The organism is Frankia sp. AgB32 (assembly GCF_023243045.1).
In the GTDB taxonomy this organism is placed as follows: Bacteria; Actinomycetota; Actinomycetes; order Frankiales; family Frankiaceae; genus Frankia.
The window spans coordinates 1-57,671 of sequence record NZ_JALKFX010000020.1; the positions used below are offsets into that span (position 1 = coordinate 1).

The 57,671-nt window shown below is 71.2% G+C and carries 53 protein-coding genes, 2 tRNA genes and 1 pseudogene (1 of these 56 running past the window's edge); 13 read left to right on the top strand and 43 right to left on the bottom strand.

Features of this window, described 5'->3' with window-relative positions; genetic code table 11:
- The 11 genes from lepB to MXD60_RS08535 form a co-directional block, all read right to left on the bottom strand.
- Positions 1-1,099: signal peptidase I (gene lepB, locus MXD60_RS08485; protein ID WP_248818448.1), on the bottom strand; the 1,099-nt coding region annotated here is incomplete at its 3' end.
- Between the two features lie 242 nt (positions 1,100-1,341).
- On the bottom strand, positions 1,342-1,698 hold the full coding sequence (gene rplS / locus MXD60_RS08490) for a 50S ribosomal protein L19 (protein ID WP_248818449.1): 357 nt from the start codon (positions 1,696-1,698) through the stop codon (positions 1,342-1,344).
- 282 nt (positions 1,699-1,980) lie between these two features.
- Positions 1,981-2,718 carry a tRNA (guanosine(37)-N1)-methyltransferase TrmD gene (gene trmD / locus MXD60_RS08495; protein ID WP_248818450.1) on the bottom strand — a complete coding sequence of 246 codons (738 nt, stop codon included), beginning with the start codon at positions 2,716-2,718 and terminating at the stop codon, positions 1,981-1,983.
- 42 nt (positions 2,719-2,760) lie between these two features.
- On the bottom strand, positions 2,761-3,318 hold the full coding sequence (rimM, locus tag MXD60_RS08500; protein WP_248818451.1) for a ribosome maturation factor RimM: 558 nt from the start codon (positions 3,316-3,318) through the stop codon (positions 2,761-2,763).
- A gap of 71 nt (positions 3,319-3,389) precedes the next feature.
- Positions 3,390-3,623, bottom strand: coding sequence for an RNA-binding protein (locus MXD60_RS08505; RefSeq protein WP_009742328.1), 234 nt, complete (start codon positions 3,621-3,623; stop codon positions 3,390-3,392).
- Positions 3,624-4,085, bottom strand: a complete 462-nt coding sequence (rpsP, locus tag MXD60_RS08510; RefSeq protein WP_248818452.1) for a 30S ribosomal protein S16 — start codon at positions 4,083-4,085, stop codon at positions 3,624-3,626.
- Between the two features lie 235 nt (positions 4,086-4,320).
- Positions 4,321-5,901, bottom strand: coding sequence for a signal recognition particle protein (ffh, locus tag MXD60_RS08515; protein ID WP_248818453.1), 1,581 nt, complete (start codon positions 5,899-5,901; stop codon positions 4,321-4,323).
- Positions 5,902-6,346: 445 nt separating this feature from the next.
- Positions 6,347-7,615 (bottom strand): signal recognition particle-docking protein FtsY, encoded by a 1,269-nt coding sequence (gene ftsY, locus MXD60_RS08520; protein WP_248818454.1) that lies wholly within the window; start codon positions 7,613-7,615, stop codon positions 6,347-6,349.
- Positions 7,616-7,685: 70 nt separating this feature from the next.
- Positions 7,686-11,522 (bottom strand): AAA family ATPase, encoded by a 3,837-nt coding sequence (locus MXD60_RS08525; protein WP_248818455.1) that lies wholly within the window; start codon positions 11,520-11,522, stop codon positions 7,686-7,688.
- 318 nt (positions 11,523-11,840) lie between these two features.
- A complete protein-coding gene (locus MXD60_RS08530; RefSeq protein ID WP_248818456.1) occupies positions 11,841-12,038 on the bottom strand; it encodes a hypothetical protein in 198 nt (65 codons plus the stop codon).
- A gap of 213 nt (positions 12,039-12,251) precedes the next feature.
- Positions 12,252-12,548, bottom strand: coding sequence for an acylphosphatase (locus MXD60_RS08535; RefSeq protein ID WP_518467584.1), 297 nt, complete (start codon positions 12,546-12,548; stop codon positions 12,252-12,254).
- 39 nt (positions 12,549-12,587) lie between these two features.
- On the opposite strand from MXD60_RS08535, the gene MXD60_RS08540 reads away from it, so the two are divergent.
- A complete protein-coding gene (locus tag MXD60_RS08540) occupies positions 12,588-12,935 on the top strand; it encodes a hypothetical protein (RefSeq protein WP_248818457.1) in 348 nt (115 codons plus the stop codon).
- Positions 12,936-13,002: 67 nt separating this feature from the next.
- On the opposite strand, the gene MXD60_RS08545 is transcribed toward MXD60_RS08540, so the two are convergent.
- The 9 genes from MXD60_RS08545 to recG all read right to left on the bottom strand — a co-directional run bounded on the left by MXD60_RS08545 (position 13,003) and on the right by recG (position 21,175).
- Positions 13,003-13,770 (bottom strand): DUF2786 domain-containing protein, encoded by a 768-nt coding sequence (locus MXD60_RS08545; RefSeq protein ID WP_248818458.1) that lies wholly within the window; start codon positions 13,768-13,770, stop codon positions 13,003-13,005.
- A 204-nt stretch (positions 13,771-13,974) separates the two neighbouring features.
- Entirely contained in the window at positions 13,975-14,868 is an 894-nt protein-coding gene (mutM, locus tag MXD60_RS08550; RefSeq protein WP_248818459.1) for a bifunctional DNA-formamidopyrimidine glycosylase/DNA-(apurinic or apyrimidinic site) lyase, read from the bottom strand.
- Between the two features lie 46 nt (positions 14,869-14,914).
- Positions 14,915-15,730, bottom strand: a complete 816-nt coding sequence (rnc, locus tag MXD60_RS08555) for a ribonuclease III (RefSeq protein WP_248818460.1) — start codon at positions 15,728-15,730, stop codon at positions 14,915-14,917.
- Complete coding sequence (locus tag MXD60_RS08560) at positions 15,727-16,779, bottom strand: phosphate starvation-inducible protein PhoH (RefSeq protein ID WP_248818461.1); 1,053 nt, start codon at positions 16,777-16,779, stop codon at positions 15,727-15,729. The genes rnc and MXD60_RS08560 overlap by 4 nt, the downstream gene beginning before the upstream one ends.
- 5 nt (positions 16,780-16,784) lie before the next feature.
- A complete protein-coding gene (gene rpmF, locus MXD60_RS08565) occupies positions 16,785-16,955 on the bottom strand; it encodes a 50S ribosomal protein L32 (RefSeq protein ID WP_248818462.1) in 171 nt (56 codons plus the stop codon).
- Positions 16,955-17,599 (bottom strand): YceD family protein, encoded by a 645-nt coding sequence (locus tag MXD60_RS08570; RefSeq protein ID WP_248818463.1) that lies wholly within the window; start codon positions 17,597-17,599, stop codon positions 16,955-16,957. Before MXD60_RS08570 ends, rpmF begins: the two co-directional genes overlap by 1 nt.
- A gap of 344 nt (positions 17,600-17,943) precedes the next feature.
- Positions 17,944-18,432 (bottom strand): pantetheine-phosphate adenylyltransferase, encoded by a 489-nt coding sequence (coaD, locus tag MXD60_RS08575; protein WP_248818464.1) that lies wholly within the window; start codon positions 18,430-18,432, stop codon positions 17,944-17,946.
- Positions 18,429-18,986, bottom strand: coding sequence for a 16S rRNA (guanine(966)-N(2))-methyltransferase RsmD (gene rsmD / locus MXD60_RS08580; protein WP_248818465.1), 558 nt, complete (start codon positions 18,984-18,986; stop codon positions 18,429-18,431). The genes coaD and rsmD overlap by 4 nt, the downstream gene beginning before the upstream one ends.
- An 11-nt stretch (positions 18,987-18,997) precedes the next feature.
- The gene (gene recG, locus MXD60_RS08585) at positions 18,998-21,175 is read right to left on the bottom strand and encodes an ATP-dependent DNA helicase RecG (RefSeq protein ID WP_248818466.1); all 2,178 of its coding nucleotides are present in this window, start codon (positions 21,173-21,175) and stop codon (positions 18,998-19,000) included.
- Between the two features lie 219 nt (positions 21,176-21,394).
- On the opposite strand from recG, the gene rpmB reads away from it, so the two are divergent.
- Positions 21,395-21,583 carry a 50S ribosomal protein L28 gene (rpmB, locus tag MXD60_RS08590; RefSeq protein ID WP_248818467.1) on the top strand — a complete coding sequence of 63 codons (189 nt, stop codon included), beginning with the start codon at positions 21,395-21,397 and terminating at the stop codon, positions 21,581-21,583.
- A gap of 1,297 nt (positions 21,584-22,880) precedes the next feature.
- Positions 22,881-23,987: a D-alanine--D-alanine ligase family protein gene (locus tag MXD60_RS08595; protein WP_248818468.1), complete on the top strand. Its 1,107-nt coding sequence runs from the start codon at positions 22,881-22,883 to the stop codon at positions 23,985-23,987.
- A 45-nt stretch (positions 23,988-24,032) separates the two neighbouring features.
- Here MXD60_RS08595 and MXD60_RS08600 read toward each other — a convergent pair whose 3' ends face one another.
- Both MXD60_RS08600 and MXD60_RS08605 read right to left on the bottom strand, forming a co-directional pair.
- Positions 24,033-24,491 (bottom strand): DUF3515 family protein, encoded by a 459-nt coding sequence (locus MXD60_RS08600; protein ID WP_248818469.1) that lies wholly within the window; start codon positions 24,489-24,491, stop codon positions 24,033-24,035.
- A gap of 86 nt (positions 24,492-24,577) precedes the next feature.
- A complete protein-coding gene (locus MXD60_RS08605; RefSeq protein WP_248818470.1) occupies positions 24,578-24,811 on the bottom strand; it encodes an Lrp/AsnC family transcriptional regulator in 234 nt (77 codons plus the stop codon).
- A 265-nt stretch (positions 24,812-25,076) separates the two neighbouring features.
- Between MXD60_RS08605 and thiD the strand changes: the two genes are divergently transcribed.
- A complete protein-coding gene (gene thiD / locus MXD60_RS08610) occupies positions 25,077-25,916 on the top strand; it encodes a bifunctional hydroxymethylpyrimidine kinase/phosphomethylpyrimidine kinase (RefSeq protein ID WP_248818502.1) in 840 nt (279 codons plus the stop codon).
- A 101-nt stretch (positions 25,917-26,017) separates the two neighbouring features.
- Positions 26,018-27,469, top strand: a complete 1,452-nt coding sequence (gene murA / locus MXD60_RS08615) for a UDP-N-acetylglucosamine 1-carboxyvinyltransferase (protein ID WP_248818471.1) — start codon at positions 26,018-26,020, stop codon at positions 27,467-27,469.
- Here the strand turns inward: murA and MXD60_RS08620 are convergent.
- Entirely contained in the window at positions 27,417-28,427 is a 1,011-nt protein-coding gene (locus MXD60_RS08620) for an NAD(P)H-dependent glycerol-3-phosphate dehydrogenase (protein WP_248818472.1), read from the bottom strand. The two genes, murA and MXD60_RS08620, sit on opposite strands and share 53 nt — an antisense overlap.
- Positions 28,424-28,648, bottom strand: a complete 225-nt coding sequence (locus tag MXD60_RS08625) for a hypothetical protein (protein WP_248818473.1) — start codon at positions 28,646-28,648, stop codon at positions 28,424-28,426. Before MXD60_RS08625 ends, MXD60_RS08620 begins: the two co-directional genes overlap by 4 nt.
- A gap of 129 nt (positions 28,649-28,777) precedes the next feature.
- Between MXD60_RS08625 and cofC the strand changes: the two genes are divergently transcribed.
- Positions 28,778-29,593, top strand: a complete 816-nt coding sequence (cofC, locus tag MXD60_RS08630) for a 2-phospho-L-lactate guanylyltransferase (protein WP_248818474.1) — start codon at positions 28,778-28,780, stop codon at positions 29,591-29,593.
- 39 nt (positions 29,594-29,632) lie between these two features.
- Here cofC and MXD60_RS08635 read toward each other — a convergent pair whose 3' ends face one another.
- Complete coding sequence (locus tag MXD60_RS08635) at positions 29,633-32,059, bottom strand: putative bifunctional diguanylate cyclase/phosphodiesterase (protein WP_248818475.1); 2,427 nt, start codon at positions 32,057-32,059, stop codon at positions 29,633-29,635.
- Between the two features lie 122 nt (positions 32,060-32,181).
- Positions 32,182-33,270, bottom strand: coding sequence for a transglutaminase domain-containing protein (locus MXD60_RS08640; protein WP_248818476.1), 1,089 nt, complete (start codon positions 33,268-33,270; stop codon positions 32,182-32,184).
- 344 nt (positions 33,271-33,614) lie between these two features.
- Between MXD60_RS08640 and MXD60_RS08645 the strand changes: the two genes are divergently transcribed.
- Positions 33,615-35,828 carry an RNA degradosome polyphosphate kinase gene (locus MXD60_RS08645; RefSeq protein WP_248818477.1) on the top strand — a complete coding sequence of 738 codons (2,214 nt, stop codon included), beginning with the start codon at positions 33,615-33,617 and terminating at the stop codon, positions 35,826-35,828.
- A gap of 21 nt (positions 35,829-35,849) precedes the next feature.
- On the opposite strand, the gene MXD60_RS08650 is transcribed toward MXD60_RS08645, so the two are convergent.
- The 3 genes from MXD60_RS08650 to leuC form a co-directional block, all read right to left on the bottom strand.
- Positions 35,850-36,134, bottom strand: coding sequence for an HU family DNA-binding protein (locus tag MXD60_RS08650; RefSeq protein WP_163547079.1), 285 nt, complete (start codon positions 36,132-36,134; stop codon positions 35,850-35,852).
- Between the two features lie 464 nt (positions 36,135-36,598).
- On the bottom strand, positions 36,599-37,186 hold the full coding sequence (leuD, locus tag MXD60_RS08655) for a 3-isopropylmalate dehydratase small subunit (protein WP_248818478.1): 588 nt from the start codon (positions 37,184-37,186) through the stop codon (positions 36,599-36,601).
- A gap of 122 nt (positions 37,187-37,308) precedes the next feature.
- Entirely contained in the window at positions 37,309-38,706 is a 1,398-nt protein-coding gene (leuC, locus tag MXD60_RS08660; protein ID WP_248818479.1) for a 3-isopropylmalate dehydratase large subunit, read from the bottom strand.
- Between the two features lie 120 nt (positions 38,707-38,826).
- Here leuC and MXD60_RS08665 point away from each other — a divergent pair, with 120 nt between their 5' ends.
- A complete protein-coding gene (locus tag MXD60_RS08665; protein WP_248818480.1) occupies positions 38,827-39,537 on the top strand; it encodes an IclR family transcriptional regulator in 711 nt (236 codons plus the stop codon).
- Between the two features lie 462 nt (positions 39,538-39,999).
- Positions 40,000-42,123 (top strand): serine/threonine-protein kinase, encoded by a 2,124-nt coding sequence (locus tag MXD60_RS08670; RefSeq protein ID WP_248818481.1) that lies wholly within the window; start codon positions 40,000-40,002, stop codon positions 42,121-42,123.
- A 143-nt stretch (positions 42,124-42,266) separates the two neighbouring features.
- On the opposite strand, the gene MXD60_RS28680 is transcribed toward MXD60_RS08670, so the two are convergent.
- Together MXD60_RS28680 and MXD60_RS08675 are read right to left on the bottom strand one after the other, a co-directional pair.
- Positions 42,267-42,392 (bottom strand): hypothetical protein, encoded by a 126-nt coding sequence (locus MXD60_RS28680; RefSeq protein ID WP_283098039.1) that lies wholly within the window; start codon positions 42,390-42,392, stop codon positions 42,267-42,269.
- A gap of 253 nt (positions 42,393-42,645) precedes the next feature.
- On the bottom strand, positions 42,646-44,256 hold the full coding sequence (locus tag MXD60_RS08675; protein ID WP_248818482.1) for a sensor histidine kinase: 1,611 nt from the start codon (positions 44,254-44,256) through the stop codon (positions 42,646-42,648).
- A gap of 186 nt (positions 44,257-44,442) precedes the next feature.
- Between MXD60_RS08675 and MXD60_RS08680 the strand changes: the two genes are divergently transcribed.
- Complete coding sequence (locus tag MXD60_RS08680) at positions 44,443-44,742, top strand: hypothetical protein (protein WP_248818483.1); 300 nt, start codon at positions 44,443-44,445, stop codon at positions 44,740-44,742.
- A 118-nt stretch (positions 44,743-44,860) separates the two neighbouring features.
- Here the strand turns inward: MXD60_RS08680 and MXD60_RS08685 are convergent.
- The 3 genes from MXD60_RS08685 to MXD60_RS08695 form a co-directional block, all read right to left on the bottom strand.
- Positions 44,861-44,936, bottom strand: a tRNA-Glu gene (locus tag MXD60_RS08685).
- Between the two features lie 92 nt (positions 44,937-45,028).
- Positions 45,029-45,100 (bottom strand) — tRNA-Gln (locus tag MXD60_RS08690).
- A 171-nt stretch (positions 45,101-45,271) separates the two neighbouring features.
- Entirely contained in the window at positions 45,272-46,051 is a 780-nt protein-coding gene (locus MXD60_RS08695) for a fumarylacetoacetate hydrolase family protein (RefSeq protein ID WP_248818484.1), read from the bottom strand.
- A 264-nt stretch (positions 46,052-46,315) separates the two neighbouring features.
- Between MXD60_RS08695 and MXD60_RS08700 the strand changes: the two genes are divergently transcribed.
- Positions 46,316-46,579 (top strand): hypothetical protein, encoded by a 264-nt coding sequence (locus MXD60_RS08700; RefSeq protein WP_248818485.1) that lies wholly within the window; start codon positions 46,316-46,318, stop codon positions 46,577-46,579.
- A 111-nt stretch (positions 46,580-46,690) separates the two neighbouring features.
- Here MXD60_RS08700 and cimA read toward each other — a convergent pair whose 3' ends face one another.
- The 5 genes from cimA to MXD60_RS08725 form a co-directional block, all read right to left on the bottom strand.
- A complete protein-coding gene (gene cimA, locus MXD60_RS08705; RefSeq protein ID WP_248818486.1) occupies positions 46,691-48,295 on the bottom strand; it encodes a citramalate synthase in 1,605 nt (534 codons plus the stop codon).
- A 275-nt stretch (positions 48,296-48,570) separates the two neighbouring features.
- Entirely contained in the window at positions 48,571-49,326 is a 756-nt protein-coding gene (locus tag MXD60_RS08710; protein WP_368861196.1) for a Crp/Fnr family transcriptional regulator, read from the bottom strand.
- Positions 49,327-49,357: 31 nt separating this feature from the next.
- Positions 49,358-49,744, bottom strand: coding sequence for a CBS domain-containing protein (locus MXD60_RS08715; protein WP_248818487.1), 387 nt, complete (start codon positions 49,742-49,744; stop codon positions 49,358-49,360).
- Positions 49,745-49,903: 159 nt separating this feature from the next.
- Positions 49,904-50,830: a branched-chain-amino-acid transaminase gene (ilvE, locus tag MXD60_RS08720; protein WP_248818488.1), complete on the bottom strand. Its 927-nt coding sequence runs from the start codon at positions 50,828-50,830 to the stop codon at positions 49,904-49,906.
- Between the two features lie 221 nt (positions 50,831-51,051).
- Complete coding sequence (locus MXD60_RS08725) at positions 51,052-52,080, bottom strand: 3-isopropylmalate dehydrogenase (protein ID WP_248818489.1); 1,029 nt, start codon at positions 52,078-52,080, stop codon at positions 51,052-51,054.
- Between the two features lie 652 nt (positions 52,081-52,732).
- Between MXD60_RS08725 and MXD60_RS08730 the strand changes: the two genes are divergently transcribed.
- Positions 52,733-53,977: an EAL domain-containing protein gene (locus tag MXD60_RS08730; RefSeq protein ID WP_518467597.1), complete on the top strand. Its 1,245-nt coding sequence runs from the start codon at positions 52,733-52,735 to the stop codon at positions 53,975-53,977.
- Positions 53,978-54,075: 98 nt separating this feature from the next.
- Positions 54,076-54,261 carry a DUF1059 domain-containing protein gene (locus tag MXD60_RS08735; RefSeq protein ID WP_248818490.1) on the top strand — a complete coding sequence of 62 codons (186 nt, stop codon included), beginning with the start codon at positions 54,076-54,078 and terminating at the stop codon, positions 54,259-54,261.
- Positions 54,262-54,298: 37 nt separating this feature from the next.
- Here MXD60_RS08735 and leuA read toward each other — a convergent pair whose 3' ends face one another.
- From leuA to serA, 4 genes and pseudogenes are all read right to left on the bottom strand, one after another.
- Complete coding sequence (leuA, locus tag MXD60_RS08740; protein ID WP_248818491.1) at positions 54,299-56,044, bottom strand: 2-isopropylmalate synthase; 1,746 nt, start codon at positions 56,042-56,044, stop codon at positions 54,299-54,301.
- Between the two features lie 265 nt (positions 56,045-56,309).
- Positions 56,310-56,891, bottom strand: coding sequence for a septum formation family protein (locus tag MXD60_RS08745; RefSeq protein WP_248818492.1), 582 nt, complete (start codon positions 56,889-56,891; stop codon positions 56,310-56,312).
- Positions 56,892-57,044: 153 nt separating this feature from the next.
- Positions 57,045-57,128 (bottom strand): annotated as a pseudogene (locus MXD60_RS30265) (SCO2583/SCO2584 N-terminal domain-containing protein); the annotation flags it as partial.
- A gap of 246 nt (positions 57,129-57,374) precedes the next feature.
- Positions 57,375-57,671: the 3' end of a phosphoglycerate dehydrogenase gene (serA, locus tag MXD60_RS08750; RefSeq protein ID WP_248818493.1), read on the bottom strand. 1,293 nt of this gene lie beyond the right edge of the window; 297 of the gene's 1,590 nt are visible here — the last part of the coding sequence; its start codon lies off the right edge, out of view; the stop codon is at positions 57,375-57,377.

Consider the following 57,671-nt stretch of genomic DNA (forward strand, 5'->3'; position numbering starts at 1 on the left):
TCCGACCAGGGCCTGGTCCGCCCAGGTAATCAGGACGCTGTGCACGCCGGTTCGGGGGTCCTCGCGGTGGCGGACGGGGGGGGGGGCCCCCCGGGGGGGGCCCCCCCGCCAGGACGACCAACGACATGGAGTCCACCGACGGTGGGCCGGAAGGGATCTCCTGCCCGGGCTGAGCCATCGCAGCGGGCGTGGGCGCGGCGGTTCCCGGCACCGCCGCCGCGGCCGACGGAATACCGCTGAACGTCTTCGTCGGCACGCCGAGGAAGCCGAACCGGCTCAGCGGCCACACCCGCACGAAGGCCCGCCCAACCACCTTGCTCTGCGGGATCGGACCATTCGCCCGGGCGTCGGACGAGGCGCCACGATGATCGCCCATCACCCACAGATAGCCCTTGGGCACCTTCACCGGGCCGAAGCGCTGGTAGTCGTTCTGGTACACGTACGGCTCGTCGAGCGGATGGCCGTTGACCGACACCCGGCCTTCCGCGTCGCAGCAGGTCACGGTGTCCCCGCCGACGGCGATGACACGCTTGATGAAGTCGGTCTCGCTGGGGGCACCCAGACCGAGCAGGCCCTGCGCGCCGCGGATGAACCTGCTGACCACGTTGGTCGGCTTCGGGACGATCGACTCCGCATGGTCGAAACCGGTCCCCTTGCCGTTGAACACGACAATCTCGCCGCGGTGCACATCCCGGAAGTGATAGACGACCTTGTTGACCAGCACACGATCATTGATCAGCAGGGTGCGTTCCATCGACTCGGACGGAATCCAGAAGGCCTGGACCAGCAGCGCCTTGATGAGCAGCGCGAGCAGAAAGGCGACCAGCACGAGGACGGGAAGCTCGCGCAGGAAAGATCCGCGCCCGCGCTGACCCGACCCGGGTCGCGCGACGCGGCGGGTGCGATCCGCGACTGCCGATCCAGGCGCTGCCTGGAGATCCTCACCAGAGCCGGTCGCGCCGGGGCGGGCACCGACAACCGACCGGTCGGCGACGGGAATGTCGTCGTCCCAGTCGGTTCGGTCCTCCGCGGCGTCCGATCCCGGCGCCGCCGGCGGCCGCTCGACGGCACGGTGCTCACCAGGCCGATGATCGTCCATCGGCCGGTCGCCCCCGGCGTCCGACGGCGGACGATGCCCACCCGGACTCGATGCGTTCACTCCGCCACCTCGCTGATTCGGCCGTCAGACCTCATCGGACCGGTCGACGTGCCACCAGCCGCCCATCGCGACGCCGTTGCGGACCGTGCTGCCCATCTTGGTCCAAGAACGTGGTCAACACGCGCACGGAGTACCGGCAAGTCGCCAATCAAAGATCCTGGCGGGCACGGGCGCGGAAAGTCTCAACGCGCGATCGGATCCCGCTTCTCCTTGATCTTCGCGGCCTTGCCGCGAAGCTGGCGCAGGTAGTAGAGCTTCGCGCGACGGACGTCACCCCGGGTCACAATCTCGATCTTCGACACGATCGGGCTGTGCGTCGGGAAGGTGCGCTCGACGCCGACGCCGAAGCTCACCTTTCGCACGGTGAAGGTCTCCCGTATGCCTCCGCCCTGCCGGCGGATGACAGCACCCTGGAAGACCTGGATGCGCTGACGGTTTCCTTCGACGACCCGCACGTGGACCTTGAGGGTGTCGCCCGGCCAGAACTCGGGCACGTCGGTCCTCAGCGACTCGGCGTCGAGGCTGTCCAGGGTGTGCATGGCAGTCGCTTCCTGAAGAAAGTGGGAGTGGATCGTCCGCGCTACGGCCCAGAACCGACGGCGAACAACCCGTTGGCCGAGCCCGACCCGGACCGCGCGTAGACAGGCTCCGCCACGGAGAGACATCCCGCAGCGATCACTCGAGCTAAGGCCACCCGAGCCGGTCACGAACCGGCGGACACTGCATTGTACTGTGCCACACGCTGGACGGCCGTGACCGCACACCCGGGCGCAGATCCCCGCGGGCACGCCACGGCAGCACGCCCACCGACAGTCGAGCGCTCAGCCGGGCTCACCCGCCACTGCGTCGAGCACGGCCCGATCCGAAGCGGTCAGGTCGACGTCGGCGAGCAGGTCCGGCCGGCGCTCCAGGGTACGGCGCAGCGCCTGCTGACGCCGCCACCGAGCGACGGCACCATGGTCGCCGGACCGCAGGACGGCCGGCACCTCCACCTCCCGCCACACCTGCGGACGGGTGTACACCGGCGCCTCCAGCAGGCCGTCGGAGAACGAGTCGTCCGCGGCGGAATCGCTGTTGCCGAGCACGCCGGGCCGCAGCCGCGCCACCGCCTCGAGAATCACCAGCGTGGCCACCTCGCCGCCAGCCAGGACGTAGTCCCCGATCGAGATCTCGTCGTCGGCCCAGGCATCGATCACCCGCGCGTCGATGCCCTCGTAGCGGCCGCAGCAGAAAACCAGCCAGGGTTCCTGAGCCAGCTCCTCGGCCCGACGTTGGGTGAACGGCACGCCAGCGGGAGTGGGCACCACGACCCGGGGACGACTGCCCGGGACCGAGGCGGCTATCTCCGTCAGCGCCGCATCCCAGGGTTCCGGGCGCATCACCATCCCGGGGCCGCCGCCGTAGGGGGCGTCGTCAACGGTGCGATGGACGTCGGTCGTCCACGTCCGCAGGTCGTGCGCGCGGATGTCGAGGGTCCCGCGCTCGCGGGCCCGGCCCACCAGGGACAGCCGGAGCGGCTCGAGATAAGCGGGAAAAATGGTGATGACGTCAGCACGCATCGACTGCTCCCCGGTCGAACGACGCGAACCCGTCGGTGCGGCTCAGTCGAGATCCAGCAGGCCCGGCGGCGGATCCACGATGACGCGGCCGGCCGCGGGATCCACCGTCGGCACGATGTTCCGCACGAACGGGACGAGATGTTCGCCACCGCCCGGTCGCCCGACCGCGAGCAGGTCACCCGCGGGAGCGTGGATCACGTCGGTGATCCGGCCCAGGCTGTCGCCGGTGGTGGTCACGGCCTCGAGACCGACGAGGTCCCGGTCCCACCACAGATCGCCCTGGCCGTCCTCCCCCTCGTCGTCATCGAGGGGTGGGCCGGCATCGGCCTCGTCGATGGTGAGCAGCACATCCCGCAGCGCCTCGGCGCTCTCGCGATCGGCGGCGCCGACGAAGCGGAGCAGGAGCCGGCCCGAATGCCACCGGGCGCCAGCGACGGTCAGGCTGGCACCACCGCCGGCACGACCAAGCTCCGCGCCCACCGCGAACCGCCGCTGCGGCACGTCTGTACGGACCTCGATGGTGACCTCGCCACGGAGGCCGTGTGGCCGGCCAATCCGGCCGACCACGATCGGCTCGCCGCGACGGACCTCGTCACCCACGGAGCGCCTCGGCCATCGAGCACCTCGGCCCGCGGGGCGGGACGATGCCGAACCGGCCGCCGGATCGACGGTCAGCGGTCCACATCGACGACGTCGATCCGCAGTCCGCGACCACCGACACCGCCCATGACGGTGCGCAGCGCGCGAGCCGTGCGGCCGCGCCGGCCGATGACCTTGCCGAGATCGTCGGGATGCACCCGGACCTCGAGGGTCCGCCCGCGCCGGCCGTTGTTGAGGTCCACCCGAACATCGTCGGGGTGATCGACAATGCCACGCACGAGATGCTCGAGGGCTGCCTCCAGCACCTACTGCCCCGCGGTCGTCGACGCGTCCGCGGCCGGAGCCTCTGTGGCCGACGCGTCAGCGCCGTCCGCCGAGGCGGCCTTCTTGGCCTTCTTCGGGGTGGTCGCCGGGCGGTCGTCAGCACCCGCCGCAGCACGCGCCGCTGCCTGGAAGACCTCACGCTTGTCCGGCTTCGGCTCGGCGACCTTCATCGGCGGGGGCGCCGGCAGGTTCTTGAACTTCTGCCAGTCGCCGGTGACCTTGAGGATCGCGAGGACCGGCTCGGTGGGCTGGGCGCCGACCGTCAGCCAGTGCTCCACCCGCTCGGCGTCGACCTTGATGATGCTCGGGTCGGACTTCGGGTGGTACTGCCCGATGGCCTCGATGACGCGACCATCCCGCTTGGTGCGGGCGTCGGCGACGACGATGCGGTAGTGCGGCTCGCGCATCTTGCCGAGGCGCTGCAATTTGATCTTGGTTGCCACGGTGGTCGAACGGCTCCAGACGTGTCGGTGACCGCCTCGCCGACGCAAGGGCGGCGTGATCGGCGGCGGGAAGCACCAGCGCCGGAACGACCACTCGAAGGGCTCGATAACGAGCTCAGTGGGCAGCCACACCGACGCTGGCAGGCAGGGCCTGCAGTAGAGCTTACAGTCTGCCAGATCGCGCGAGATACCGGTGGCCCGGGAACGCCCGGTCGGATCCGCCCGGCAGCGACGCTCAGCGGCCCTGACGCGGGCCGTGCGGCGGCGGCCCGCCGAAACCACCCTGCTGCTGGCGCATGAGCGCGGCGAGGTCCGGCATGCCGTCAGGCAGTCCGTCAGGCAGTCCGTCCGGCAGCCCGGGGCCCTTCGCGAGACGGTCCTGCGACGCCGACTTCTGCGCCTTGGCCTGCGCGGCCCGGGCCGCCGGGTTGCCCTTGCGGTTGGCACCCTTGCCCTTCTTCGCGGTCTTGCGGGCGGAGGCCGCCTTCGCCCGACCCATCGCCCCGGGCATGCCCATGCCGCCGGCCATCTGCCGCATCATCTTGCGCGCCTCGGTGAAGCGGTCGAGCAGCTGGTTGACCTCGGTGACGGTGACGCCGGAGCCGCGGGCGACCCGCGCCTTGCGGGACGCCTGCAGGATCCTCGGATCGTGGCGTTCCGCCGGCGTCATCGACCGGATGATCGCCACCACCCGGTCGATGTCCCGATCGTCGACCTGGGCCAGCTGCTCCTTCATCTGGCCCATGCCGGGAAGCATGCCGAGCAGGTTGCCGATCGGGCCCATCTTGCGAACCGTGAGCATCTGGTCGAGGAAGTCCTCGAGGGTGAACTCCGAGGCGGCCATCTTCGCGGCCATCGCCTCGGCCTGCTCGGCCTCGAACGCCTTCTCCGCCTGCTCGATCAGGGTGAGCACGTCACCCATGCCGAGGATCCGGGACGCCATCCGCTCCGGGTGGAAGACGTCGAAGTCGTCGAGCGTCTCGCCGGTCGAGGCGAACATGATCGGCCGGCCGGTCACCTCGGCCACCGACAGCGCCGCGCCGCCCCGGGCGTCGCCATCGAGCTTCGTCAGCACCACTCCGCTGAACCCGACGCCCTCGGCGAAGGCTCCCGCGGTCGCGACCGCGTCCTGACCGATCATCGCGTCGAGAACGAAGAGGATCTCGTCCGGCGAGACGGCGTCGCGGATGTCAGCGGCCTGGCGCATCATCTCCTCGTCGACACCGAGCCGGCCGGCCGTGTCGACGACGACCACGTCGAAAACGTGGCGCCGGGCGTGCGCGAGCGCGTCCCGGGCCACCTGGACCGGGTCACCCACACCGTTTCCCGGTTCGGGGGCGAACACCTCGACCCCGGCCCGGGCACCGACCACCTGGAGCTGGTTGACCGCGTTCGGCCGTTGGAGGTCCGCCGCGACCAGCAGCGGGGTGTGCCCCTGGTTGCTCAGCCACCGGCCGAGCTTGCCGGCAAGCGTGGTCTTACCCGTGCCCTGCAGGCCGGCGAGCAGGATGACGGTGGGAGGAGTCTTGGCGAATCGCAGCGTGGTGGTCCCGCCGCCGAGGATCCTGACGAGCTCCTCATTAACGATCTTGATGACCTGCTGGGCCGGATTCAGCGATGCGCTGACGTCCGCACCCCTCGCCCGCTCCTTGATCGCCGCTACGAAGGAGCGAACCACCGGCAGCGCGACATCCGCCTCGAGCAGCGCGACCCGGATCTCCCGGGCGGTCGCGTCGATGTCCGCATCGGTCAGGCGACCCCGACCACGCAGCGACGTGAAGACCTTGTCGAGGCGGCTGGAAAGGGTGTCGAACACACGCACACTCCGGGATCGCAGGCGGACCGCAGGCACCAGCGTACGCATCCGACGACGAGGACAACACACCCCGCGTCCGCGCACCTGACCGGCGCGATCCGGCGCAGTCGACCGGGCGCCCGCCGCGGCGGGACGAACCAGCCGCGGCACGGCCGGGCCCGAACCGGGCGCGACCCGGCGAGGCATACCCGCACGGACCCCGGTCTGGCCGTCTGCCAGCCGGGCCCGCCCTCTGCGCTGAGGACGGCGAGTCGCCTCGCCGGACGCTCACCCCCAGCCTGGAACGCGCCGAGGACCCTGGTCGCGACGTGCCGGGAGCCTGCCGACGCCCAGCACGATGAAGCCTAGATCACAGGATCGACGACAGGAAGTCCTTGACGCGCGGCGACACGTGTCAATTAGTGGTCCACCCGACGGCCGGGGCACGATGGTGCCACCCGGCTGGTCAGGCGGGCTCGCCCAGCAGCGCGTCGACGAACGCCTCGGGTTCGAACGGCGCCAGGTCGTCCGGCCCCTCGCCGAGACCGATCAGCTTCACCGGCACGCCCAGCTCACGCTGCACGGCGATCACGATGCCGCCCTTGGCCGTGCCGTCCAACTTCGTCAGCACCACCCCGGACAGATCGACGGCCTCGGTGAAGACCCGGGCCTGAACCAGCGCGTTCTGTCCGGTCGTGGCATCCAGCACCAGCAACACCTCGTCGACCGGGCCATGCTTGCCGACAACCCGCTTTATCTTCGCGAGCTCGTCCATCAGGCCCGTCTTCGTGTGCAGCCGGCCGGCGGTGTCGATCAGCACCGTGTCGGCGGCCGACTCCACGCCCTGCTTCACCGCGTCGAACGCCACGGACGCCGGATCGCCGCCCTCGGCGCCGCGGACGGTCTGCGCCCCGACCCGCTCGCCCCAGGTCTGCAACTGGTCCGCGGCCGCGGCGCGGAACGTGTCGGCGGCGCCCAACACGACTGTCCGTCCATCAGCCACCACCAGGCGGGCGATCTTTCCGCAGGTCGTCGTCTTGCCCGTGCCATTGACTCCGACGACCAGCACGACCGCGGGACGGTCCGGCACCGACGTCCGCAGCGAGCGGTCCGTCGTCGTGCCGACCTGGGCCAGCAGTTCGTCCCGCAGCATCTCGCGGGCCTGCGCCGGGGTGCTCGCGCCCAGCACCTTCGTCCGCTCCCGCAGGGCGGCGACAAGCTCGTTCGTCGCCGCCACCCCGACGTCGGCGACCAGCAGGGTCGCCTCCACGTCCTCCCAGGTCTCCTCGTCCAGCCGATCTCCGGAAAGCAGCGCGAGCAGGCCCTTGCCGAGGGAGTTCTGCGACCGGGCCAGGCGCATCCGCAGTCGGACGAGACGACCGTCGCCCGGGGCGGGCGTCTCGACCGGGGGCCGCTGTTGCGGTGGGACCGGCGCCACGGCGGTGCCGGCGTCCACGGCGCTGCCGGCGTCGACAGCAGTGCCGGCGTCCACAGCGGTGCCCGCCGGCTCCCCCGGCTGCGACGTGGTTTCCACAGGTCGGGCCTCGTCGATCGTGCCGGCCACGGCGGCCCGGGGCGATTCGACATCGACGACACCGGGTGACAGCTCACTGTCGGAACGGGCGCCGTGCACCGGCCGGCGGCGCGGCCGCCGACGCACGGCGCTGCCCACCGCCAGACCCACGGTGGCCACCACGGCGACGGCGATGACGACGATCAGGATGAGGAGCTCCACACTCCGATCCTGACAGATGCGCGCCGGGGTACGGCGTCCTCACCCGCGGGTAACCCCCACCCGGGCTGCCTCAGACCGCGCTACGTTCCCGCAACCGCTGGCTGATCACGGTCGTCACCCCGTCACCCCGCATCGCCACGCCGTACAGTGCGTCGGCGATCTCCATCGTGCGCTTCTGGTGGGTAATGATGATGAGCTGCGACTTCTCCCGCAGTCCCTCGAGCGCCGTCAGCAGCCGCCCGAGGTTGCGGTCGTCGAGCGCCGCCTCGACCTCGTCGAGCACGTAGAACGGCGAAGGCCGCGCGCGGAAGATGGCCAGCAGCAGCGCGAGCGCGGTCAACGACCGCTCGCCGCCGGACAACAGGGACAACCGCTTCACCTTCTTGCCGGGCGGACGCGCCTCGACCTCGATGCCGGTCGTCAGCATGTCGTCGGGGTCGGTGAGCACCAGCCGGCCCTCCCCTCCTGGGAAGAGCGTCGCGAACACCACCTCGAACTCCCGCGCGGTGTCCGCGAACGCCGCCGCGAAGACCTCCCGAACCCGGACATCCACCTCCTCCACGACCAACAGGAGGTCACGCCGGGTACTGCGGATGTCGTCCAACTGGCTCGACAGGAACGCCGCGCGCTCCTGCAACGCGGCGAACTCCTCGAGGGCGAGCGGGTTGATCCGGCCGAGCCGAGCCAACTGCTTGTCCGCGGTGGCCGCGCGGGCCGTCTGCTCGGCCCGGTCGAACGGCACCGCGACGCCATCCGGGTCGTCCGGCGGGACGGGAACCCGCGGCCCGAACTCGGCGAGCAGGTCGTCCGCTCCGATCCCGAACTCCTCCATCGCCCTGGTCTCCAGGGCCTCGACCCGCAGTCGTTTCTCCGCCCGGGCAAGCTCGTCCCGGTGGGCCACGTCGCGCAGACCCGCGAGTTCCGTCGTCAGGGCCCGGCCCTGCTCACGCACGGCGGTGAGCTCCGCGTCCGTGCTCCGCCGCAGCGTGTCGGCCTGCTCGCGTTCCGTCGCGGCACGGGCCAGCGAGCGGTCCAGCCGATTCAACGTCGCCTGGGCCGCGTCCCCCAGCGCCGCGGCGACCGCCGCCTGGCGCTCACGCACCTCCCGCCGACGGGCCGCGGCCGCGCGGGCCGCCCGCTCGTTCGCCGCCGCCCGGATCAACCCATCCGCCCGCCCCTGTAGTGCCCTCGCCCGCTCCTCGCTCGTGCGCACCGCCAGCCGGGCTTCCACCTCCGCGGCCCGCACGGCCGACGTGGAGGTGACCAGGCGATCCCGCTCCTCGGGTGAATGCTCGTCGATCTCCGGCTGGGCGGACACGGTCGCCAGCGACGTCTCGAGCTCGCTCAGCGCGCCGTAGGCCCGATCGCGCGCGCTCTCCGCCCGGCCGCGCACCGCCTCGAGGCGCGCCACTTCCGAACCGGCGCTTCCCCGGGCCCGGTCCAACTGCGCGACCTGCTCGGAGAGTGCGCGATAGCGCGCGTCGGCACCGTGCAGCGCCGCGAGCGCCGCGTCGATCGCTGATCGGGTCCGGGCCACCTCCGCCCGAGCCGGTTCCAACGCGTCCCGCGCCTGTTCGCCTCGCCGCTCGGATTCCGCGACGCCCGCCTCCGCCTCGTCCGCCGCGGCCTGCAGCTCGATCGCCGACGGCGGGTTGGCGCTCCCACCGACGGACACCGCCGGTCCAAGGACGTCACCCGCCCGCGTCACCATGCGCAGATCCGGGCGGGCGGCGAGGGCCGACTCCGCGGCGGGCAGGTCGTCGACCACGATCGTCCCGGCGAGCAGCGCCGTCATCGCCGGGACGAACCGCCCGTCGGTGATCTCCACCAGGTCCAGGACGGCCACCCAGCCCGCGGGTAGGCCACTCGTCGAGTGATCCGCCTGCCCCAGCGCCCCCGGGCCGGCCGCTTCCGGCGCGGCCTCGTCGGCGCCCTGGCCAACCAGCCACGACGCTGTCACCAGCGCGGCGCGTCCGGCGTCGGCCCGGCGGAGCCAGGCGAAGGCGGTCAGCACGTCCGCGGGCCCGGCGACCAGGAGCGCGTCGGCCGCCGGTCCCAGGGCGGCAGCCACCGCGACCTCCGCTCCGGGCCGCACGGTCAGGACGGCCGAGAGCCGGCCGATCGGCGCGAACGGCGCGTCCAGCGGCGGCGGAGTTGAGCCGCCCAGGCGCTCGGTGCCCGCTTTGCGATCGTTTCGGCGATCCGCGCCGGCGCGATGCCCGCGGCCAGCGTTCTTCCGACCGCCGGCCGGGCCGGGCGAGACCGGCGGTTCGGTCTGCCCACCTCGGCCGGGCCCGGGCGCCACCTCGCTGGCCCCGTCCTCGCTGGCCCCGTCCGCCTCGGCCTCGCCGGCGTTCGCCGTTCCCGCGGCGTGCGCGCGGCTGGCCGCTTCGAGCAGCGCTGCCACTCCGTCGGCCGGAGCGAGCGACTGTCGAAGCGCGTCCCGGCGGGCCGCCCAGGAAGCACGGTCGCGCTCGGCGGAGCGCTCCTGACCGCGCAGTGTCTCCAACCGCTCGGTCGCGGCGGCATGCACCGCCACGGCCGCGTCGTGCTGCTCGGTGAGATCGCTGCGGGCGTCATCCATCCGTTCGAGCTCGGTGTCCAGAGCGGCCCGCGACTGCGAGGTCTCGGCGTCCCGGTCGCGCGCTGCCACCAGCGACTCGGTGGCACGCGCGATCTCCTCCTCCGCGCTGGTGGCCCTCGACCGGGCGGCCTCGACCTGGCCGGCCAGGCGAGCGATCTCCTCACGCCGCGTCGAGGCGGCCCGAGCGGCGGCGATCAGCTCACGTTCCTCGCGGGCAAGCTCCGCCTCGAGCCCGGCCCGGCGCGTGATGACCTCTTCCAGCCGTTCCCGGTCGACCTCGAGCCGCTCGGTGAGCGCCACCTCCTGCTCCCGGACAGCCGTCGCCTCCTGCTCCAGCTCGTCGGGGTCACGTCGGCCACGAAGATCGTCGGACGCGGTGCGTAGCAGCCGGGCCCGTTCGGTTGCCAGCGAACGCGTTCCCAACAGCCGTTCACGTAGCGATGCGATCGCGTACCAGGTCTCCTGGGCCGCCGCCGTTCGGGGCACGATCTCGGCGAGATCGGCCTGCAGCCGGGCTTCCCGCTGCGCGGCGGTGGCGTGCGCGGCCTCGGTCTCGACGAGGCGCCTGCGCAGCGCGTCCTCGTCGGCGGCGTCCGTGGTGATCGCGCCTCGGGCGGCGTGCACGTCGTCCGCCAGCAGCCGCAGCCGGGCATCTCGCAGCGCCGCCTGGATCATGCCCGCCTTGCGGGCGATCTCCGCCTGCCGACCCAGCGGACCGAGCTGCCGACGCAGCTCCGCCGAAAGGTCGGTGAGCCTGGTCAGGTTCGCTGACATCGCCTCGAGCTTGCGCAGCGCCTTTTCCTTGCGCTTGCGGTGCTTGAGGACGCCGGCGGCCTCCTCGATGAAGGCGCGGCGATCCTCCGGCCGGGCGTGCAGCACCGCGTCAAGCTGCCCCTGACCAACGATGACGTGCAGCTCACGACCGATTCCGGAGTCGCTCATGAGCTCCTGGATGTCCAGCAGCCGGCAACTCGTACCGTTGATCGTGTATTCGCTCTCGCCGCTACGGAAGAGCAACCGGCCGACGGTCACCTCGGTGTACTCGATGGGCAACGCACCGTCGGTGTTGTCGATCGTCAGGAGAACCTCGGCCCGGCCGAGCGCCGGGCGGGCGGGTGTACCCGCGAAGATGACGTCGGACATGGCGCCACCGCGAAGGGCTTTCGCGCCTTGTTCCCCGAGAACCCACGCGATGGCGTCCACAACGTTGCTCTTGCCCGAGCCATTGGGCCCGACCACGCAGGTGATGCCCGGCTCGAGGTGCAACGCCGTCGAGCTGGCGAAGGACTTGAAGCCCCGCAGGGTCAGACTCTTGAGATGCACCGGTCTCCGGGGCAACGGCGAGAAGGGCTCGTCGGGCCGGCAACAGATCTGCGCAAACAGCCGACGACGGACGCCTCATCCTAGCGAGCAGCGGAGCGCAGCCATACAGCCACACTCCGCCAGAGCCGGACTACCACCCAGGGCGGGAAATTCCAGGCACGCTCAGGCGCAGCACAGGGCGCGCCACCCCAAGGCAGGGGTCAGCCACAAAGAGTAAGAGGCTGTGAGCATGCAGGGCTAATTAAATCGTAAAAACTGACGATTAGTACCCGTCGAGGACGCCTCAGCGAAACGCCCCGACGAGGCCGATCATTTCGTTCAGCTGTACGCCGGCGCAGCGTCGAGCGCCCGGACATCCTCCGGTACGTCGACACCACCGACCAGTGCCTCGTTGACCTCACGTACTCGAGTCAGCTCGGCTTCGAGCTCCGCGACCCGCGCACGGAGCCGACGCACCTCATAGGAGAGACGCAAGTCGCTGCCGGAACCGACGTGGCCGAAAAGGGCCTTCGCCATAGTGATGGTCCTCCACGATGAGTGACCTAGTGGGCGTTGGACAACACAAGATCCGAACAGATCAGAGTGCGCCCCCAACAATGGCTCTAGAGTCCCACGGGGCGTGACCGAAAGTCAAGAGCATGCCACATGCCCCCTGGGCGATCCGGTGAACACGCGAAATCTCGCCCGTCGCCCTGATGACAGATCTGCCAGTGCCGCGTCTACACGCGGTCACTTCCGGCGAAAGCCAACCAGATCACCTTGTGCCCTTCGCCACAGGACCACGACCTGATCCGTCCATCCGGGGGTATGACCGGTCACCAGCAACCGCACGAGATCGCGGCAGGCGGTCTCCGCGCCCTCCGCAATCACCTCGACAGCACCATCCGGCATATTTGTGGCAGAACCCACCAGACCCAGGCGACGGCCACGAGTGCGCACGTAGTCACGAAAGCCGACGCCCTGCACACGCCCGTGGACCAGGGCGGTGAACCGAACCACGGACGTGCCAGCCGCCGGCTGCTTCATCGGTAGCTCACTCATCAGCAAGGTAGGGTACTGCCCATCGTGGACACCTCATCTCTCCCTCAGGCGGAGGACCAGCCGGGCAAGGCAGCACGGCCGGTGGATCTCCGCGGCATGCGATCAATGCAGGCGCGTTTTCGCGGCAGGACGACCGCAGTCGCCATCGTCGGCGCAGCGCTCGGTTCCGCCCTGATTCTCAGCGGCTGCGGGCAGAACTTCCACCAGGATGGCGGCGTCCTGCCCGTCCCCCACGCGAGTGCCGATGGCGATCGCCATGTGACGCCCGCGCCCGTGGATGGCGAAAAGATCATCGGCCCCGGCTACGCTCCGCCGCGGACCTCTGGTCCGACCCAGACCGCCGTTCCGAACCTTCCCGGCGGAAAGCTCTGACTCACTAGTCCGCTGTCGTTTTCGGGCCCTCTCCGTCCGAGACGCCTACTGCACAGATTTCACACCGTCACTGTTTCCGCGAGCCGATCGCGGGTGAGGTTCGACCGGCAACCCGGTTCCCCAATCCGAGATCGGCTCGCTCGCCGGCCAGGAATCCCTCACGGCCGCCACTGCCGGAGAGATGCCGAATACGCGGCGTGCGCAGACGCGGATAGACACTCGCGAGGTGCGCCTCCACCCGCCGACTCCGATCCGCCAGCACTACCGCCACGGAGGGCCCACCCTCCGCACTCTCTGTGGGCTCCTGACGCCGAGCGGCCTGCGCCCGATCGCGGGCCGATCTCTCCGCCGCGGCAAGCCGCTCCGCGACTGCCAGCGCAAAGCCGGCCATCCATGACCGCCGGAACGCCCGGGGATCCTCATGTCGCGGGGGACGGAGCACAGCCAGGCCGTGTGCCTGCTGCACCAGCAGAGACGTGAACAACAGCTGCACCCGGTGAATGTCCGCTGCCATGCCGAACAGGTGCGCTGAATGGGCGGTCCCCTCCTGCTGCCGGGAGGTGCGGTGCACCAGGCGACAGCCCAGCGGCGCCGCGACGCCAGCCAACAACGAGATCTTGTCTCGGGCGTAGGGCGATTCGACCGCGACCACAAGGTCCGCTGCCGCCATCCGCTGGGGCTCGGCTTCCTCGAGCAGCGCACGATCGATGCCGTACTGGGCGATGAGCTCGACCGCCTTGCTGTTGTAGGCCTCCCTGGTCGCCTCGGTCAGGCCCTCGGCCTCCGCCATGGCGAGCAACTTCCGCACCCGACTGAGCAGCGCGTCCGGATTCACAGCGCCTCCATCCCTCTCGCGCCGGGCTGCCGTAGCGCAACCCGGCGCCCTCGGTGATGCCTCACCGAACCGGGAGAGTCCCAGCTCGGCCCCGGACGAGGCGACAAGAGTCGACCGACACGGCGGACGGGCCCTCACCGCCGCCACGCGGACCACATCCGAGCCCCAAGACGGGGGCGCGTTCGAACGTGTGGTCGAATGCTATCACCTGGGTCGGCGCGGGGGACGTTGGCAGGTGGGGCAGGTGAAGCTCGACCGGTTCATGAAGGCGTCTCGCCGGATCGTGTCGCCGCACCGGCCGCAGGCCTCCCCTGCCCGGCCGTAGACCTCCAGCGATCTTTCGAACAGGCCACTGACGCCCTCCGTCGAGACATACAGCCGGTCGAAGGAGGTGCCGCCCGCCGCGAGCGCGGCAGTCATGACCTCTCGGACGCAGGCCAGCAGGCGCCGCACCTCGGGGCGGGTCATGGTCTCGGTCGGACGCGCGTAGTGCAGGCGGGCGGCCCACAACGCCTCGTCGGCGTAGATGTTCCCCACGCCGCTGACGAGCGTCTGGTCGAGCAGCGCCCGCTTGACGCCGGTACGCCGCGCCCGCATTCGTCGGACGACGAGATCCTCGTCAAACTCCGGGTCAAGAACGTCCCGCGCGATATGCGAAATCTGCTCTGGAAGATCCCCGCCCCCCGGCGCGACCGCCAGACCGCCAAACGTGCGTTGATCAACGAACCGCAACTCCCGGCCCTGGTCGGCGAACGTGAAACGGACCCGCAGGTGGGTCTGGTCCGGCGTCGACCCAGGTACGACGAGCAGTTGGCCACTCATGCCGAGGTGCGCGAGCAACGCGTCGGCAGCTACCGGTGAGCCAGGCGGCACCGCGGCCTCCAGCGCCGGCGGCCGTAGCGCCAGCCACAGGTACTTGCCGCGGCGTCTCGCCGCGGTGATCCGCTTCCCGACCAGTACCGCGCTGAAGTCATCGGCGCCGGCCTCGTGGCGGCGGACCGCCCGCGGATGGCACACCTGGACGGAATCAATCACTCGTCCGACGACGCCGCGTTCCAGCCCCCGCCGGACGACCTCCACTTCCGGCAGTTCAGGCATGACGTCCGGCCGTCAACGCCGACGCCCGCGGCGGGGAGGGCACCGGTCAGGAAGCGCCGAGGTCGGCGCCGCCGTCCACGGACCGGTCGCCGGTCGGTCCGTCGATCGCGTCGACGGCCTCGCCGTTCGCCCCCTGCGACGCCACCCTGGCCGCTCTGCTTTCCAGGACGGAGAACGCCGCGGCGGCGGCCCGCTGCTCCGCCTCCTTCTTGCTCCCGCCCTCGCCCTCGCCGAGCGACTCGCCAGCGATCTTCGCGTACGCGGTGAACCGCTTGGCGTGGTCCGGGCCAGCCTCCTTGACCACGTACTCGGGTGGTCCAAGGGTGAGCAACGCCGTCTGTTCCTGGAGCGACGTCTTCCAGTCGAGCCCGGCGCCCCGGCCGGCCGCCTCGTCCAGCAGCGGATCGAAAAGGCGGTGCACGAAGTCCGAGGCGACGTCCAGACCCGCCGACAGGTAGACAGCGCCGATGACGGCCTCGAGCGTGTCGGCAAGAATGCTCGCCTTGTCGCGACCGCCAGTGGTCTCCTCGCCGCGCCCAAGGAGAAGGTAGGGGCCGAGCCCTGTCGGCCCGATCCCGCGAGCCACGTCGGCCAGCGCCCGCATGTTGACCACCGAGGCCCGCTGCTTGGCCAGCTGCCCCTCGGGAAGGTCGGGATGGCGCAGGAACAGTGCCGCGGTGACCACCAGGCCGAGCACGGCGTCGCCCAGGAACTCAAGGCGCTCGTTGGTCGGCAGTCCGCCCTTCTCGTAGGCGTACGACCGATGCGTCAGCGCTCGATCCAGCAGATCCGGATCGATGGCCGGACTCAGCATCTCGATCAGGGTGTCCCGGGGCGGCGGAGGCGGTAGCTGGCGGGTCATCCGGCCAGCCCGGCACGAGCCCGTCGCCGTGCGACGAGAGTCTCCAGCGCGGTCCGGGACCGCGAAACCAGTCCGCCCCGGACCGCCATCGACGCGACGCCCAGAGCCGCGAGCAGTCCGCTCCCGGCCGCTTCCACGGATCCTCCTCGGGTGTGCTCGGCGTGCACCATGACGCCGTCAACCCCCAGCACGATCGTTCCCCCCCGCACGTCAGGATCTCCCAGTGTTCCCCAGGCCGGATCGGGTCCGGCGTCCGCCCCCGTCGCGACGCCCTGGTCCCGTCCTCCGGTCAGAGCCGAGCGGAAGGCCGACAGGACGATGTCACCGGTGTAACCATCGGTTACCAGCACCTCGGCCGGACCGACGCCGTGGTCACCGACCTCGTCGCCATGGCCGGTGCCGAGTGCCGCCCGGTCGGGTGTCCACGACCCCACGTAGTTCAGGTCCAGATCTCTCAGCAGTTCGTCGGCGGCCAGGCGGAGGGGATCCACCAGCGCGGCCCGGGCCGTCAACAGGCCGACGCGGGGCTTCCGCGTCGAGCGGCGCAGGGCGGCATAGGCGCTGCCCAGGAGCGCGAACTGAGCAAGTTCGTCGGCCGTGGCGCTCGGAGCGGCTCCCGCGTCGCAGAGAATGGCGGTCGCGCCGGAAAGGCCGATGTCCGTTGCCAGCCCAGCCGTCGTCGATCCGGGCAGCAGACCACAGGTGAACCGGGCCGCCGCCACCACCGACTCGACCGGGGCCACCGAGACCATCGCGTCGGCCTGGCCGTCCCGGACGAGCCTTGCCGCCACCCGGACCCCGCTGTCCCGCCGGCCGCGCACGTCGCGGATGGCCTCGGGTCCCGCACAGACCAGCTGGGTGGCCGGGCGCAACAGAACCCGTTCCCCGGCGGAGATCCCCTGCCGGGCCAGCTCGTCCTGAACCTCACCTCCGGCCGCGACCAGGATCAGGACGAGCTGCGGATCCGCGTCCAGTGCTGTGGGCAACGCCTCGAGAAGGGCTCCGGCCGGCAGCCCTTCCCCCAACAGATCAACGGCGATGCGGGTCACATCGGTCAGACGTCGAGCACCTGACGTTCGTTGTACCGACCACATGTCGTGCACACGGTGTGCGGTCGGACCACGTGACCCCGGGGGCACTTCGCGAGGGTCGGCACCTTGGCCTTCCACTGCGAACGACGAGACCGGGTGTTGCTGCGCGAGGTGCGCCGCTTCGGGACGGCCACTATTCCTTCTCCTTCTCCATGTCAGGATCCGATTCAGCCGGATCCTGGCTTTCGTCTGGCTCCAGCCGCCCCTGCTCGGCGTCGGGCCGACCACCGTCACCCAACGCGGACAACGCCTCCCAGCGCGGGTCGGGACGATCGTGCGAGTGATCGGGCCCCACATCGTCGAGGCGGGCTCCGCATCCCACGCACAGGCCGGCACAGTCCGGTCGGCAGGTGGGCGACAGCGGCAGGTTCAGCACCAGGGCATCGCGGACGACCGGCTCGATGTCGGCCCGATCGTCCACCAGCACCCGGACGTCCTCGTCCTCCGGAACGTCCGTCGCCCGGTCAGCGTAGTAGAACAGTTCGCGAATCTCGACGGTGCCGACATCGGACAACGGGTCGAGGCAGCGGGCGCACTCACCTTCCAGCGGCGCGACCACGGTTCCGCTGACCAGTACGCCTTCGATCACCGATTCGAGGCGCAGATCGAGAGTGGCCTGCGCCCCCTCGGGCGCCCACATCATCTCGGTCCCGAAGCCAGCGGGCAGTTTCGCCTGGGTCTGCACACGCTTCATGGACCCCGGACGCCGGCCCAGCTCTCGTGTGTCGAGCACGAGCGGGCCCCTGGGCGTCCGGCGGCGGGTGTGGGATCCAGTCATGGCGACAGTCGAGTTCACGTCTGACTTCGGCTCAGGAAGCTCGCGGCGGCGGGCTCCACTCGGATACAAGGTCACGCGGCGCCGGCTGACAACGGGAGACTCCGAGAAACAGGAGACTCCGAGAAACAGGAGACTCTGCGCTCGCCGGCTCCCCCCAGCCATCCAGCCCCAGCCATCCAGAGGGCCGGCGGACGAACCCCGACCCCAGCCAGACGACGACTGACCCCAGCGTATCCGATCGACGTGTGGGACGGGTCGGCGGACCACCGCCCGCATCCGACGCCGCCCGCCTGGCCACGCGGCGACCACAGAGAGGACCGGACCAGACCAGGCCCGGGCAGCGATCAGTTCTGCGCACGCTCGCGGAGCTGCTTGAGCACGACGTCGGGAACCAGCCCCGAGACCTCCCCACCGTAGCGGGCGACCTCCTTGACCAGACTCGACGACAGGAACGCATACTGCGGATTGGTACTCATGAAGAGAGTCTCCACACCCGCGAGGGAATTGTTCATCTGGGCCATCTGCAACTCGTAGTCGAAGTCGCTCACGGCCCGCAGGCCCTTCACGATCGACTGAATGCCTCGAGAGCGGCAGAAATCGACGACCAGACCATGGGACGAGTCCACGACGACGTTGGTCGGCGCCATCGGATGATCTCGCAGCGCCTCCCGAATGAGCTCTATCCGCTCATCGACCGTAAACAATGTCGCCTTGTTCTTGTTGATCAGAACGGCAACGACAACCTCGTCAAAGAGCCTGCTGGCTCTGATGATGATGTCAAGATGTCCGTTGGTGATCGGATCAAAGGAACCGGGACAGACTGCCCTCCTCATGATCGAATACCGTACCAGAGGACTCCCTCTCCGTACCTGCGGTCACGGAGAGCGCACATCCCTTCCGGCCAGGCGACCGGGGCGGACCGATGGGACCTTTCGACCACACAGACACCGTCCGCAGTCAGCCAGTCAGCAGTCCGCACATTCGCCAGCACGCCCCCGAGCTCGTCGTCGCTCATCGCATACGGCGGGTCGAGAAAAATCACGTCGTAAGGATTCCCGGGAGTGTTCTGCACCACACGGGCGACGGCGGCCTGCACGACCTCGGCTCCGGCCAGCCCCAATGCCGCGACGTTGCGGCGCAGAGCGCGAACCGCCGCCACATCGCGATCTACGAGCAGCGCGTGGGAGGCGCCCCGCGACAGCGCCTCCAGGCCGACCGCGCCGGTTCCCGCGAAAAGGTCGGCAAACCGCGCGCCGGTGAGATCCAGCCGCGTCGAGAGCGTGTTGAACAGGCCCTCTCGGGCGCGATCCGACGTCGGCCGGGTCGATCTTCCAGGGGGAACCAGGAGATGCCGGCCGCCCGCACTTCCGCCGATGATTCGTGTCATCGAGGAGACGGTCATCCCTTCTCGAGAAATGCCGCGCTCTCGTCGTCGAGCACAGCGGTCAGCAGTCGTCGCAACGCCGGATGGCCGGCCAGTTCCGGATCATCGCCCACGAGGCGAACGGCCTCCACCCTGGCCTCCCGGATGAGTTCCTCGTCCCGAAGCAGGGCAAGCAGTTTCAGGGATCGACGCCCACCGGACTGGGCCGCTCCGAGGACGTCACCCTCGCGCCGCTGCGCAAGGTCGAGGCGGGCCAGTTCGGCGCCGTCACTCGTCGCCGCCACCGCGGTCAGCCGTTGCCAGGCCGGCGCGTCCTGTTCGACCGCGGTCTGCAGCAGACACCATCCTGGTGCGCTGCCCCGCCCCACCCTCCCGCGGAGCTGGTGCAGCTGGGACACCCCGAAACGATCCGCGTCCAGGACCGCCATCACCGTCGCGTTCGGGACGTTCACACCGACCTCGATGACCGTCGTCGCGATCAGGACGTCGATCTCCCCGTCGGCGAAACTGGTCATCACCGCCTCGCGCTGCGCCGGCGCCAGGCGCCCGTGCAGCGGCTCGACCCGCAGCCCGGCGAGCTCTCCGTCGACCAGCTGCGGCAGCATCTCCGTCACGGTGGCCGCCGGACGCACCGGGCGCCCGTCCTCGCCATCCTGCCCGACGACCTGATCGTCGTCGGCCCCCGCGCCACCGATCCGTGGGCAGACCACATACGCCTGGCGGCCCGTCGCCACCTCGTCCCGGATGCGCCCCCACATGCGATCCGTCCACGAACGGACGGCGGCCGGGACGACGTAGGTCGACACTCCGGCCCGGCCCCCCGGCAGCTCCGTGAGTTCCGAGATCTCCAGGTCACCGAAGACCGTCATCGCGACTGTCCGCGGGATCGGCGTCGCGGTCATGACGAGCAGGTGGGGGGGCCGACGACCCCGTGCCCGAAGCGCATCCCGCTGTTCGACGCCGAACCGGTGCTGCTCGTCCACGATGATCAGACCCAGGTCCGCGAACACGACGTCCTCGTGCAGGAGCGCGTGCGTTCCCACCACGAGGCCGGCCGAACCGTCGGCGATGGCCGCCAACGTCTCCCGCCGGGCTCGGGCGCCCAGGGACCCGGTGACGAGTGTCACGCGGGTTGCCTGATCGTCGCCGCCGAGTTCGCCCGCGCGAGCCAGGTTCCCGAGCATGTCCCGAAGGCTTCGGGAATGCTGGCTGGCGAGGGTCTCGGTCGGGGCGAGCAGCACGGCCTGGCCGCCTGAGTCGACCACCGCGAGCATCGCCCGCAGCGCGACGACTGTCTTTCCCGAGCCGACCTCGCCCTGCAGCAGACGATGCATCGGCACCGGCCGGGCCAGGTCGGCGGCGATGGCGGCGCCCACCTCGCGCTGGCCCTTCGTGAGCGGGAACGGCAGCCCGGCGTCGAAGGCCGCCAGCAGGCCGTCGGGACGCGCGACTCGCGGGGTGGTCGCCAGGCTCTCCGTCTGGCGACGGCGCTGGGCCAGGGCGACCTGGAGAACCAGTGCCTCGTCCCAGCTCAGTCGCTTACGCCCGGAAGCGACATCGGCCCGGCTGTCCGGCTGGTGCACGAGGCGATACGCCTCGGTGAGCGCTGGCAGGCGGTGCCGTCGCCGCAGCTCCTCGGGCAACGGGTCCGGCACCGGCTCCAGGGAGTCCAGCGCCAGCCGGACGCACCGGGCCAGCGTCCAGCTCGGCACCTTCGCGGCGGCCGGGTAGATGGGGACCAGCGCGTTGGCGAACGCCTCGCCGTCGGTATCGCCGTCGACCTCCGGGTCCAGGAGCTGGACCTCGGGGTTGACCAGCTGCCGGCGGCCGCGGTACTCGTCGACCTTGCCGGCGAACAACGCCGTCGTTCCGGGACGGAGATCGCGTTCCCGCCAGGTCTGGTTGAAGAACGTGAGCACCAGGGACAGGCGTCCGTCGGTCACGGTGACCAGCAGCATGGATCGCCGGCTGCCGCGCATCGGCCGGCGTTCCACCTTCTCCACCCGCGCCTGGACCGTGACGGTCTCACCCATGGTGAGATCGGCGAGATCGGTCAGTTCACCGCGCTCGTGATATCGCCGCGGCAGGTGGTTGAGCAGGTCACCGACCGCGGACAGCTCAAGGCCGTCGGCCAGCAGGGTGGCGGCGCGCGCGCCGAGGAGCGTCTTCAGGGGCGTGTCGAGGTCGACCACACACCAGATACTGCACTGAACGACCGACAGCGCCGGGCCCGATCACCCTGCGCTCCACGATCTGGACCACGGTGGCTGGGGTACGCTGACGGAGGTGTCCGCCGCGCGGGCCTTGTTGATCATGCCATAAGGCCTGTCGGCAAGCAGGATCGCGGCGCCGACCCGCCCGACTTCCCGGTACGACATCGGGACCATGACTATTTCGACGGAGTGTTTCTCGTGTCTTCGGTGTGCGACGTCTGCGGCAAGGGGCCGGGCTTCGGCATGTCGGTCTCCCACTCCCACCGACGCACCCGCCGTCGCTGGAACCCGAACATCCAGACCGTCCGGGGCGTCGTGGGTGGCGCGCGTCGACGGATGAACGTCTGCACCTCCTGCATCAAGGCCGGCAAGGTCGCCCGCGGCTGAGTCGATGACGGCCGCAGGCCGTCTCGTCCAGGTATGGCTCCGCCTCGGTCGCGAACTCTCGGCCGGTCCTGCTGGTCCAGAGGTGCAGGCCAGAGATCGGCTGCCGTAGCGTCCACTCGCCGGAGTGCTTGAGGCGATGGTGGTGGCGGCAGAGCGGTCGGTGTTGCCTACTTCGGTCTGACCGCCGTCCGCGTGCGCCACGGTGTGGTCCAGATCGCAGTCTCGGGCGGGCTTCGCGCATCCCGGGAACACGCACCGGCGGTCCCGGGCGCGGACGAATCGGGCCATCGCCGGTGACGGACAGCGTCGGCGGCCGACCTCCCATACGGAGCTGTCCAGCGGATCCGTGACTATCCGCCGCCAGCTGGACCGCGAGCCGTGCGCCAGCTCCCGAGCCAGGTCTGCGGGGATCGGCCCGTAGCCCGCCAGTTCCCCTGGGGCGGAGGACAGTCCCGCGAGGGTCGCCAGCGACATCACGACCTCCGTGGCGATCGGGCCGCACTGCTCCCCCATCACGAGGTCGAACAGGACCTCGGCCCGTCTCTCTCCGATGCCGCGCTCGTCATCCGCTTCCCCGGCGGCGCGGGCCAGCGCGTCGACGCGGCCGTACCTGGCAGACAGACGTTCAGCCGGCAGCACCGCCGACAACAGGCCGAGACCATCGGTCAACGGCCGCATGCCCACGCCTCGCTCCCGCACCCGCCGCCGGCGGCGGAGCTCGGCCCCGTCCGGATCCACGTTGGCGGCGACGGGAGCGAGAGCGGCGGCTGCGGCCAGCTCGTCACCGGTGAACTCGCTGAAGCCCCGCTCCGCGCCGCCTCGGTCGCCCGGCAGCGGCGGCCGCAGTCTGGCAGACCGCTCCCGTACCCGCAGCCGCCAGGCCTCCAGCCGAGCGAGCTCTCGACCGATCCAGGTGTCGAGCCGCAGGCATTCGTCATCATCAAGGTCATCAACCGGCCGACCGTGGACCAGGGCCGGCTCGGGCCCGTCCGCCGCCGGGGCGGTCGACCCGTCACCGGTCACGGCGAAATGATCAGTCACATCGCGAGGTTCGGCGCCTCGCCCCGTCGAATCGAACATGCATTCGATTATGCCCGACCCCGCGCCCCTTCCCGCCCAGCGCCGCGAACCCTCCTCGCTCCGGCACCATCTGCCCTGGTCAACGGCATTTCGCTCCAACCAGCCGGGGCGTCCGCGAAGCGTCACCGGGACCGATTCCCGCCCGCCTCGGCCCGCTCCGGACCGCCGTGGTCGAGATCGGTCCCGGTCGGCGGCACCGATCCGTTAGTGTCCCCGCATGGCAGGAACCCGGGCTCCGATCCGACTCGCCCTCCTGTTCGGCGGACGAAGCACCGAACACGCGATCTCCTGCGTCTCCGCCGGCGGAGTGCTGCGCGCGCTCGACCGGGATGTGTACGACGTCCTCCCGGTGGGAATCGACCTGGCTGGCCGCTGGATCGTCCTGCCGGACGACGCCGACGCACTCGCGGCGGCGGCCGAGCAGCTCCCCGAGGTGACGGCCGCCGCCGGTCGGCAGGTCCTGATCTCGGCCGATCCGACCGCGTCCCGGCTCGCGCCGCGCGACCAGACGGCCGTCGTTCGCGACACGTTCGGTGACATCGATGTGGTCTTCCCGCTGCTGCACGGCCCCTTCGGGGAGGACGGCACCGTGCAGGGCCTGCTGGAGATGGCCGGGCTGCCCTACGTGGGCTCAGGCGTGTTCGCCAGCGCGGCCGCGATGGACAAGCAGCACATGAAGGCCCTGCTGCGGGCAGCGGGCCTGCCTGTCGGCCCCTACGCCGTCCTGCGCCCCGGCCAGAGCCTTTCCGAGGCCGAGCGGGAGCGCCTGGGCCTGCCGGTCTTCGTCAAGCCGGCGCGGGGCGGATCCAGCATCGGCATCAGCCGGGTGGAGGCCTGGGACGATCTTGACACGGCCATCAAGACGGCCCGGGCGAACGACCCCAAGGTGGTCATCGAGGCGGCCATCGTCGGCCGGGAGATCGAGTGCGGCGTGCTCGGTCGCCTCGACGGCCCCGGCCCCGAGGCGAGCCTGCCGGCGGAGATCACGGTCGACTCGCCGAGCGGCTTCTACGACTTCGAGGCGAAGTACACCTCGGGGCAGACCCGCTTCGACATCCCCGCACGGCTGTCCCCGGCCGTGCGCCAGCGCATCCAGGACGTGGCCGTGGCGGCGTTCGAGTCGCTCGACTGCGCCGGACTCGCCCGGGTCGACGTGTTCCTCGGGCCCGACGACCAGATCGTCGTCAACGAGGTCAACACGATGCCCGGGTTCACCCCGACGTCGATGTTCCCGCGCATGTGGGAGGCGAGCGGCGTCAGCTATCCGGCGCTTCTCGACCGACTCGTCCGGCTCGCGCTGCGCGACGGAGCCGGCCTGCGCTGAGTCCGTGCCACCGCGGCGGGCCGCCTGCCTCGGCCGGCAGGACGTTCAAGCCGTGGTTGACACGCTGTGCGCGCGCACCGCCGAAGCCACCGAGACCAGGACGTCGAAGGGCTGCAGATCGCCGAGCGCGGCCGTGGGCAGCGTGAGCACGACGTGGGGCGAGCGGGTCGGAGTCGAGAACCGCACCCCGGCGCCGGTCGTCTCCGCGAACCATCCCACGTCGTTGACCACGGACAGGTCCGAGGTCGGACGGTAGCTGGCCGGCACGCCGGCCGCCCCGCAGGTGATCACGGCTGGTGTTCGGCCGTACGCGGCCGCGCTGTCCACTGGTGGATCCAGCTCACGGCGATCGAGATCGCCGCCCAGTGACGACGGCAGGGCCCGAATGAGATCGGCACAGGCCGCCCGCGACGCTGGCGCCGGCACCGGCACGTTGGTCAGCCTCAGCGACCCGGGACCACCGCCGCACGCCGTGGCCAGCAGGCAGGCTGCCAAGCCGACCACGGCGACACCAGTGACACCAGTGACACCGTCGCGACGCCTCCCACCGGTGCGGTAGGACAGAGCGGGACGGCGACAGTCCCGGAGCCTCAGAAGTGGACGACTGGACAGGTCAGTGTCCGGGTGATGCCGTCGACCGCCTGGACCCTCGACATGACCATCTTGCCGAGATCGTCCACCGTGGGCGCCTCCGCACGCACGATGACGTCGTAGGGACCGGTCACGTCCTCGGCCTGGGTGACCCCAGGGATCTGCTCGATCTCCTTGGCAACCGACGCGGACTTGCCGACCTCGGTCTGGATAAGGATGTACGCGTGGACCACAGACGCTCCCTCGTCGGACGTCAACAGCCCGTCGAGCAGAACTACGGGCCGACAGAAGGTAACAGGCAAACGGGCCGGATGAGAGCCTTCGCAGCCGAGGATTTTCTCGCCGCGACCTCCGGGCGCCGGGAGACTCCCAGGCGCGCGCTCGTCCGGCCCTCAATCCTGGGGTCCGTCGCCCCGAAGCCGTACCCGGTTGTGATGGCAACCACTAATTCAACTACGGAAAGTGAAGACCGAGGAGACACGTGATGGTGTGGAGCGCTTGGTGACCGCCGTCCCCGGCCCCGTCCCCGCACCGGCCCCGAGGGCGCCGGCCGCGCCGCCGCGGGTGCTGACCATCGCCGGATCGGACTCGGGCGGCGGCGCCGGGATCCAGGCGGATCTCAAGACGATGCTCGAGCTCGGCGTGCACGGGATGAGCGCGATCGTGGCCGTCACGGCCCAGAACTCACTCGGCGTGCATGGCGTGTGGGATCTGCCCGCGGCGGCCGTCCGCGGCCAGATCCGCGCGGTGGTCGACGACATCGGGGTGGACGCGGTCAAGACCGGCATGCTCTCGTCGGCGTCGCTCGTCGCTCTGGTGGCCGAGGAGGTCGACCGGGTCGCGGCGCCGCTCGTGGTCGACCCGGTGGGCGTGTCCAAGCACGGTGATCCGCTGCTCGCGCCGGACGCGGTGGACGTCCTGCGCCGGCAGCTGCTGCCGCGGGCCACCATCGTGACCCCGAACGTCGACGAGGTCCGACTGCTGACCGGGGTGGAGGTCCGGGATGCCGCGGACCTGCCGCGGGCCGCCGCGGCGGTGCTCGAGCTGGGTCCCCGCTGGGTGCTTGTCAAGGGCGGCCACCTGCCCGGGGACGCCGTCGACCTGCTGACCGACGGCGTGACGGAGCTCGTCCTGCGCGGCCCCCGGCTCGATCGCCGGCATACTCACGGAACGGGCTGCACGCTGGCGTCGGCGATCGCCGCCCGGCTGGCTTTCGGTGACGCGCCGGAGCAGGCGGCGCGGGCGGCGAAGGAGTTCGTCAGCGGCGCGCTGGCCGCCGGCTTTCCCCTCGGCGGCGGGATCGGCCCGGTGGACCACGGTTATCGTCACCGCAGGTAGCCGCCACCGGTCCGGGGGATCGCCCCCGCCCGGGGGTCTGGTTCAATCGCCCCGCCACATGTGACCTGTTGCATTCACACCATCGCCATGGGAGGTAGCCCGTGGGGGCGAACAGCACCGCGGTGACCGCGCCGGCAAACTCGGATCGCTGGTTGTACCGGATCGGCGGCGGTGTTCCGCTGCATGGCTCGGTCGAGGCGTCCGGCGCCAAGAACTCGGTCACCAAGCTGCTCGTCGCCACCCTGCTGACCCCGCAGCCGTGCACCCTGACCAGGGTCCCGCGCATCGCCGAGGTCGACGTGGTCCTGGGCATGCTGACGGAGCTCGGTACCGAGGTGCAGTGGTTGGACGAGCACACCGTGCGGCTGACCACCGAACGCATCGTCGACGCCTCGCTGTCCGAGGCGTACTCGGGCGTCAACCGCATCCCCATCCTCATGATGGGCCCGCTGCTGCACCGCGTCGGCGAGGCGGTGATCCCGCTGCCGGGTGGCTGTCGGATCGGCAAGCGGCCGGTGGACTTCCATCTCGCGGGCCTGCGGGCGATGGGCGCGGAGATCGTCGAGCAGGTGCGTTCCGTCCAGGTCAAGACCCTCGGTCTGCGCGGCACGCATGTCACGCTGCCCTTCCCCAGCGTCGGCGCGACCGAGAACCTGCTGCTTGCCGCGGTCCGGGCCCAGGGCACCACGGTGATCTCGAACGCGGCGACAGAACCGGAGATCATCGACCTCATCCTGTTCCTGCAGCAGATGGGTGCGCTGGTCGCCGTGGAGGCCGACCGGACGATCGTGGTCCAGGGCGTCGAACGGCTGCGGGGCGCCACCCACGCGCCGGTGCACGACCGCATCGAGGTCGCGTCGTTCGCCGCCGCCGCCGTCGCCACCGGCGGCCGGGTCGAGGTGATCGGCGCCCGGCAGGAGCATCTGATGACGTTCCTGAACCATCTGCGGCGCCTCGGCGGCGAGTTCGAGGTGACCCCGCGGGGCATGACGTTCTTCCGCGCCCGCCCGCTCACCGCCACCCATGTGCAGACCGACGTGCATCCCGGCTTCATGACCGACTGGCAGCAGCCGCTGGTGGTGCTGCTCACCCAGGCCCAGGGCGCGTCGGTGGTGCACGAGACGATCTACGAGGACCGCTTCGGGTACACCCGCCAGCTCGCCGAGATGGGCGCCGAGATCGCGCTGTCGACGCTGTGCCTCGGAGGCAAGGGGTGCCGGTTCGCCTCCCGCGACTTCGAGCACTCCGCGGTGGTCAGCGGTCCGACCCCGCTCACCGGCATCGATCTGACCATCCCGGACCTGCGCGCCGGCTTCGCCTACGTCCTCGCCGCCCTCGTCGCGGACGGCACCAGCACCATCCGCGGGACGCGCTTCCTCGAACGCGGCTACGAGGACCCGGTCGGGAAGCTGCGCTCGATCGGCGCCCTCGTCGAACCGGACCTCGTCCCCGGTGCCTCGCCCGCGCCCGCCGGCGCCCAGAGCGGCCGCAGCGACGAGGTCAGCGCCCGAACCGGTACTCCGGCCCGGGTTCGCGGCTCATCAGCTCCTTGACCGCCTCCAACGGCGGTAGCCCCTCGTACAGCACCCGCTCGACCTGCCGGGTGATCGGCATCGAGACCCCGAGCTGATCCGCGATGGCCAGCAGCGGCCGGCAGGACCGAACCCCCTCGGCGACCTGCCGCTGCTCGGCCTCCACCTGCGCCAGGCTCAGACCGCGCCCCAGCTTCTCGCCGAAGGTCCGGTTGCGCGACAGCGGCGACCCGCAGGTCGCGACGAGGTCGCCGAGTCCGGCCAGGCCGGCGAACGTCATCGGGTCGGCGCCGAGCGCCATACCCAGCCGCGACGTCTCGGCCAGGCCGCGGGTGATCAGCGACGCCTGGCTGTTCGTGGCGAACCCCATGCCGCCGAGCATCCCGGCCGCGAGCGCGATCACGTTCTTCACCGCGCCGCCGAGCTCGCACCCGACCACGTCGGTGTTGGTGTAGGGGCGGAAGTACGGCGTCCAGCACGCCGCCTGCACCTCGGCCGCCGTGTCCTCCGACGAGCTGGCCACCACGGTCGCCGCCGGATGCTCCGCGGCGATCTCGTGCGCCAGGTTCGGACCGCTCACGACCGCGATCCGATCCGCGGGCGCGCCGGTGACCTCGGCGACGACCTGGCTCATCCGCAGCCGGCTCGTCGCCTCCACGCCCTTCATCAGACTGACGTAGATCGCATCGGGCGGTGCCAGCGGCGCCCAGCCGGCGAGCGCCGGGCGCAGCGCCTGCGACGGCACCGCCAGCACGACGAGCCCCGCGCCCACCAGCGCGGCCGCCGGGTCCGCCGTGGCCCGGACCCGGTCCGGCAGGTGCACCGCCGGCAGGTAGCGAGGATTCACGTGCCGCTCGTTGATCGAATGGATCACGTCCTCGTCGCGGGCGACGAGGTCGACCCGGGCGCCGGCATCCGCGAGCACCTTGGCGAAGACGGTCCCCCACGAGCCGGCGGTCAGTACCGCCGCCTTCCTCATGCGGTCACCACGAACGCCGCGGCGCGGGCGTGGCGACCCGCGCGACGCGTGCGGACGGTCGGCGCGGGGGGCGCGACGTGGACGGACTCGACGATGGCGGACTCGACGATGATTGTTCCCTCCCGGATGAGCGCACATGACCGGGGCAGGATCCCGCCCGGTGCGGACCGTTCGGCGCGCCGCGCCGGGGTCGACCCCCACCACGTTCCCATCGCGTCCACACCGTCGACCGTAGACGCCGCCCCTGCGAGCTTCACGCGGCATGGGCGGCCCACCGGCAACCCGGCCGGGTCCGAGGCGTGCGAGGCGTGCGAGGCGTGCGAGGCGTGCCCGTCCGGACCGGATGGCCTATGGTCGCCTTCGTGTCGCTCTCACCAGGCGAGGCGTCATGGACGATCCTGCTGCCGTTGAAGGACCTGGCCCGGGCGAAGTCGCGCCTGCGGCGGCCGGACCGCAGTCGGCTCGCGCTGGCGATGGCACTCGACACCGTGTGCGCGGTGCTGGCGTCCGCGGCCGATCTCGTCGGTGCCGTCGTGGTCGTCACGAACGATCGGACGGTCCGCCAGGCACTCACCCGGCTTCGCGACGTCGGCGACGCCGGCGCCCTGCCGGACGGTCCGACGCCCCCCGCGGCCGCCATCCCGACCAGCGCCGACCCGGCATCTCCCACGCCGGCATCTCCCACGCCGGCATCGCCGGTCCTGCCAGCGTGGATGCGCGAGCGACTTCGCGTCATACCCGACGTCCCCGACCACGGTCTCAATCCCGCGCTGGTACACGGCGCCGTCCTGGCGGACCGCTGGCGGCCCGGGCGTCCGCTCGCGGCGATGTCGGCCGACCTTCCCGCGCTGCGGACGGCGGAGTTGCGCCGCGCCCTGCTCGAGGCCGCGCACCATGCTCGCGCGGTGCTAGCCGACGCCACCGGAACCGGCACGGTGCTGCTCACCGCCGCCGCCGGGCAGCCGCTCGAGCCGGCCTTCGGCGTCGACAGCCACGCGGCGCATCGCCGGTCCGGCGCGGTGGATCTCACCGCGGCGCTCGGCGCGACCGTGCCGGGGCTGCGTCGCGACGTCGACACGGTCGAGGATCTCGCCGAGGCAGCGTTTCTCGGGGTCGGCGACGCCACGGCGGCGGCGTTGGATCCCCGCCGGATCCTCACGTCCTGACCGGGGCGGTCGGCGCGGCGGGCCGCGGAGACGCGTCCGTCAGTCGCCGGCCCGGGGACTGCCCGTGAACGGTGTCGGCAGCGGGCCGGGGCGGGCGAACAGGAAGCCCTGGCCGAGCTCGCAGCCGAGTTCCGCCAACTCCGCGATCTGTCCCTCGCGCTCGATCCCCTCCGCCACGACGACGGCGCCGAGGGCGTGCGCGAGATTGATCATCGATCGGCGCAGCGCCACCACCCGGCCGCCGTCCGGCGGTGGTTCGAGCAGTGTCCGGTCCAGCTTGACCACGTCGACGGGCAACAGGTGCAGGGCCGCGAGGGTGCTGTGTCCCGCGCCGACGTCGTCGAGGGCCACGGCGACGCCCAGCGCGCGTACCTCCTCGAGCACCTCGCGCGCGCCGTCCAGGTCGTTGAGCCGGCTGGTTTCGGTGATCTCGACGACGAGCCGGCGCGGGTCGAGCCGGCTGGTGGCCAGCGCCCGGGCGACGCTGTCCAGCAGCGTCGTGTCCGCGACCCGGCTGGCGGAGACGTTGACGTGCAGGCGCAGCGCGGAATCGGGGTAGGCCACCGCGATCTCGGCGCAGGCCTGGCCGAGGATCATGTCGTCGAGGGTGCCGACGATGCCGCTGCTCTCGGCCGCCGCCACGAAGGTGCCAGGCGGTACCGGGCCCCGCCCGGGGGCGGTCCACCGCGCGAGCGCCTCCAGGGCGACGGGCACGCGGTCACGCAGGCGCACGATGGGCTGGTAGTGCACGGCGAAGCCGGCGGACCAGCCGCCCCGGCGCAGGGCGGTCGCGAGGGCGTCGGCGAGGTGGGTGCCGGCGACGAGCTGCGCGCCTGGCGTCGCGCCCAGTCCGGGCCGGTAGACGACCAGGCGGTTCTTGCCGGTCTGCTTCGCCGCGTGCAGCGCGGTGTCGGCCCGCCGCAGCAGCGCCTCGGTGGTCACCTGGGTTCGGCCGGCGACCACCAGTCCCACGCTCGCCCGCACCGGCCAGTGGTGGCCTCCGACGGCCACCGGCTGTCGAAGGGCGGTGAGTACCCGCTCGGCGACCTGTTCGGGGAGTTCCTGGCCGCCGTCGAGCAGCAGCGCGAACTCGTCGGAACCGAGTCGCGCGACGGTGTCCGTGGTGCGCACGCAGTGTCGCAGCCGCTGACCGACGGCGCGCAACAGATGATCGCCAGCCGCATGGCCGAGGCTGTCGTTGATGACCCGGAAGTCGTCGAGGTCGCAGTACACGACCGCGACGTCGCGACCGTCGTGACGGCTCGCGGCCAGGGCGGTGGCGAGACGCTGGTGGAACAGCCCCCGGTTGGCGAGTTCGGTGAGGGGATCGTGGGAGATCCAGTGCCGCGTCTCGCGTTCGGTGTCACCGAGCACGGTCGCGAGCCGCTGGTTCGCCCGCAGCGCCAGCATCTGCCGGATGAACACGGCGGCGACCAGCACCGCGCCCACCGCGATCTCGACGGGATCCAGCGCGATCCCGCCGCGGGACCGGCCGAGCAGGAACGCCGCCACCCCGGCCACCGCCAGGTAGGGGGCGGCGAGTCGCAACCACGCGGCGAGTTCGGCGCGCGGGTCGGGGTCGTCCGCGCGGCGGCCCTGTCCCGCCCAGCCGGCCCTGACCGCGGCGAGCACGACGAGCAGTGCGCCGACCACGGCCGCGGAGCCGCTCACCGATCCGGCCTCGCCGTCACCGCCGTCACCGAGATGGGTGCACAGGAGCCCGACGAGGGCGAGGAAGACGAGCCCCGTGCCGGCGGCGACCACGGCCGGCAGGTCCACGGGCTGCCGGAAGCCCGCGACGTGCAGGACCGCGAGCACCATCACGAGGACCGCCAGCACATGCGCCACCGCCACCAGGTGACCGGTGGCGGACCTGCCCAGGGATCCGTCGAGATCCGTGCTCCCGAGCCCGGCCAGCAGGCCCGACCAGGTCAGCAGGAACAACGAACCGGCGAGGATCATCTCGTCGAGGGCGAGGACGGGTAGTCCGGGCAGCCCGCGCGCGGCGCGGAACCTGCCGCCCCAGTCGGCCACACCGACCAGGCCCGCCGGCGCGGCCGGCCGCGGGCCGGCGGTAAGGTGCCGGCGCGGATCGTCCCGCCCCCGCCGACCGGCGGCCGACCCGGCCGGCGCCGCGACAGCCGCAGCGAGCACTGTCGCGCGGTCCCTGGAGCGCCGGGCCCGACTCGCCGGCACGGCCGCCAGGGCCACCAGCGCGAGGACGGGCATGGCGAACTGGCCGGCATCGGCGAGATAGCCGACCTCGGCGATCGTGCGGCGGCCGGCCGAGGCCCGTTCCCAACGGTGGAGCACCCCGGCCACCTGCGCCACCGTCCAGGACGACAGCGCCAGCGAGAGCCAGATCAGCCAGCGACCCCGGGCGCGGTCGAGGCGATGGCCGGCCCAGACACAGCTCAGCGTCGCGGCGAGCCCGGCGACGATCGTGGCGGCGTCGACGAGCGTCACTCGTCCCGCCCTCCTCCCCCGTGCGTCGGCCGCCTGGGACAGAAGGATCCTCGAGCACAACGGAAACGGCCGATCAAATCGCTAAAAGTCATCAACGGCGGGGTTGACACCCCCTCGTCAACCTAGCGCGTGATGGCTCTATCACAAAGAGTAGGTTGATGCGCCGCGTGCCGCGCGGTCTCCTCGGGCGCCGTGATGCCTCGACGCGGGCTCGCCCGCGGCGGAGCCGACGCGGGCGGTCGCACCTCGACGGCGGTGACGACCTGGCTGGCATGCAGGGTTCCCTGCCCGGCGCCGGTGTAGCGACCGGAGGTGGCGGCGACATCGTCGTAGTCCCGCCCGACGGCGACCGTGACGTACCGCAGGTCGACGAGCCGGTCGTGGCAGGGATCGAAGGCCACCGCGACGGCGCCGGGCTGTCCCGCGGCCGAGCCGGGCTCGGCGGGCGCGGCCGGCGCCCCGATCCGACCCGCGACACCGTCGGCCATGATCACCTCGACCCACGCGTGCGGCGGACCGTCACCGACGAGATGGCCCATCGCGTACCGCGCGGGCACTCCCGCCGCCCGGCACAGGGCGAGCATGACGTGCGCCTGGTCCTGACAAACCCCGGTGCCCCCGGCGAGGGCCTGGGCCGCGGTGGTCGACACGTCGGTACTGCCGGGAACGTAGCGGATCCGGCTGTTCGCCCAGGCGCAGAAACGGCGCGCGGTGAGAAGCGGATCGTCGGTGGCGAGCGAGCGGGCCGCCGCGGTGAGGGCGGCGTCCGGGGCGGTCAGCGGCGTGGCATCCAGCAACCGTCGACTCCCCAGCGCGGTGGCCCGAAGCCAGGGCCGGCCGGCACCGCCGATCCGCTCGACGGCGACGTCGACCTGGAACTCCAACGCGGGCGGCACCTGGGACAGGTGCACCGTCACCACCCGGTGGCCGTCGACGCTCCGGGCGCAGACCGTCCGGGCGGCATCGGCGGAGGTGGCGAGCCGCGCGGCCCGCAACGTCTGGTCACCGTGGCGGCCGGGCGGCACGACGACGAGCCGGTGCACCAGATCGGTGGCATCCCCGTCGTAGGAGTACCGGTAGAGCTGGCTGATGCGATAAGCCACCCGCGCGCCCGCCGGCAACCCGGCCAGGTCGTCGGAGCTCAGCTCGGGCTCCGACGGTGGCAGCAGCGTCGCCGCGTCGCCCGATTCGAGCACCTCGACGACCCTCACCGATCATCCCCCCAAGCCCGCGCGATCACCGCCAGAGATGTGAATTCGGACACCGGTCGAGGAGCTGTCCGCACCGTGACCGCCGCGACCGAACGCCACGGTCCGCACAAGGTGACCCCCGATGTTTCCAGCACACTGCCGATCTTCGCCTCATGCTGTTTCGCTGCCGTTAACGCCCTACCCCCCCGCCCCGCAGGGATGAACAGCGAGCAGCAGGATAGTCGCTATACGTGCTAGTTGACGGACCAACTTGTCACAACCTTCCGCCCTCTGGGACCGAAAGGGGTCTTCTGGCGTATCGGGTCGCGGTGCCGAGTTGCTCTGCGACTGGCACCATCAGTGTCATGAGCGAGCTGGTGGCGACCCGACCTGAACAGCCTCAGCGGAAGGCCCGTAGCGGCCTGCTCGAACCACTCGAGGCGCCCCGCCCGCCCGAACCGTCCGACCTGCCCGCCGACCGGTTCATCAACCGGGAAGCCTCCTGGCTGGATTTCAACGCCCGGGTGCTCGCGCTCGCCGAGGACGTCGCCACCCCACTGCTGGAACGGGCCAAGTTCCTCGCCATCTTCGCGAGCAACCTGGACGAGTTCTACATGGTCCGGGTCGCCGGGCTGATGCGGCGGGAGGCAACCGGGCTCGCGATGCGCTCGGCCGACGGCCTGAGCCCACGCGAACAGCTCGCGCTCATCAGCCAGGCCGCCGTGGCGCTGACGGAGCGGCACTCCCGCTGCTTCACCGACGAGGTCGTGCCGTCCCTCGCGCACGCCGGCATCAGCATCCGTTTCTGGTCGCAGCTCAGCGATTCCCAGCGGGAGCGCCTGCACGACTACTTCCACGAGCAGATCTTCCCTGTTCTCACCCCGCTGGCGGTCGACCCCGCGCACCCCTTCCCGTACATCAGCGGGCTGTCCCTCAACCTCGCCGTGCAGGTGCGCGAGCCCGGCGGGGAGGATGACCGCTTCGCCCGGGTGAAGGTGCCGCAGAACGTGCCGCGGCTCGTGCAGGTCGACGTGGAGCCGGTCGACGACGACGGCGCGGGTCAGGATGACCGGGCGGGTGGGGGCGTCGCGCCGAGCGCCTGCTTCGTGCCCCTCGAAGAGATCATCGCCGCCCATCTCGACCAGCTCTTCCCCGGCATGGAAGTGATCAACTCGCACCTGTTCCGGGTCACCCGCAACGCCGACCTCGAGGTCGAGGAGGACGAGGCGGAGGACCTGCTGCAGGCGCTGGAGCGGGAGCTGGCCCGCCGGCGCTTCGGCCCGGCGGTACGGCTCGAGGTCGATGACGACATCGACGCTGACCTGCTCGTGATGCTGATGCGCGAGCTCGAGGTGACCGAACGCGAGGTGCACCGGGTCACCGGCATGCTCGACCTGTCGGCGCTGTGGGCGCTCTACGGCCTCGACCGGCCCGAGCTGAAGGACGCGCCCCGGGTCCCGGTGACCCATCCGCGGCTGACGGCCGAGGACGGCGAGGCACCGGACTTCTTCAGCGTGCTGCGCGAGGGCGACGTCCTCGTCCACCATCCGTACGACTCGTTCACGACCTCGGTGCAGCGGTTCATCGAGCAGGCCGCGGCCGACCCGGCGGTGCTCGCCATCAAGCAGACGCTCTACCGCACCTCGGGCGACTCGCCGATCGTCGACGCGCTCGTCGCCGCGGCCGAGGCGGGCAAGCAGGTGGTCGTCCTCGTCGAGATCAAGGCCAGGTTCGACGAGAGCGCCAACATCCGCTGGGCACGCGAGCTGGAACGGGCGGGCTGCCACGTCGTCTACGGCCTGATCGGGCTCAAGACGCACTGCAAGACCTGCCTGGTGGTGCGCCAGGAGCGGGGTGGGCTGCGGCGGTACTGCCACGTCGGGACCGGCAACTACAACCCCAAGACGGCCAGGCTCTACGAGGACCTCGGCCTGCTCACCGCCGACCCGGAGGTCGGCGCGGACCTCACCGACCTGTTCAACGTGCTGACCGGCTACAGCCGGCAGACCGAGTACCGCTCGCTGCTCGTCGCGCCCCAGCACATGCGGGACGGCATCCTGGAGCGCATCAGCGCCGAGGCGCGGGCCGCGGCCGAGGGCAAGCCGTGCGGCATCCGCCTCAAGGTGAACAGCCTGGTCGACGAACAGGTCATCGACGCCCTCTACCGCGCCTCCATGGCCGGCGTACCGGTCCACTGCCTGGTCCGCGGCATCTGCGCGCTGCGGCCCGGCGTCCCCGGCCTGTCCGAGACCGTCCACGTCCGGTCGATCCTGGGCCGCTTCCTCGAACACAGCCGGGTGCTCGAGTTCGCGTCCGTGGACGAGTTCTGGATCGGCAGCGCCGACATGATGCACCGCAACCTGGACCGGCGGATCGAGGCGCTGGTCCGCGTCGGGAACCCGCAGGACCGCGGCGGCCTGCGCCAGATGCTGGATGACGCGTTCTCCGACGAGGTGTCGGGCTGGGTGCTCCACTCCGACGGCCGGTGGGAGCGGCACACGACCGGGGCCGAGGACGCCCGGCTGTCGGACCACCAGCACGAACTCATGGCGCAGGCCGTCCGGCGCGGGCACCGGTAGGCCCGGCGCCCGCACCGTCGGTCAGTCGCTGCTGGCGGACACGCTCGACTTGAACTCCGAGCCGGGCCGAAACTTCGGCACGACGGACGCCGCGACGTGCACGGGCTCACCGGTCGCGGGGTTGCGACCGGTGCGGGCGGCCCGCTCGACCCGCTCGAAGACGCCGAATCCGGTGATGGTCACCTTCTCGCCGCTGGCGACGGCCTCCTGGATCGCGTCGAACACGGCGTCGACCGCCTTGGTGGCATTGGACCGTCCGCCCTCGATCTGCTGGGCGATGCGGTCAACCAACTGGGACTTGTTCACAACTACCTCCGGGCGCCCCCGCGGCTTGCGGGGTGGGGAGCAGATCGGGCATCACACTGCGCTGCACCGTAGGCATCTCCACTGGCGAGGGCAATTCCCACGACCGTGTCGCGTCACACAAACGCGCACGTCATCGGGTTCGCGCCAGTGGGCGGCGGGATGCGCCCTGTACGGCGCACGTCGGCCATCCGGCAGATTCATCACTTTGAGTAGCGGCAGGTGCCCAACTACTTGGGCTCAATGTCACGGTTTGGTCGCCGGCCGCCGCCGTCATTGCGAGCCCAGCTCTGCTAAGTAGCCACCCGGACGCCTCGCGCGATGATCGAACACCGCGGCAGCGGCGCCTTCCAACCGGCCAACCCGAGGCCTCGCCCGGGTCTCGGCACCAGATATGAATTGCGTCACATTGGCGCCGAGATCCCGGCAGGGGACACGCGGGAGTGGCACACACGACAGCCCCGCCGCTAGACCGTGGTCGGCAGCCAGCCCGGCCGAGCGCCCTCGAAACCAGTGATCATCTCTTCGTGGCGCAGGGTCAGACCGACGTCGTCCAGGCCCTCCATGAGCCGCCAGCGGGTGAAGTCGTCGAGCTCGAACGCGGCCGCCACGCCCGCGCCCCGCACCTCTCGCGCGTCGAGATCAACGGTGATCTCGACGGTCGGGTCCTGCTCCACGGCGGACTGCAGGCTCTCCACCGTCTCCGCGGGAAGCTGGACGGGCAGCAGCCCGTTGCCCAGCGCGTTGCCGCGGAAGATGTCCGCGAACCGCGCTGAGATCACCGCGCGGAAGCCGTAGTCCTGCAATGCCCAGACCGCGTGCTCGCGCGACGAGCCGGTACCGAAGTCCGGTCCGGCGAGCAGGATCGACGCGCCGGCGTAGGCCGGGTTGTTGAGCACGAAGCTCTCGTCGGTCCGCCACTGGGAGAACAGGCCGGCGCCGAAGCCGGTGCGCTCGATGCGCTTGAGCCAGTCACTCGGAATGATCTGGTCGGTGTCCACGTCGCTGCGGCGCAGCGGCACGGCCCGACCGGTGTGGATCGTGAACGCCTCCATCGCGGAAACGCTCCCCTCTGCGTGAAGGTCGGCGAGACGACGCCGACGGTCGTGACAGCCCCGCCCGGCCGCGGCGGGCCGACGGGAGGTGTCCGGAGTAGGCCGGGACGGTGCTCCGGTGGCTACAGGTCCGCCGGGGCGGTCAGCCGGCCGGTGATCGCGGTGGCGGCGGCGACCTGCGGCGAGACGAGGTGGGTCCGCCCGCCCTGACCCTGGCGCCCCTCGAAGTTGCGGTTCGACGTCGACGCGCTGCGCTCGCCAGGCGACAGCGTGTCCGGGTTCATGCCCAGGCACATCGAGCAGCCGGCGCTGCGCCACTGCGCTCCGGCCGCCTCGAACACCTGGTCCAGCCCCTCCGCCTCAGCCTGCGCCTTGACCTGCATCGAGCCGGGCACGACCAGGACCCGCACGTCCCCCGCGACCTGGCGCCCCCGCAGCACGTCGGCCGCGGCACGCAGGTCGGACAGCCGGCCGTTCGTGCAGGAACCGATGAACACCGTGTCGACGGCGACCTCGGTGAGTGGGGTGCCCGCCGTCAGCCCCATGTAGGCCAGGGCGCGCTCCGCCGAGGCCTGCGCGGCCGGGTTGGCGTAGTCGCTGGGCGTGGGCACGAGCGAGCCCAGCGGCGCCGCCTGGCCGGGGTTGGTCCCCCAGGTCACGTACGGGGTGAGGCTCGCCGCGTCGATGACGACCTCGTGGTCGAACTCCGCGTCCGGGTCGGAGGCGAGCGTTCGCCAGTAGGCGACCGCCTCGTCCCACGCCGGACCGGTCGCGACCCGCTCCCGGCCGGCGAGGTACTCGAAGGTGGTGTCGTCGGGAGCGATCATCCCGGCCCGCGCGCCGGCCTCGATCGACATGTTGCAGACGGTCATCCGGCCTTCCATGGACAGGCCCCGGATCGCCGCGCCGCGGTACTCGATGATGTGGCCCGCGCCCCCGCCGGTGCCGATCCTGGCGATGATCGCCAGGATCAGGTCCTTCGCGGTGACGCCGACGGGCAGGTCGCCCTCGACCGTCACCGCCATCGTCCTCGGGCGGCGCTGCGGCAGGGTCTGGGTCGCCAGCACGTGCTCGACCTGGCTCGTGCCGATGCCGAAGGCCAGCGCGCCGAAGGCACCGTGGGTGGAGGTGTGGCTGTCGCCGCAGACGATCGTCATTCCGGGCTGGGACAGGCCCAGCTGCGGGCCCACGACGTGCACGATGCCCTGACCGGGGTCGTTCATCGGGAAGAGCTTCACGCCGAACTCGGCGCAGTTCTTCCGCAGCGCCTCGACCTGCGCCGCCGACACCGGGTCGGCGATCGGCGCCAGCGTGTTGGTCGTCGGGACGTTGTGGTCCTCGGTGGCGACGGTCAGGTCGGGCCGGCGCACCGGCCGGCCGGCGAGCCGCAGCGCCTCGAACGCCTGCGGCGAGGTGACCTCGTGCACCAGGTGCAGGTCGATGTACAGCAGGTCCGGTTCGCCCTCGGCCCGCCGCACCACATGGGCGTCCCAGACCTTCTCCGCGAGTGTGCGCCCCATGGCAGCCCTACTCTCCTCCGCGCCGACGCCGCGTCGGCGTAGTCGGCGTCGCTGTGTTCGTCATCGCTATGGCCATCATCATTGTTGTCATCCCAGATTATAGGATGGCAGTATCAATCCATGAAACAGAGTAGCGGCGTAGGCGTCCTTGACAAGGCGGCACTGGTCCTCGCCGCCGTCGAGCAGGGGCCGGTGTCGCTCGCGGACCTCGTCTCCCGCACCGGCCTGAGCCGGGCCACCGCACACCGGCTCGCCAGCGCGCTCGAGGTCCACCACCTCGTCGCGCGCGACGGCGACGGCAGGTTCGCGCCCGGGCCGAGGCTGGCCGCGTCCGTCTCGATCCCGCTGCCCTGGGCGTTGTTGGACCGGGCGGACCGCGTCCTCACCGACCTGCGCGAGGTGACCGGCGAGAGCGCGCAGCTCTACGTGCGGCGCGGCGCGCTGCGCCTGTGCGTCGCCGCGTCCGAACGGGCCACCGGACTGCGCGACACGGTCCCGGTCGGCGACGCGCTGCCGATGACCGCCGGCTCCGGCGCCCAGGTGCTGCTGGCCTTCGCGGCAGCGGCCGAACCGGCGCTGCTCGCCGACGCGCCCTTCGACGCCGCGACCCTCGCGCGGGTACGCGAGCGGGGCTGGGCGGAAAGCGTCGGCGAGCGGGAGACCGGTCTGGCCTCGGTGTCCGCGCCGGTACGCGGCGAAGCCGGAACGGTCATCGCGGCGGTGTCGCTGTCCGGTCCCCTGGAACGGCTCACCCGCTCGCCCGGTCAGCGCCACGGCGCCGCCGTGCTCGCCGCGGCGGCGCGCCTGTCGACGACATCGACGGTCGACTGAACACACCACCAGTCGTCAACCCGCGACCACCGGAGATCGGAGCGGCCCCGCGGTCGCCCCCTGTCCGGGTGATGCCCTCGCGGAGACGCCGCGTCCCATTTAATCCTGTTGTTCAGCATTTTTGGTCGAAGTGAGTGCCCCGTCCGGGCCCCACGAGCGCGTGTGTTGCGGGCTACCTCCATGGGAGGTCCTACCGCCGTTCGGCACCGGCCGTCTCCCCCGGCACGGAACGAGAACCGATTACGTCGTAGCCTGTTCGAGTCGTCCGTCTCGGATGATCGGAGAGGTAACCGGATGATCCGACCGGGTCATTGCCATCCAGCGGGCAGACGAAATCGTCACCGGTACGCCAGGACCACCGGTCCAGGTATCTCTCCGGGCTCCGCGCCCGGGCGACTCCCGCCCGCTGCGGCGCTGTCGTAGGTACGACCGCCACGGGCGGCGCCAGGAGAGGCAGGCGGGGTGCGCAAACTGGGTTCGCGGTATGTGCTGCACGAGGTGCTCGGGCAGGGCACGACCGGCCAGGTGTGGCGAGCAGCCCGAGTCTCCGACGGCGCCCCGGTGGCCATCAAGGTGCTGCGTCGGGAACTCGCCGACGACCCGCAGATCGTCGAGCGTTTCCTGCGCGAGTGGGACCTGCTCGTCGACCTCGACAGCCCCAGCCTCGTCGCGGTCCGGGACCTCGTCCGCGAACCGGACACCCTGGCGATCGTGATGGACCTCGTGGACGGCCCCGACCTTCGGGCGCACCTGCGGGAGTTCGGCCCCCGGCCGGCCGAGGAGGCCGTCGGGTTCGCGATCGGCACGCTCTGGGCGCTCGACAGCGTGCATGCCGCCGGGATCGTGCACCGCGACGTCAAACCGGAGAACATCCTCATCGACCCGGCCGATCCCGACCGTCCGATCGTCCGGCTCACGGACTTCGGTATCGCCCGCGTGGTCGGTGCCTCCCCCGCGCACGCCACCGGACCGGTCGGCACCCCCCTGTACATGGCGCCGGAGCTCGGCTCCGGGGCGCCGCCGACTCCCGCCGCCGACGTCTACTCGGCCGGCGTCGTGCTGTACGAGGTGCTCGCCGGTTCGCCGCCGTTCGACTCGACGAACCCCGTGGAGCTGCTGCGGCTGCACCGCGAGGAGGAGCCCCAGCCCATCTCCGGGGTGCCCCAGCCGGTCTGGGACGTGCTGGCCCGCATGCTGGCGAAGTCCCCCCGGGCACGGCCCACCAGTGCCGCCGACGCGGCGGACGAGCTTGACGAGGCGCTCACGACCGCGATGCGCGATGCGGGCGCCGGCACCCTCGGCGCGCACGAGCAGACTGCCATGATCGTCACCCGCCGGGACCGGGAGGACGCCGAGATGACCGGCGCCCACCAGCGTCGGACCGCCACCCGCTCAGCGCAGGCACCCACCGGTACCCAGCGCGTCCCGCGGCCCGTCGCCGCTGCGGCCGGTGTCGGCGCGGCCGGCGTCGGCGCGGCCGGCGGTGCCTGGAACGACATGGAACACACCCAGGTCGCCGGCAGCCTGACAGCGGTGGGTACCAAGTCAGGCGGCTGGAGCGGCGGCGACGAACACACCATGATCGCTCCGGCGGCCGGCGGTGGCCGGGCGGACTGGAGCGCCGACGCGCCGACCGGGATGAGCCCCGCCGTGCGGGTACCGGCGCGCTCGGGTGGCCCTGCCGCCGACACCAACACGGTGATGTCCGCGATCCCCGCCAGCAGGCAGCCCGGTTCGGGCAGCGCGGCCGGCGGCGCCGGAGGTTCGCGCGGCCACGACCGTCGCCGCCGCAGCCGGATCGCCGCCGGGGCCGGGCTGGTCGTCGCCCTCGTCGCCGGGGCCGGGGGCTGGGCCCTCGCCTCCGGCGGCGGCGCCGACTCCTCGCTGTCGGCCGCCAGCACCACCGGAACCTCCACAGATCCGAGTGCGGTGGCCTCGTCGGACGGCACCGGCCTGGGCCTGCCCGGCGTGGCCACCGGCGTCAGGCCGGCCCCCGGCCCCGGTTCGACGGCCCGGCCGGGCGCCAGGACGACCGCCTCACCGGGCTCCGCCAGCGCGGCGCCGACCTCCGCCCCGGCGGCCAGCCCCACCGCGGGCAGCAGCCCGTCCCCCTCGCCGACGGACGACGGGACCGCGGCCGTGCCGAACACCGAGGGCAGCTCGTTCAACGCGGCGGTCAACACGCTGCAGGCCGCCGGCTTCACCAACGTCACCAAGACCTTCGACTGCTACAATGCCGGCGCCGTCGACGCGGTCGTGAAACAGAGCCCGAACACCGGCCGCGCGGCGAAGTCGACCACGATCAAGCTGCAGATCCAGGGCAACGACTGCAAGGAAGTGCCCAATGTCACCGGCATGACCGAGTCGGCGGCGAAGTCCACCCTGAGCGGCGCCGGCTTCCTGTTCGTCAACGGTTCCTGCCCCAGCGGATACGCGAGCAGCGTGGTGTCCTACTCGCCGAACACCGGCCGGCATCCGAGCGGCTCCACGGCGGTGACCCTCAACCTGAGGTGCAACGCACCCGCCCCGACCACGGCGCCGCCGACCGCGGCCCCCACCACGGCCGCCCCGGCCGCGAAGAAGTAGCCAGGACGCAGTCATCGCCTCCGCCGCCACCGGCTCCGCCTGGCGGCGGTTTGGCGTTCCAGGGCACGGAGGACTCGGCCTTGTGGGCTGACGAGGGCCCGACGATCACTCTGCACGGACGAGCCGGGCACGGAACCGTACAGTCACTCGGCCCCGACGGGCGCCACGACATCGCGACCATGGGACATGTAGGCGTCGACCGGCCCGCCGGATCCCTGTTTTCCGCTCAGCCGGCGCTGCGCGCGGCTGAGCGGCGACAGCGACGTCATCGGCGCCCCCCTGCCGCGACAGCGACGAAAGCTGGTGGGCGGCGCCCTGTCTCTTCCGCAGTGATAAATCGGGAGTGATAAATCGGGCGCGGCCCTGGGGAAGAGACAGGAACCGCCTCTCCCGCGAGCAACGTCGGCCTGACGTGAGTCTCGGCGGGCACGCATGCTGCCGTCCGGTCCTGCTGAGGCTGCGTCCGACGCGCTGTCAGGTACCGCCGATGACCGGCGGAGGGCCGCCTGGCCGTGACCGGGCTCAGCCGAAGTTGTCCATGGGCAGCGAGCGGATGTCGTCGCGCCGCAGCTGGCGGCCCAGCGGTCCGCTGGTCAGGCGGGGCGGCGGCCCCTCGTCGAGCCGCAGGCTTCGCGGCAGCGGCATCGGCACCGGCAGGTCCGGCTCCGCCTGCGGCGAGTCCGGGACGGGCGAGTTGGACGCGGTCGCGGCCCACAGGTCGACCTCGACGATGATCTCGCCGTTGTCCGAGGACATCCGCAGCCGGCCGCCATGCACCTCGACGAGCCGCCGCACGACGTACAGGCCCATCCCGGCGCCGTCGGTCTGCCGGGTCGCGGTTCCGTCGCGTTGGGTGAAGGGTTCGAAGAGCTGGTGAATCGTGGCCGGGTCCAGGTCCGGACCGGGGTTGCGGACGCGCAGCACGACCTCGTCGCCCACCCGGCCGGCGATCAGCCGCACCGGCGCGCCGGGCCAGGAATGGACCAGGGCGTTGTCCACCAGGTTCGCGACCACCTGGATGAGGGCTTGGCGCGCCATCCGCACCGGCAGCTCGGTCGGCAGGTCGACCGTCACGCTGCTCGGCGAGCTGGTGTACGGCAGGCTCGCGAGGACGTGGCGAACGACCTCCGGCAGGTCGGCGATGGTGGTCTCGTCCGCACCCGTCGCCGTGGCAGCCGTCAGCATGTTCTCCAGCAGCCGCGACAGGCGGTCCGAGTTGTTCACCGCGGCGTCGAGGAGGTCGTCGAGCTGGGCGTCGGAGAGCCGGCTGCGCCGGCGCTTGATGGTGAGCAGGTTGCCGCGGATACCGGTCAGCGGCGTACGAAACTCGTGCGACACCGTGGCGACGAGGTCGCTGCGGATGCGGTCGGTCTCCTCCAGCCGCGCCATCAGGCTCTGCTGGCCTTCGTAAAGCTGCTGGCGGTATTCCTCGACCCGTCGCCGCGACTGCTCGTTGTAGTGCCAGAAGACCATCTGCGCGCAGGCCAGCGCGAAGATGAAGCCGGCGTGCAGCCCGGCGAGCAGCCACGCGTTGTCCATCACCGGTGTACGGGCGGCGATGATGTCGCCCATCACCAGGTTCGCGACGAACACGAACGCGATCGCCAGCAGGTAGACCGTCCACTCCTCGTACAGCGCGATCAGCGCGACGACGACGAAGAAGTGGAAGTACATCGGGGTGAGGCCGTTGGAGATGTGCACCAGCACGACCGAGCAGCACAGCAGGCCCAGACTCGCGGCCAGCGCACGGACCCGACGCCGGCCGGGCACGACCGCGGCGGCGAACAGCAGCGCGGGCGGGCTCGCAGCCAGGAAACCGTGCTCCGGGCTCAGCCCGCGGAAGACCGCGAAGAGGACGATGATCGGCAGATGCATGGCCAGGACCAGGCACATGAGGGTGTGGCGCGCCGTCCAGTCCTCCAGCGGCAGCCCGCGCCCCTGCGGCAGGCGGGTGGCAAGACGCCGCAGCGGGCCGGTGGATCCGCTCCCCCTGGCTCTCGCAGCGCCCGTGGACAGCCGCGACACCGACGCCAGCGAACGCGATCGGGAGCCGCGTCGGGGCGCGCGACCTGGGCGGGCGCTGCCGTGTCGACGCCGGGCCCGGTCGGGGGTCGATGGACTGACGGTGGACATCCGCGCCAGTTTCTACCGGAGGCGCCTGGGAGCACCATGGTTGTCAAGGATGGTGTCCCATGGCGACAGTGCCCAGGTTTGACTAGGCCATCCGCACCAGACGGCACCGGGCTCATCGGAGCATGGCGCGAACGTTGGTGTGGCGACCAGGCTGTGGTCCGCGAGGTGGCCCCAGGAGGGTCGCCCATGGAGGAGGACACCGTGCCCCCAGTGGCCATGACAGCCTCGACCGCGTCCGTGATCGCCCCGCCGTGCGCGGCCCGCGGCGGCGCCTCGACAGCTGACGCCACCGGCGAAGCCGCCCTGCCCCACGCCCGCGCGCTGCCGGCCCGGCCGATGCTGCGCCTGGTCTCGACCGGTCAGGCCGGTGACGAGGGGCCCGAGGCCGAGGTCCATGGCTGGGGTGGCCCCGCCTCCTGCAACTGCCGCGAGTGCACGATGGCCCGCCACCCGGCGGCCATGCCCAGACTCACCGTTGTCCGCTGACCCAGCAGCGGCCGCGGACACGACAATGGCCCACGGAGAGTTTTCCGTGGGCCATTGTGACGTCTGAACCAAGCCAGGCATACCTTTGATCTTCTGTTGGAGATAAAGGATAAGCCCGTGGTAGCCCCGACCGGATTCGAACCGGCGCTACCGCCTTGAGAGGGCGGCGTCCTGGGCCACTAGACGACGGGGCCAAGACTTTCACATATGGTGCTGACGTACGGATCGTAGTGTACACGATGCCGGTCAAGTCAGGCAAAGCTGCACTTCGTCGTTCAGCCGTACGCTGGGGTACCAGGACTCGAACCTAGACTAACGGAGCCAGAATCCGTTGGGCTGCCAATTACCCCATACCCCATGGGGCCCTGTGTTCGGGCGCTGCCCACTCTACCTCATGCCGCCGAGTGACCATGCATCTGGGGCCCCGATGCCCGTTCGGCATCCGGGTGACCTCCGCGGCTCCCCGACGAACGGGACGCACCCGACCGGATCCTCCACCCGCACCCCCAGGTCCCGGCGGGCGCCGGCCTCAGCGGGCGACGACCGGGTTGGTCAGCGTGCCGATGCCATCGACGGTGACCGCGACGGTCTGTCCCGGCCGCATCGGGCCGACTCCCGCCGGCGTGCCCGTCAGCAGCACATCCCCGGGCAGCAGGGTCATCGCCGCCGACATGTACGCGACGAGCGCCGGCACATCCCGCAGCAACAGCTTCGTGCGGCTGTTCTGCCGCAGTTCGCCGTCGACCGTCGTCCGCAGTGCCAGGTCGGACGGATCAAGATCCGTCTCGATCCAGGGCCCGATGGGGCAGAAGGTGTCGTGCCCCTTCGCCCGCGTCCACTGGCCGTCCGCCTCCTGCTGGTCCCGGGCGGTCACGTCGTTGGCGCACGTGTAGCCGAGCACCACCGACGACGCCCGTTCCACCGGCACGTCCCGGCACAGCCGGCCGATCACGACCGCCAGCTCGCCCTCGAAGTCCACCCGCTCGCTGTCCGCGGGCAGCGCGATGGGATCGCCCGGCCCGGCCACACTCGTCGACGGCTTCAGGAACAGGATCGGCTGCGGCGACGGGCTGTCACCGCCCATCTCCCGGACATGGTCGGCGTAGTTCTTGCCGACACAGAGCACTTTGCTGGGCAGGACGGGGGCGAGCAGCCGGACGTCGGCGAGCGGCCGGCGCACGCCGGTGAACGCGAACGATCCGAACGGATGCGGGGCGATGCCCGCGATCTCGGCCGTGCCGTCCTCGACCGAACCCTCGACAACGCCGAATCCCGGTTCGGCTCCATCGGTGAACCTCGCGATACGCACCCCATGACCGTATCGGTCAGCGGGACCTACGCTGGCCGGTGCCGGTCACTCGGCGCCGTCGGCCGCCCCGCTACGGCGACCGGCATGATCGGGTTCGCCAGAACGGCGGCCCGTGGCCGAGAATCGGGCCAGATTCCCGGACAGTTCAGCCGCCCGGCCGCCGGACGGGTCAGCGGAGTTCCGGCCGCCGGCCCCAGGCCGGACCCCGGCCAGTGCTTCACCGGAGAATGCCGGACGCAAGCGGATGCAGCGGAAAGGAGAACGGTGAGCGAGATCGACACGACCCCGGTGTACGACGTGGGGGCGCCCGAGCCGAAGCCGATCGACGAGGAGCTCAGCGTCAAGCTCGGCCACCTGGCCGAGGACGCGATCCTGCGCGGCAAGCCCAACGGCGACGAGCGCTGTGACAACTGCCTGTACTACCTCGACACCGACAAGGACATCACCTACTGCTGGCACCCGAAGCTGCGTGTCCTCGTCGGCGGCGACTGGTGGTGCCAGTGGTGGGAGGAGATCCCGGAGGACTGATCCGCTCCCAGGGACTGATCCGCGTCAGGGACTGGACGGCTCGGGAGCCGACGGGCTGTCCGCGGGCCCGACGCGGCGAGCGGCCACGCCGCCCGCCGCGTCGGGCCGGGCTCAGCTCGCGGTCGGGTCCGCGCGCTCGCCCTGGCGGCGCAGCCCGTAGTTCACCGCGTCCTCCAGGGCGGACCACGACGCGGCGATGATGTTCTCGTCGACCCCGATGGTGTCCCAGCGGGAGCGGCCGTCGGTGGTGCCGACCAGCACCCGGGTGACGGCGCCGGTGCCCTGCTTGCCGTCGAGGATGCGGACCTTGTAGTCGACGAGCTCGAGGTCGGCCAGGCCGGGATAGGCCTTCTCCAGCGCGTCGCGCAGCGCCGTGTCGAGCGCGTGGACGGGGCCGTTGCCCTCGGCGGTCGCGACGTGGCGCGCTCCGTGCGAGCTGAGCTTGACCGTCGCCTCGCTGACGACCTCGCCGTCGGGGCGCTGCTCGACGATGACCCGCCAGGACTCCAGGGTGTAGAAGCGCTGGCGACCGCTCACCTCGTCGCGCAGCAGCAGTTCGAACGACGCCTCGGCGGCCTCGTAGGCGAACCCGGCCGCCTCGCGCTCCTTGACCAGGTCCACGACGCGGCCGAGGGCCTCGCGCTCGTCCGAGAGGTCCAGGCCGAGTTCGCGACCCTTCAGCTCGATGGTCGCGCGGCCCGCCAGTTCGGAGACGAGCATCCGCATGTCGTTGCCGACGGCGGCCGGATCGATGTGCTGGTACATGTCCGGGTCGATCTTGACGGCGCTGGCGTGCAGACCGGCCTTGTGCGCGAAGGCGCTGGCCCCTACGTACGGCCGATGCGGGTCGGGGACGGAGTTGGTCACCTCGTCGATGGCGTGCGAGACGCGGACGATCTCCGCCAGCCGCCCCGGCGGCAGCACGGCGCGGTCAAGCTTGGTCTCCAGCCCGGCGATGATGCTGAACAGGTTCGCGTTGCCGCACCGCTCGCCGTAGCCGTTCGCCGTGCCCTGCACGTGGGTCACGCCGGCCTCGACGGCGACGAGGGTGTTCGCCACGGCGCAGTCGGCGTCGTTGTGGCAGTGGATGCCGAGCCGGGCGCCGGTCGCGGCGAGCACGTCCGCGACGACCGCGCCGATGCGGCCGGGCAGCATGCCGCCGTTGGTGTCGCAGAGCACGACGACCTCGGCCCCCGCCTCGGCCGCTGTCGTGACGACCTCGAGGGCGTAGTCCGGGTGGACCCGGTAGCCGTCGAAGAAGTGCTCGGCATCGAGGAAGACCCGCTTGCCCTCCCGGCACAGGTAGGCGACCGTGTCCCGGATCATGGCCAGGTTCTCGGCGGCGTCGGTGCGCAGGGCGCGCTCCACATGCCGCAGGTCGGACTTCGCGACCAGGCAGACCACCGACGTCCCGGCGTCGCGCAGGGCCGCGACCTGGGGGTCGTCGGCGGCGACGCGGCCGGCGCGGCGGGTGGCGCCGAAAGCGGCCAGCCGGGCGGTCGCCAGGGTCAGTTCGGTGCGGGCGCGGGCGAAGAACTCCGCGTCCTTCGGGTTCGACCCCGGCCAGCCGCCCTCGATGAAGCCGACTCCGAGATCGTCAAGGTGACGGGCCACCGCGAGCTTGTCGCCGACGGAAAGCGACAGACCCTCCTGCTGGGTACCGTCTCGCAGGGTCGAGTCGTAGACGTGCAGGGAATCGGGATCGTATGGCCGCACGGCGGGCACCTCTCCGGTGACTCGGATGGCCGCGGGACCAGGTCGACCGCAGCCGCCCCGCCGCCCGCCAGGCCGCACCCGGATCTTGTTCCGGTGGTGACCTCCGGCGGGGACAGGACCTGGGGCCGCCACGCGCCCGGTCCCATGGTCAGCGACCGGTGCGCGCGACGGAGACGGGTTCGCCGCCGGGTGGCAAGCCTACGATGTAACAGTCTGGACATGTGACGACTGTGACATGCGCAACACTAACAGGCCACACGCGGACTACGTCACCATTAGTCGCCAGCGAACTTCCGGAGCCGATCGACCTGCAGAATCGTGATCGTCTGCCCCTCCGAGAGGATCCAGGACCGCCGCTCGAACTCGCGCAACGCCTGGTTCACCGACTGCCGCGAGCCGCCGAGCAGCGAGGCGATCTCGGTCTGGGTGAGGCCCAGCTCGATGACCGTCCGGCCTGCCTCCCGCATCCGCAGCAGGAGCAGCTTCGCCACTCGCCGTGGCAGGTCGAGGAACACCAGGTCGGCGTTTGCCCCGGTGAGGCGCCGCACGTGTGCGACGAGGGCGCGGATGAGCTGCTCCGCGACGGCCGGCCGTTCCCGGACCAGCTCCCACACCGCCGTCCGGTCGAGCACCAGCGCCGTACTGGGCTCCAGCGCCTCGACGCTGGCGGAGCGGGTACCCGCCTCGACGATGTTCAGTTCGCCCAGCGTCTCCCGCGGGCCGGCGATGTTCAGGACATGGTCACGTCCGTCGTCCGCCTTCGTGAGAATCTTCAGCCGCCCACTGGCGACGACGAGCAGGGTGTCCGCGGGCTCGCCTTCGGTGAAGACCACCTGCCCGCGCCGGAATCGCCGCGTCACCGCCCGTGAGGCGAGCCGCAGCAGATCCTCCTCGTCCAGCTCCTTCAACAGCGTGGTCGCGCGGAGGAGGGCGACCGCCTCGTTGTCGTGCATGCGGTGACCGTAGCGCCGCCGGTCCTCCTCGTGCGCCGCAGCCGTCAAGGAGGGTCGAGCCGACAGCGACGATGCCACGGGAACATCCTCTGCGAACGTCACGCGCACATCACGCCGCTACGTGCCGGCCACTCCAGCAACGCACAACGTCACGCATACTGAGGACGCCGGCGACGTCGCCACCCGATGTGACAATCAGGTGACGGAACCCTCCGCGCAGCATCGCGGCCGCCGCGTCATCCAACGACCAGGCCGGATCCGCGAAGACGACATCCCGGGTGAGGTGGTCACCCGCGGTCTCGACATCCGGATCCTGCCCCGCGGCGAGCGAACGAAGTATGTCCCGCTCGGTGAGGATTCCGTACCCCGCACTGTCGGCGTCCCGCACGACCGCGGCGCCGACCTTGCGGGCCGCCATCAGCCGCGCCGCCTGCCGGAGCGAGTGACCGGGACCAATCATGAGAACAAGGGAACTCATCCCTTCCGAAACTCGCACGAGGCCCTCCCGACGCTTGTGCGCTCGTGAACGCATTCACCGCGACGGTAGGCCCCAGGAGGCGGCTTGACCAGACGAAAACGGAAGGCGACGTGGCCTGAATGTGACCTCGACCACGCCGCCGTCCAACACCGGGCGCCGATATGCCCCCTATGTCGGCTAACTCCCGACGAGCTCGTTCCAGGACCGGTACCGCTCCACCTCACCGCGGGTGGCACGGTGGAAGATCTCCAACAGTTCGCGGGTCACCGGGCCCGGCTTGCCCGTACCGATCTGCCGATCGTCGACCGACACGATCGGCACGATCTCCGCCGCCGTACCGGTGAAGAACGCCTCGTCCGCCAGGTAGAGATCGGTCCGCACGATGTGCTGTTCGAGCACCTCGTACCCCTGGTCGGCGGCGATGCGCATGATCGAGGCCCGGGTGATGCCGCCGAGCGGGCCGTCGGTGAGCAGCGGCGTGATGACCTTGCGGCCGGAGACGATGAAGACGTTCTCGCCGGTGCCGTCCGCGATGTGGCCGTTGGGGCTGGTGAGGATGGCCTCGTCGTAGCCCGCCTTGACCGCGGCGACCTTGGCCAGCGACGAGTTCAGGTACTGCCCGGACGCCTTCGCCGCCGGCGGCGTGATGTTCGGGTCGTTGCGCTTCCAGGAGGAGATCATCGCGCGGACGCCGTTGGCCTCCGCCTCCTCGCCGAGGTAGGCGCCCCACGGCCAGACCGCGATCATCACCTCGACCGGCGACGGCAGCGGGTTGAGCCCCATCTCCCCGTAGCCCAGGTACACCAGCGGCCGGATGTAGCAGGAGCCGATGTCGTTGACCGCGATCGTCTCCTTGGTGGCCGCCACCACCTGCTCCTGGGTGAAGGGCGGTTCCATCACGTAGATCTTCGCGCTGCGGTACAGCCGGGCGATGTGGTCCGTCAGCCGGAACACCGCGGGGCCGTCCGCGGTCTCGTAGGCGCGGATGCCCTCGAACACTCCCCAGCCGTAGTGCAGGGTCGGGTTGAGGACGTGGATACGGGCGTCGTCCCAGTCGACGAACTCGCCACTCATCCAGATCTTCGAGGTCGGGGAAATCGGCACGGCGGACTCCAGCGCGATACGACGAGGCAAACGGACTGACTGGGATGACGATTGCGCCGCTCATCGCCATGGTGAGGCCTCGACGGCTGCCGTCTACCGGATCTACGGCTCCCGACCGAGGATAACCACCGCGACTCGCCCCCGGCGAGCCATGGACGAACTCCCGGGCCCCGGCAGCGGCCCGAACGAGCGGCGTCCGCCGCCGGGGTCGGCGGTAGGGGTCAGCCCGCGGCGCGGGCCGCCAGGTCCTCGCCGCGCTCGCGGGTCGACAGCGTCGCCGCGCCGGCACTCGCCCGGTCCGCCAGCGACGCCGCCACGGCGGCCTCGACCCGCGCCGCCTCGTCCTGGTGGCCGAGGTGGTCGAGCAGCATCGCCACGGACGCGACGGTCGCCGTCGGGTCGGCCAGCTGCCGCCCGGCGATGTCGGGAGCACTGCCGTGCACGGGTTCGAACATGCTGGGGTTGGCGCCGGAGGGGTCGAGGTTCCCGCTCGCGGCCAGCCCGATGCCACCGGTGATCGCCGCGCCGATGTCGGTGATGATGTCGCCGAACATGTTGTCGGTGACGACCACGTCGAACCGACCCGGGTCGGTGACGAAGAACATCGACGCCGCGTCCACATGCTGGTAGTCGACCCGCACGTCGGGGAACTCGGGCGCCACCTCGGCGACCGTGCGCGACCACAGGTCGCCGGCCTTGGTCAGGACGTTGTTCTTGTGCACCAGGGTGAGGTGCCTGCGCTCGCGGCGGGCGGCCCGGCGGAACGCGTCGCGCACGACCCGCTCGACCCCGAAACGGGTGTTGAGGCTCTCCTCGGTGGCGATCTCGTGCGGGGTGCCGCGCCGCAGCACGCCGCCGGCCCCGGCATACGGACCCTCGGTCCCCTCCCGGACCACGATCATGTCGATCGACGGCTCACCGGCGAGCGGCGAACGAACCCCCGGGTACAGCCGCACGGGCCGCAGGTTGACGTGGTGGTCGAGCTCGAAGCGCAGCCGCAGCAGCAGGCCGCGCTCGAGCACGCCGCTCGGTACGCCCGGGTCGCCGACCGCGCCCAGCAGGATCGCGTCGTGCCCGCGCAGCTCCTCGAGAACCGAGTCGGGCAGCGTCTCCCCCGTCTGGTGCCAGCGACGGGCCCCCAGGTCGTACTCGGTCGTGTCCACCTTGGGATGCACGGTCCGCAGTACCCGCAACCCTTCGGCCACCACCTCCGGGCCGATTCCGTCACCGCCGATCACCGCAAGCCTCATGAACTCGACTGTAGCCGGACGCCGGTCGCCGACAGCACGCGCCGGGGCCGGGCGTTCCCGATTCACACGCGGGTGTCATGCCGACCCGGCACGTCCGCCAGGTACCACACCGCAATGGCCAGACCCGGCGCCGACCACCGTCTTCGCCCGATGCAACTACTCGAAGTAATCAAAGGTAGCCGCCTCCACTACAACGATCACTACCGTTGTCGGCGACTTGAGAAATGTTCATCACCACGGCAGACATCCCCGCCCGACGTCATCACGCGAGGATGTGCGGCAATTGTCAGAACCGACGAGTGATCGGGGGCGCACGACCGGCGAGCCGTCGACGACCGGCCTATTTCGGCGATCTGCCACAAGAAAGCCGGCGTCCAACAATCGGATCGATACCCGCCGGTCGCACAAAAGAGCGCAGGACCCACAACTCCGGACGGTACTCGCATCGGTCTCCGGGACCAGATGGTAAGAACCTCACTTACAGGACGGGTGCGACGTGCTTGATGCGAGGGGGTGCACGGCGCATGATTACTCGACAGCGGGCTTCGGCGTGTCCGCCGGTCCGCGGTCGCGCCGAGACCGGGCAGACCGGCGGCCCCAGGTGGAGCGTGCCGCCGGCCGCGAGGCCACCGCCACGGCCGGGGCGCCGGCCATTGACCATGCCGTGACGGTCGGCGGGTCCGCGGCCAACGTCGTCCCTGCGGACCGGGGTTACGAGGCGGACCTTCCCGACCTGGATCGCATTCTCGCCGACCCCGCCGAACCCGCGCTGTACTTCCAGCCAATCGTCGATCTTCAGCGCGGCGTCATCGCGGGATACGAAGCGCTCGCCCGCTTCCACACCCATCCGACGCATTCGCCGGACCGCATCTTTGCCGCCGCCGACCGCCGGGGGCTCGCGTCCGAGCTAGAGGCCCGGGTGCTCACCGCGGCGCTCGCCGCCCGCGACCATCTGCCGGACCGCTGTTTCCTCGCCGTCAACGTCCTTCCGCACCTGCTCGACTCCGCCGCGGTCACGGCGGTGTGGCGCGACGCGGATCTGCGCCAGGTGGTGCTGGAACTCAACGAGGCGGTCGATCTCGACAACACCGTGGGCCTGACGGCGATCGCGAGCGAGCTGCGCAATCGCGGCGCCTTCCTCGCCATGGACGACGTCGGCTCCGGCTATGCGGGGCTGCGCCAACTCGCCCGGGTCCGGCCGGACTTCGTGAAGCTGGACCGCTCGCTGGTCGAGAACGTCGACGACGATCAGGTCAAGATCGCGCTCACCGAACTGGTCGGCAACTTCGCCAGCCGGCTGAACGGCTGGGTGATCGCGGAAGGCGTCGAGCGGGTCGACGAACTGGCGATGCTCGTCGGCCTCGGCGTACCGCTCGGCCAGGGGTTCCTGCTCGGCCGCCCGGCGCGAAGCTGGCAACAGCTCGACCCGGGCGTCGCCCGCCGCATCCGGGCGCTGTCCGAGCGCAGCAACCGTGCGGCGAGCGTCGAAAGCCTGATGGAGCGGGTGCAGGTGAGCGTCGGCGACTCCGGGCGCTGCGCGATGTCGGCCGACTGCCCGAGCTGCCCGATGCGGCCCGCCGCCGCCCACGGCGAATCGGCGGACGGACCGGACGACGACCAGCCCGCGGACCGCGCGACGATCATCGTGTCGAACCGCTGCCGCCCGGTGGCGCTGCACCTGGCCGCCGGACCCGGTGGCGGCACCGATCCACGCCGGGTGCCGACGACGCTGTTCGCCCGCCCGGAGGAGTCCGTCACGGAGGTGGCCCGCCGCGCCATGACCCGTGCCCGGGCCAGCCGGTTTGATCCCGTCATAATCGTTACCGAGATGGGCCGACCGCTCGGTCTGGTCCGGATGGAGCGCCTGATGCTGCGTCTCGCGGAAATGTCGACATGAGACGGAACCGTTATTGGACCGCGCAGGCCCTGATGGGCCCCAGTCCCGCCGTCGGCAGCCGTTTACCGCCCCATGAGTTCACGGTCCGTCGACCTGCCATGAAGGAATTCTACTGCGGCGCGATCATTCACGGCTGTGAGACGCGGATTGCGGCGCCGACCGAGGAGGAACTCGTCCGCTCGGTCGACACCCATGCCCGGGTCGACCACGGTCTCCCCGAGGTCCCGGACACTCTGGTCGAGCAGGTCCGCCACGCCTCACGCCAGGCGGACCTGCTCGACTGAGCACCACCAGCCGCCCAGAACTCCGGACGGCCCCAGCTCAGCCCTCCGGGGTGGTGCCCGCCCCGGAGGAGGTTGCCGCCCCGGGGATGGCCGCCACCCGCGCGGCCCGGTTCACCGCGCTCACCACCGCCCGCAGCGACGCGGTGACGATGTTCGGGTCGATGCCGACACCCCAGAAGATCCGGTCGTCGACAGCGACCTCCAGGTAGGCCGCCGCCCGGGCGTCGGCGCCCGAACCCAGCGCGTGCTCGTTGTAGTCGAGGATCCGCACGCTCAGGTTCCTGCTGGCCAGCGCCGCGACGAAGGCGTCGATGGGCCCGTTGCCAACGCCGGTGAGAATCGCCTCCGCGCCGTCGACACGCACCGAGACGGACACCTCGTCCCGCTCCCCCGAGGCCGCTGTCGTGCGTGAACCCAGCAGCTGCAGCGGGCCGTCCGTCTCGACACCGGCCAGGAAGTACTCACGGCGGAAGATCTGCCAGAGCTGCTCGGCGGTGACCTCGCCGCCCTCGGTGTCGGTGTGGCGCTGCACGACGCCGGAGAACTCGATCTGCAGCCGCCGCGGCAGGTCCAGCGAGTGCTCCGACTTCAGCAGGTACGCCACCCCGCCCTTGCCGGACTGGCTGTTCACCCGGATGACGGCCTCGTAGCTGCGCCCGACGTCCTTCGGGTCGATCGGCAGGTAGGGCACCTCCCACAGCGTCTGGCCGGTGCGCGCCATCGCCTCGAAACCCTTCTTGATGGCGTCCTGGTGCGAGCCGGAGAAGGCCGTGTAGACGAGGTCGCCGCCGTAGGGGTGCCGAGGATGCACCGGCAGCTGGTTGCAGTACTCCACCGACCGCCGGACATCGTCGATGTCCGAGAAGTCGATCATCGGATCGATGCCCTGGGAGAACAGGTTCAGCCCCAGGGTCACCAGGCAGACGTTGCCGGTGCGCTCGCCGTTGCCGAACAGGCAGCCCTCGACCCGGTCGGCGCCGGCCAGCACGCCGAGCTCGGCCGCGGCCACCGCGCAGCCGCGGTCGTTGTGCGGGTGCAGCGACAGGATGACCGCGTCGCGGCGGGTCAGGTGCCGGCTGACCCACTCGATCTGGTCGGCGTAGACGTTCGGGGTCGACATCTCGACGGTCGCCGGCAGGTTCAGCACCACCGGTCGCTCGGCGGTCGGCTGCCACACGTCCATGACGGCCTCGCACACCTCGACCGCGTAGTCCAGCTCGGTGCCGGTGAACGACTCCGGGCTGTACTGCCAGCGCACGTCGGTGCCGTCCAGCAGCTTCTCGGCGTACTGCAGGCACCAGCGCGCGCCCTGCACGGCGATCTCGGTGACGCCCGCGCGGTCCAGCCCGAACACGACGCGGCGCTGCAGGGTCGACGTGGAGTTGTACAGGTGGATCAGCGCCCGCTTCGCGCCGACCAGCGAGGCGGCCGTGCGCTCGATCAGTTCCTCGCGCGCCTGCGTCAGTACCTGGATGACGACGTCATCCGGGATGCGGTCCTCCTCGATGAGCTGGCGGACGAAGTCGAAGTCGGTCTGGCTCGCGGCCGGGAACCCGACCTCGATCTCCTTGTAACCCATCGCGACCAGCAGCTCGAACATCTGCAGCTTGCGGGCGGGGGTCATCGGGTCGATCAGCGCCTGGTTGCCGTCGCGCAGGTCGACGCTGCACCACTGGGGGGCGCGGGTGATCGTCCGCTCGGGCCAGGTGCGGTCCGGCAGCGCTACCGGGGTGAACGGCCGGTACTTCTCGACCGGCATGCCAGACGGCTGTTGCGTGGTCATTGCGCTCCTGCTTCCTGAAAAGAGCACGCGGCGACCGTGTCGCACGATCGTCCGGGGCGGGGAAACCGGGAGACCTTCGCGGACCGGAGCGCCGGGCCGGTGGTGGTCACGGCCAGGTCGCTGCGGCGGCGGAATCCCGACGCTGGCGCACGAGAACACCGCGACGGGGAAGCCAGCTGGATCAGGCCCCGCCGCGGCGGCTAAGAAGCAGCAGCGCATGCATCGGGAGTAGACATTACCCGATGGCCCGGGCCTGGTGCGCGAATCAGGCGCCGATCGGTCCCAATGACCGGAAGGCGCCGGAGCGCACCGCCAGATCATCGGTCCGCACCGTACAGACCGCGGTTCGGGCGCCGGACTGCCAGCTTGGCTCGGACGGGTAGACGGTGCCGACCACGTGGTGCGGAGTGGAGTCAATGGCGCCGACGTAGTCCCGCAGCGCGCCGGCGCAGCGCTGGCCGGCCGCCTTGGCCAGCGTCGAGGCGCCGGGCCAGCGGACGAAAAGCGGGGCGAGGTCCACCAGCCGGGTGACCTCGTCGATGTGCGGGCGGTCGCAACCGACGCGGACCGGGGTCACCGGCTCGGGTGGGGCCGTCGAGTTCGCCGCGATGGGAGTCCAGAGCAGGCAGTCGCCCTTGCGCAGGCTGTCCAGCAGCCCCTTCGACAGCGCGAAGCCCGCGGGCGGCTGGTTCCAGCCGCTCGTGACCACGGGGACGGCGGCAGACGGCGAGTCGCCCGGCAGGGCCGCGGACGCGCCGAGACGGGAGGCCGTGCCCACGCCGCCGCGCGTCGCCGTCTGGCGCAACGCCACCACCGTAATTGTGATCATACTCAGGGTGATCGCCACAAAAGTGACCACCTGGGCGATGCGACGGGAACGCTTCGGCAGGCTCGGCGGCGTCACCAGCCGATGAAAGAAGCCGGGCAGCCCGCGGGGAGCGGGAACGACCTGGCAACGTCCGGATGCCGGCCTGCCCTGATGCCGGGCGCGTTCGGCCGCGGACGGCTCGAGAAAACGGGCCCCGCGGACGAATCGCTCATCCAGGCGAAGCCCCTCAAACGGGTCCTGATGCCGCGACGCCATGTCTGCCACGGTAAACCCGACAGTCAACTTCCTGCGTGTGTTCCTCGTAAAGATCAGCCCGCGCCGCGCCCGAGGCCGCCTTCCGCCGCCCGGACGCAGGTGGCCGGCCACTCACGGCGACCAGTGTCTGGCCGATACGGGCCTTCACCGGTCGCCGGGAGCCTGCCACCTGCGGTGTCGGAGCTCACCCGGGCGCGGGGCTCCGAAGCGCCAGCCGCGCCCGGCGCCGGGGTGCCGGTGCGGCCGCTAGTCGGCGCGGATACTGACCGCGCGCGCATAGGAGGCACCGATGATCTTCGCGATGTCGGCCAGGATGTCCGGGGCCACCGCGTCGTCGAGGGACAGCGACATCAGCGCCTCGCCACCCACCTGCAGCCGGCTGACCTGAGCGCTGGCGATGTTGATACTCGCCTCGCCGAGCAGCGCGCCGACGGCGCCGACGATGCCCGGCCGGTCGGAGTACCGGAAGAACGCCAGGTGGTTCTCGGGTCGGATGTCGACCTCGAAGCCGTCGATCGCGGTGATCTTCTCGACCTGGCGCGA

Bases quoted from the DNA above. Each gene is read 5' to 3' on its own strand.
- cofC (WP_248818474.1), top strand. From the start codon at position 28,778: ATGGTCGCCTTCGTGTCGCTCTCACCAGGCGAGGCGTCATGGACGATC.
- MXD60_RS08675 (WP_248818482.1), bottom strand. From the start codon at position 44,256: ATGTCCACCGTCAGTCCATCGACCCCCGACCGGGCCCGGCGTCGACAC.
- coaD (WP_248818464.1), bottom strand. From the start codon at position 18,432: ATGAGGAGGGCAGTCTGTCCCGGTTCCTTTGATCCGATCACCAACGGA.
- MXD60_RS08665 (WP_248818480.1), top strand. From the start codon at position 38,827: ATGAAACAGAGTAGCGGCGTAGGCGTCCTTGACAAGGCGGCACTGGTC.
- MXD60_RS08645 (WP_248818477.1), top strand. From the start codon at position 33,615: ATGAGCGAGCTGGTGGCGACCCGACCTGAACAGCCTCAGCGGAAGGCC.
- MXD60_RS08595 (WP_248818468.1), top strand. From the start codon at position 22,881: ATGGCAGGAACCCGGGCTCCGATCCGACTCGCCCTCCTGTTCGGCGGA.
- leuC (WP_248818479.1), bottom strand. From the start codon at position 38,706: ATGGGGCGCACACTCGCGGAGAAGGTCTGGGACGCCCATGTGGTGCGG.
- MXD60_RS08680 (WP_248818483.1), top strand. From the start codon at position 44,443: ATGGAGGAGGACACCGTGCCCCCAGTGGCCATGACAGCCTCGACCGCG.
- mutM (WP_248818459.1), bottom strand. From the start codon at position 14,868: ATGCCTGAACTGCCGGAAGTGGAGGTCGTCCGGCGGGGGCTGGAACGC.
- rnc (WP_248818460.1), bottom strand. From the start codon at position 15,730: ATGACCCGCCAGCTACCGCCTCCGCCGCCCCGGGACACCCTGATCGAG.
- MXD60_RS08725 (WP_248818489.1), bottom strand. From the start codon at position 52,080: ATGAGGCTTGCGGTGATCGGCGGTGACGGAATCGGCCCGGAGGTGGTG.
- rsmD (WP_248818465.1), bottom strand. From the start codon at position 18,986: ATGACACGAATCATCGGCGGAAGTGCGGGCGGCCGGCATCTCCTGGTT.
- trmD (WP_248818450.1), bottom strand. From the start codon at position 2,718: ATGCGTGCTGACGTCATCACCATTTTTCCCGCTTATCTCGAGCCGCTC.
- leuA (WP_248818491.1), bottom strand. From the start codon at position 56,044: ATGACCACGCAACAGCCGTCTGGCATGCCGGTCGAGAAGTACCGGCCG.
- MXD60_RS08620 (WP_248818472.1), bottom strand. From the start codon at position 28,427: ATGAGGAAGGCGGCGGTACTGACCGCCGGCTCGTGGGGGACCGTCTTC.
- leuD (WP_248818478.1), bottom strand. From the start codon at position 37,186: ATGGAGGCGTTCACGATCCACACCGGTCGGGCCGTGCCGCTGCGCCGC.
- MXD60_RS08530 (WP_248818456.1), bottom strand. From the start codon at position 12,038: ATGGCGAAGGCCCTTTTCGGCCACGTCGGTTCCGGCAGCGACTTGCGT.
- MXD60_RS08535 (WP_518467584.1), bottom strand. From the start codon at position 12,548: ATGAAGCAGCCGGCGGCTGGCACGTCCGTGGTTCGGTTCACCGCCCTG.
- MXD60_RS08735 (WP_248818490.1), top strand. From the start codon at position 54,076: ATGAAGGAATTCTACTGCGGCGCGATCATTCACGGCTGTGAGACGCGG.
- MXD60_RS28680 (WP_283098039.1), bottom strand. From the start codon at position 42,392: ATGACGTCGCTGTCGCCGCTCAGCCGCGCGCAGCGCCGGCTGAGCGGA.
- MXD60_RS08570 (WP_248818463.1), bottom strand. From the start codon at position 17,599: ATGACTGGATCCCACACCCGCCGCCGGACGCCCAGGGGCCCGCTCGTG.
- rplS (WP_248818449.1), bottom strand. From the start codon at position 1,698: ATGCACACCCTGGACAGCCTCGACGCCGAGTCGCTGAGGACCGACGTG.